This window comes from Bacteroidota bacterium (genome assembly GCA_016213405.1).
Lineage (GTDB): Bacteria > Bacteroidota > Bacteroidia > Palsa-948 > Palsa-948 > Palsa-948.
On sequence record JACRAM010000084.1, the window covers coordinates 1 to 41,301 of the forward strand.

Consider the following 41,301-nt stretch of genomic DNA (forward strand, 5'->3'; position numbering starts at 1 on the left):
TCGTTATCACTTGCTTTTGCCTTCGGCTTCCTCCGCACAATGCCTCGCAACATTGCACTTGCTTTCAGCTAACACTTCGCGTTATCAACGTGTGTTCGGGACTTGCACCCTATAGTAAAAGAACATGGATGGCGCACAAAGGAAACGACATGGCGCTTCAGCAGTCGCTTGTTCGTTCAACGTATCGTTTTCTGCTCAAGCGAAACCGATTATATAAATTTGAAGAATGTATTTTGAATTTCATCCGTAAAAAACTTTCAAAAATTCATTCACAGAAAGAACTTCTTCATTCATTCAGCGAACTGAAAAAGGAAATAACGCAAATCATGAAGGACCCGTTTGAACGGGGAATCATTCAGGATTTTGATTTTGTTTCGTGGCTGGAAAGCAAGATTGAGAATCGTTCCTTCGCAGAAATAGTTCGCGAGAAAGCAAAATGATTGTTCCATCCCACCACTTAGTTCTTACGTTAATTTCTGATACGTCTGCCACCAGCGGTCAGGAACTTCTTCCTTGGTAGCTTCTTCGTAATCTTTGTAGGAACAGGGAACCAAACACTGTCGCTCAAACTTTAATTTTTTCTGTGTGGGATACGGAACTTCCATCCACCAGCGGTCGGAGCGCTTTGATTTGTAAAATATAATTTCATTTTTATTTTCCTTGATGGAAACTCTGTACTTGAGATAATCGGTTTTTTTTCTGAACGGAAAATCCTGATAGCGCTTGTAATATCCCTCAATGAAATACCAAATCATCTGTGCGAGAAGATGCGCAGTCTGCCCTCGTTTATCTTTTGAAGGATTCATTTCAAAAAATCCAATCGCACTGAGTTTATCGCTCAGCCCTGCGTAGCGGGTAATCTGGCATGCTTCTTCACCATAAAACCCGTTCGGTGATGCGTTGCCGTTGCCTGGTGCATCGCTCATTCGTATTGCCGACATATCGAATGAAAGCAAATCTGCGTGGCGAACAATCGGCTCCACCTGCTCCATATCACTGCGGACTTCACCCAAACGGCAAGCATCAAAATAAAGTTTATGAAAAAGGTCAATTTCTTTTTGCGCCACGAAATAAGTCTGGTAGCCGATGTTGCTGTAATTGAAAAGTATGTTCGGCTGGTGAAGAATTATTTTTCCAAGATAGGCGGAAGAATTAAATTCAGAATCAGGACCGCCAATATCAAACTTCGCGTCCACATCCACTAAATTTATTGTCGGTTCAATTTTATCAAACGCTTTATACATAGGGAAAGTCAGATCCTGCCCGCCTCCGATCACGATGGGAATGATCTTATTTTTTATGAGTTCGTGGCAAACTGCTGTGAGCGCAAAGTACGAGTCCTTCACTGCGTGTCCCTGCCTGATATTTCCCAAATCAACAATTCTCGGCTTGTATTTTCCTTTGAACAAATTGCAGAGATACGGGCGCACTGCATTTGCTGACTGCCCGCTTCCCTCATTATTAACTGCTCTGCGCTCTTCCTCCACTCCAACAATGGCGAGATGCATTCCTTTTAATTCAGGAAAAGGTTTTCCATCCACAAATCTTCGGATAGAAGCACCCAGCGTGTTTTCAGGAAATGAATTTGCTGCGTCTATATTAACGGGCGAAAGAAATTGAGAGATGTCTTCCATAGAATCATGCTGAACTTGTTTTCAGCTTCTGAATTATTAGTAAGCAAATTTAAGTAGCCCTTCGTTGCAAACAAAGCGAAGCAATCTCAGTTATCAACAGAGTTTTGAAAAGAAAATAAATGATGAAAGGAACTATCTATGTCTCTTCCCTGCAAACTTCCTCTTCGCTTTCACAATTCTCAGCTTAGGTTTTTTCGGCAAAGTTTTTTTTACAATCAGATGTTTGCTGCTGACTGTCAATTTGCGGCTCGTTGCTTGTGGTTTAACTTTTTCAACTTTAGGCTTTTGACTTGGGACTTTTGACTTGCTTTCTGTCTTTCCTTTCTTCGCTTTCTTAATTCCCGCAATGACCAAACACTCTTCCAATTCAAGTTCAAGAGGTTCTTTTCCCGCAGGTATTTTGAAAAACTTTTTTCCTGACTGAATGCACGGACCCCATCTGCCAATCACCACTTTCACACGCCTGTCTTCCGCCCAACTCTTAATGTGTTTTTCTTTGTCTTTCTGTATTTTGACTTTCAAAATTTCAATTGCTTCTTCCAGCGTGATGAGGAAAGGATCAAAGCGTTTTGGCAGTGATGCGTTGGTGCTTCCATGTTTCAGATAATTTCCAAAAAATCCTTTCGCTGCAATCACAGATTGCCCTTCATATTGCCCGAGTGTTCTTGGCAAACGCGGACCTGTGAGAATTTCGATTACGCGTTCAAGTGAAATCGTGTACGGGTCTTCCGTTTTAGGAAGAGAAATAAATTCGGTCTTATACTTTATATATGGACCAAATCGCCCGATGCTCACCACAATGTCTTCGTTCTCGTGTTTGCCAAGCGTGCGTGGAAGTTTGAAAAGATCCAGCGCACTCTCCAGTGTGATGGTTTCAATGCTCTGCGCTTTGCGGAGCGAAGCGTATTTTGGTTTTTCCTTGTCATCCTGATGTCCTATCTGTGCCATGGGTCCGAATCGTCCAACACGAACGAGCACTTGTCTTCCCGATTTCGGATCTGTTCCAAGAATTTTTTCTCCGCTCTGACGTTCTGAACTTCCTTCAGCTTCTACAACTGTTTTGTGAAAAGGCTCGTAAAATTCTGCAAGCATTTTTTTCCACGAAAGTTTTCCTTCGGCAATTTCATCAAACTCTTCTTCCACATAAGCCGTAAACTTGTAATCCATTATCTGCGGAAAATATCTTTCAAGAAAATCATTCACCACCATGCCGATATCGGTGGGATACAATTTTCCTTTTTCAGCTCCTGTGATTTCCGTTAGCATTTCATGAGAAACTTTGCCACCCTTGAGTAAAAGTTTTTTATAGCTGCGTGTTCTTCCATCGCGGATCTCTTTCGCAACATAATTTCTTTTCACAATAGTAGAAATGGTTGGTGCGTACGTGGAAGGTCTGCCGATGCCGAGTGATTCCAGTTTCTTTACCAGACTTGCTTCGGTGTATCGCGCTGGCGGCTGAGTAAATCTTTCCGTAGCAGAAATTTCTTCTATCCCGATTTCCTGCCCGGCTGTTACGCCAGGAAGAATTCCTTCTTCGTTCTCTTCTTCATCATCGGTTCCTTCCATATACACTTTCAGGAATCCGTCAAATAAAATTATTTCTCCTGTTGCAAAAAATTCATCTTCCGACATATTTTGCCTGAGCGTGATAACTGTTTTCTCCAATTCCGCATCAGCCATCTGCGAAGCAATGGCTCTTTTCCAAATCAAATCATATAATTTTCTTTGCTGGTCGTCATCTACCTCTGCATTTCGGTTGCTGAAAAAAGTCGGACGAATCGCTTCGTGCGCTTCTTGCGCGTTTGCGGATTTGGTATGGTATTCCCGCTTCTTCCAGTAATTATCTCCGTATTGCCTGTTGATCTCATTCTTTGCCGCATTGAGTGCAAAGCCCGAAAGCGTTACTGAATCGGTTCGCATGTATGTTATCTTTCCGGCTTCATACAATCCCTGCGCAAGGCGCATCGTCTGCGAAACTGAGTAGCCGAGTTTTCTGCTGGCTTCCTGCTGAAGAGTGGAAGTAGTGAAAGGCGCGGCAGGAGTTCTTCGTGATGGTTTCTTCTCAATGTTCTTAACGGAAAAATTTGCTCCGTTTATTTTGTCAAGAAGTGCTTTTGCTTCCTGTTCGGATTTCAATTTTGAAGGATGCTCTCCTTTAAATAAAGTAACCTTTCCGTTTTCGTCCTTCACAGAAAAAATACCCAATACCTTATAATAGGATGCAATCTCGAATTCATTTATCTCGCGCTCGCGTTCTACTAATAATTTAACAGAAACTGACTGAACCCTTCCCGCGGAAAGTGATGGCTTAACCTTCTTCCATAATATAGGGGACAATTCATAGCCCACCAATCGGTCGAGAATCCTGCGTGCCTGCTGGGCGTTAACAAGGTTTTCGTCAATCGTTCTCGGATTTGCAAGCGCTTCCTGAATGGCAGTTTTGGTTATCTCATGATAAACAACTCGTTTTGTTTTTTTCACACTGAGTCCGAGCGCACCGCACAAATGCCAGGCAATGGCTTCTCCTTCGCGGTCCTCGTCCGTTGCAAGCCAGATAGTTGTAGCTTTTTTCGCCAACTGCCTGAGTTCTGCAACAACTTGTTTTTTATCGGGAGAAATTTCGTAAACAGGTTCAAAATCTTTTTTTATATCAACGCCCATGTTTTTCTTGGGCAGATCTCGTATGTGCCCCACGCTGGACTTCACAGTGAAGTCATCACCTAAAAATTTTTCTATGGTTCTTGCTTTGGCTGGCGACTCAACGATTACGAGATTCTTTGACATAAATTTTTAAAACGTTTTACAATTTCTGTTCATTCTTTTAAATTGTAAGACGCACGAAATCAAATTTTGGTTGCAAAGGAAAACATTTTTTTCTTTCCAAAAATTATTTACTTTTTTTGAAAACTATTTTCCGCTATGAAAAACGATGTGAAAAATAATTATTTTCTTACAAGCTTTGCCACACTTTCAACATGTGCGGTGTGCGGAAACATATCAACGGGCTGAACTTTTTCTACAGAATATTTTTCAATCAACATCGAAATGTCTCTTGCCTGTGTGGCCGGATTGCAGGAAACATAAATAATCTTTTCGGGAGCAATTTCTAAAATCTTTTTTACCACCTCTTCATGCATTCCCGCTCGTGGCGGGTCAGTGATTATTACATCTGGTTTACCGTGAAAAGAAATAAATTCATTGCTCAGCGTATCTTGTATATCTCCAGCGAAAAACATTGTGTTGGAAATTTTATTTATCTGAGAATTCATTTTCGCGTCTTCAATCGCTTCCGGAATATATTCAATGCCGATAACCTTCTTAGCTTGCCGGGAGACAAAATTTGCAATAGTACCCGTGCCCGTATATAAATCATAAACTATTTCATTGCCTTTGAGTTCAGCAAAATCTCTTGCAACCTTATAAAGTTCGTAGGCTTGTGATGAGTTCGTTTGAAAAAATGATTGGGGGCTGATACGAAATTTTAATCCTTCCATCTCTTCTTCAATGAAATCATTTCCTGAAAATGTTTTTACTTCCAAATCAAAAATTGAATCGTTCTTCTTCGGATTGATGACGTATTGCAGAGAAGTTATCTGAGTAAACTTGCCTGAAATGTGTTTCAATAATTTCTCTCCCGCTAATTTGTCTTCATAAAAAAATACTACTACTACCATCAACTGCCCGATAGAAGTATTCCTTATTATAAGGTTCCGCAAGAAGCCGGTTTGCCTTCTTATGTCAAAAAACTCTAATTTATTTTCAAGTGCATACTTTTTGACTTCCAAACGAACCGCATTCGATGGATCTTCCTGCAAATGGCATTGTTCAATATCGAGAACTTTATCAAATAGTTTTGGAATATGAAAGCCCAATCCGTTTTGCTGCTGGTTCCAGATTTCCGGCTTCAGGTTCATATCCGTCAGCCATTTTTTGTTTGAGAAAGTAAATTCGAGCTTATTGCGATAATGAAAAATATTTTTCGAAGGAATGATTGGAAAAAATTTGCTCGTGTTTTGGGAAAGTCCTCCGATTCTCGTCAGCGCGTCTCCCACATATTTCTGTTTGTAAAATAATTGCGTTTCATAATTTAAATTCTGCCACTTACATCCTCCGCATGTTCCGAAGTGTTTGCAAACAGGTTCGGCTCTTTTCTCAGAATATTTTTGATAGTGCATTACTTTCCCTTCGCGGTAATTGCTTTTCTTTTTCGTGATTTCAATATCCACGACATCGCCCGGCACCGCAAAATCAATGAAGCATACAATATTATTTACACGTCCGATTCCTTTTCCCTCCGTGCTGATATCTGTGATTTCTACATTCTGAAATGTTTGTCTCGTCTTCATCGCGACAAAGTTAGCAGGATAAATTTCGTACATTCGTACTTCAATTTTCACGAATGGAAACAATGGCTGAAAAATCAATTTCGCAAAAAGCAATGGAGTTGGAAAACCATTACGGTGCTCACAATTACCATCCCATTCCGGTTGTTCTTGACAGGGGAGAAGGAGTTTTTGTCTGGGACATGGACGGTAAAAAATATTTTGATTTTCTTTCGGCTTATTCTGCCGTGAACCAGGGACATTGTCATCCGAAGATTGTTAACGCACTTATCGAACAGGCAAAAAAAATTACGCTTACTTCACGCGCTTTCTACAATTCATCTTTGGGCGAATACGAAAAATTTATCACGCAGTATTTTGGTTACGAAAAAGTTCTTCCCGCAAATACTGGAGCTGAAGGTGTGGAAACCGCAATGAAACTCTGCCGCAAATGGGCATACGAGAAAAAGGGAATTGCTGCAAACGAGGCGAAAATAATTGTCTGTGAAGGAAATTTTCACGGAAGAACTATCACTATAGTTTCTGCTTCTTCCGACCCTGACGCGAAAAATAATTTTGGTCCCTTCACCCCGGGAATAGTTGTTATACCTTATAATGACGTGAACGCTCTTGCCAACGCTCTGAAGGATAAAAACGTTGCGGGATTTTTGGTGGAGCCGATTCAAGGTGAACGCGGTGTTGTAATTCCGGATGATGGATACATTGCAAAATGTTTTGAGCTCTGCAAAAAATCAAATGTACTTTTCATTGCCGATGAAATTCAAACCGGACTCGGCAGAACAGGAAAACGTTTGTGTTGTGATCATGAGAATGTTCGTCCGGATATTTTGATTCTCGGGAAAGCGCTTTCTGGTGGAACAATGCCTGTATCTGCTGTTCTCGCTGGTGATGAAATTATGCTCTGTATAAAACCGGGTGAACATGGTTCTACATACGGAGGAAATCCGCTCGCATGCAAAGTGGCGATTGCTTCTGTAAATGTTTTGGAAGATGAGAATATGTATGAGAATTCTTATCGTCTTGGAAAAATTCTTCTGAACGAACTGAAAAAAATACAGGGTGAGAAAAGCGATGTTGTTAAAACCGTTCGGGGAAAAGGATTGTTTTGCGCTATTGTTATCAAAGAAAGAAAAAATAAAACCGCATGGGAACTTTGCCTCGCTTTAAAAGAAAACGGATTGCTTGCCAAACCCACTCACGAAGATATCATCCGTCTTGCTCCTCCTCTTCTCATCACTGAAAAACAACTGATGGAATGTGTTTCTATTCTTAGAAAAACTATTCTTTCTTTTTAGTAAACACTAATTTCACGAATTAGTACGAATTAATATCAATAAGAAAAATTCGTGACAATTAGTGCAATTTGTGGCTAACAAAAACCCAGTTCTCAGTTCGCTGGGCAAAAATCCTGCTCCATTCTGTGTTGCCTATAAAACGATTCATCTGCTTGTAGAGATGCGCACCTTTATCTCTTATTTTTTCGTTGTAGATAACGAGGTTGTAAAATAATATTCCTTTATCGGATAACAGATTGCTTACTGCGGATAAAAATATTTCATCCAGAAATTTTTCCGGAATATCAATATCAACAAAAACATCCATGGCGATTAAATCAAATTTTTCATTACATCGTTGAACAAAATCATACGCGTCTTCACAGTGAAGTGAAAGATGTTTGTACTTCTCAATGAAAAAATATTTTTTTGCCAATTCAATAACGGCTTCGTCCTTCTCCACACCGACCATTTCAAGATTTTTTTTGTATTCCTCCTGCAGAATACTTGCCACGCTTCCGCAGCCAAAACCAAGAATTAACACATTGTTAATCTTTCTTTGTTTGATTCCAAATCGTTTGAATACTATCTGAAAAACTTTGTGAAGTCCGCCAAAAGAATAATTCACATGCTCAGAATCCAAAACATATTTTCCGTTTGAATAAAGCACTTCAATCTTTCCGCTCACATCGCTTTTTCTTGCTTCTACTACATGAGTAAAAAGAAAACTGCTGAAATACTTTAGAAGATTTTCTTTCACTGAAAAAATTATAGAGAAGTTTGCTTGTGCTTCGCCTGTTTAATGCTGGCGTTGAGCTCAAAACCCACGAGTAACACCAGCGCGTTGAAATAAATCCAGAGCAGAATTACAATCAACGTTCCGATAGAGCCGTAAAGTTTGTTGTATTTTCCGAAATGATCAACGTAATACGCAAATCCCGATGACGTAATCACCATCAGTAGTGTTGACATGGTGGAGCCGGCTGAAATAAATTTCCAGCGGACTTTTTGAGAGGGTCCCAGATAATACATAAATGAAATAAGGCAGAAGAAAAGGCAGAAAAGAATTATCCACCTGCCAAAACGAATCAGATGATAGACAAATTCACCGTGTGTAAAAATTTTATGAATGGCTATTTCGCTGAAGATGATAAGCCCAATGGCAATCACGATTAAAACAGTCGAAATGACAACCAACAAAACTGAAACCAGCCGCTGATGAATTGGCTTTCGCGTTTCAATATCGTGATAAGAAGTGTTAAAGGCGGTGATGAGCGCGTTGAATCCGTTGGTGGAAAAATACATCGCTGAAATAAATCCGATGGAAAGCAAACCTCCCCGCTGGTTCGTTACAATATCCATTATCGTATCTTTTGTTGCTTCATACGCATTATGCGGCATCACACTTGCGAACAAGCCAAGGAGTTGTTCCTGAAAATTCGCAATGGGAATGTATGGAATGAGCGTGAAGAGAAATATAATGCTTGGAAATATGGCGAGAAAAAGACTAAATGCCACAGCAGACGCGCGCATCGGAAGAGAACCTTTGGTGATTCCCTTCCAGAAAAAACCGGCTACATCATACAATGGAATTTTTTCAAAACCAGGAATAATTATTCTCTTCGAATTCCTGACAATGAACGTAACCACAGCTGAGCTGAGAAGAAACTGTATGAGCCGTATCCACATGAAAAATTATTTTCGGGCAGTTGCGTCCTCCACCCATTGTTTTCCCCATTCCTTCTTTTCCGTTTCTGACCATAATTCAGGATAGAAAATTCTTCGTTGAAATCTCGGAGGAAGATATTTCTGCCAGTTGGTTCCTCCGGTGGCTGCCACTTGTTTTTCATCCTGCTGAAGATAGCGCGCTGCCGACCTGTAATGCACAAGAGGCCAGTTCACATTTACATTCACATCCAGTTGCCGTAAGGCGTTTATCAAATCAGCATTCTTTTGTTCTTCGGCAGAAAGAGATTTGTACTTCGCCCATATATTTTTGTCTTTATACTCTTTCGCCAGCTGAATAAACTGCCTGGAATATTTTTTTTCAAACTGCTTGAGAGTAAGAGTCTTTTTTCCTGTGGCAAGTTCGGTGGCTCCCTGCTTCCAGTAAATGTGTTCATACATTTCCTCAATGGAGGAATTTTTGCCCCGGAACTTTTCCCTCACATCCTTATCCACCAGCTGAATGAAATCGGTAGAACTTATTTCCACCACCCTGTACTGCGCACTCTGGAATCCGCTTGCGGGCAGAAGCGCCATCCGGAAACTGAGAAACTGCTGCGGCTCCATGCCGGAACCCATGATGTCAAAAGATTTTGTGAGCGCTTCAAAGTAACGGTTGATGCGACCTAAACGTTCTGTAAAAAACTTCACATTCATCCGGTCGTTCCAGCCGAGGTCTTCACCGTTAGGCATTACTTTTTTTCCGTTATGGGCAATCTGTTCAAGTTCATGAAGCGAAAGTTTGAAATACAATTCCGTAATCTGGTGGTACATGATAAAGATCAACTCATCCGGGAAATCCGTTTTTGGATTTTGCAGCGTGAGAAGTTTGTCCACATGCGTGTAATCCCAGTAAGTCAGGTAATTGGATATAAGAAGTCCGTCCAGATAATTCGGCATGCTTTGCCCCATTGCCTGATACTTCTCGTCCAGTTTTTTCAAACGCTCAGTAACTTCGGGAGTTAATTCCATAAAGAAAATTTAATATTGCAATGACGAATGTAGGAATTATTATTTCTTCTCAAGAGCGAGTTCGTTGGCGAGTCCGGTATACTCCATCAAATCCATTTTGACAGAGCCCACGGCAATTTTTGCTTCCGCACGGATGGGAATCCTGTTTTTATCATCTGAAATCCACGCGGTGAGGTCCTCTTCTTTTTTGAAAACCCTTCCCTGCTGAACTACCGGGTGAAATTTTATGCAGCGGATTTTTCCAATGTCTGATTTAATGGTTTCCTTTCCGATGTATTTTATTCTCAACGGCCATACCTGATCATCTACAAAACAAGGAAACTCAAACACATCTCCTTCCTTCGCGCTTGAAAAATCAATAGTACGTGCAAAATAAAAAGATGAAATCATATCTTCAACATTATCCGGAACTTCAAATTTTTTCCCGTCCATATCCATAGTGTTTTTATAATGATTAAAAATCTGATTCTGCTCGAGATGGTATCCTCCCTCCTGCACGCGCCTGATGAAAAGCCAGGGCACCATTGCCTGTTCATCAATGTACGTTTCATATTTATCGCACACCATGAACATCCAGTCAAACGAACTGTAAGTATACCCGAGTCCGATGATGTGCAATGTATTTCTTCCGCCAATCAGTTTGTTCTCATCCAACACTTGCATAAGAACTTCTCCCGCATTGATGAAACCATAATGCATTCTGTATTTTAACTTTTCACCTCGCTTGAATGATTCATTCTTGACGGTGCGAAGTGAATCGGCTGGAATAATTGTTGAATTGCTGAATTGCTGAATTGCTGAGTTATCGATAAAATCATTTTGATATGAATCAATAATAAATCCGAAAGACAGGAAAATCAGAAATGAAAAAAGGAGTATTTTTTTATTGTGAAACATACTTGGACAGGGCAATTAACGTGCCCTTTTCATCAATATAACAATTTAGCAATTTGGCAATTTATAGTACAATATTTACAATCTTTTTAGGTACAACGATGATTTTCTTCGGTTGTTTTCCTTCGAGGTATTTATTTGTTTGTTCGCAAGCCATCACTTCCTTTTCAATTTCTGCAGCAGTTAAACTCAGTGAAAGTTCAAGATTGAAGCGCATTTTTCCGTTGAAGGAAACAGGATAAGCAAAAGAATCATCCACTGTAAATGCATCGTTGTATTTTGGAAACTCAGCAAACGAAATACTTTCTTTATGTCCGAGTTTATTCCAAAGTTCTTCTGCGATGTGCGGGGCAAACGGAGAAAGAAGAATTACCAGCGGCTCCAGAATTTTCTTCTTGTCGCATTTTATTTCCATGAGCTCGTTCGTACAAATCATAAACGCGCTCACAGAAGTATTGAAAGAATAATTTTCTATGTCATCCTGGATTTTTTTAATCGTTTTGTGAAGAATTTTTAATTCTGCATTTGTCGGCTCCTCATCGCTCACTTCCCAGAATTCAGGATTCTGAAGTTTCTCCTCAGGATTTTTAGTTGGGTTCTCTTTATGAAACAATCTCCAGAAACGATTCAGAAAATTAAATACCCCTGAAATTCCGTTGGTGTTCCAGGGCTTGCTCATCTCCAACGGACCGAGGAACATTTCGTATAAACGCAAAGTGTCAGCGCCAAATTTTGTGCAGATGTCATCTGGGGTAACAACATTTAGTTTGGATTTTGACATCTTTTCATTCTCAATAACTCCGCAATAATATTGCCCATCTTCACCTGTAAGAAATATTGCATCAGTATTTTCCTTTCTTGATTTTCTAAATGCGTCTTGATTTAGCACATCGTTTTTAACAATGTTTACATCGATATAAAATTGGCTTGCAGCAATTGAAGTAGTTAGTTTTGATTTAATGTTTTTTTCAAAATACTCAACGCCAAGTTTATCAATGAAATATTTTGTGAAACGATTATTCGTATTTTGAAATCTTTCTGCAACACATGCTCCCCATTCATCCATAAGCGCATTAGATATATATAGGTCAGTATCAAAAAAGCGAAAAATAGTATTGGATCTCCCCTGTATCATCCCCTGATTAATCAGCTTCTTCGCAGGTTCAATTATCGGAATCAAATTCAAGTCAAATAAAAATTTTGTCCAGAAGCGTACGTAAAGCAAATGTCCTGTGGCGTGTTCGCTTCCGCCAATGTATAAATCTACATCGCGCCAATAATTAATTGCATCCTTGCTCGCAAACTCATTTTTATTTTGCGAATCCATGTAGCGCAAATAATACCAACTGCTTCCCGCCCAGCCGGGCATGGTTGTTTTTTCGTATTCGTATTTTCCCTGATACCTCCAGTTTTTTGCACGGGCGAGTGGCGGTTCACCGTCTTCAGTAGGTAAATATTTATCTACTTCAGGAAGAACAACTGGCAATTCTTTTTCCTCCACCGCTTTTGGAATTCCGTTATCATAATAAATCGGAATGGGTTCTCCCCAGTAACGCTGTCTGCCGAAAATTGCATCACGCAGACGGAACTGCGTTTTTCCTTTTCCCAATCCTTTCGCTTCAATTTCTTTTATTGCCCGCTTGATGGAATCTTTCACATCCAGTCCGTTCAGAAAATCCGAGTTAATGCATTTTCCTTCTTTCGCGTCATAAGACGAAGCCCCATCCTGACCTCCCCCATCGGGGGAGGAATTTGCTGGTGGTTGGATGACTTGAACAATCGGCAATCCAAAATGTTTTGCAAACGCATGGTCGCGGGAATCGTGCGCGGGAACACCCATCACGGCACCGGTTCCGTAACCTGCCAGCACGTAATCTCCAATCCAAATCGGAATTTGTTTTCCGGTGAACGGATGAATAGCAAATGAGCCGGTAAATTCTCCCGTAACTTTTTTTACTTCAGATTGCCTTTCTCTTTCACTTCGGTTTTTCGCGTAGTGAACATACTCTTGTACTTTTTGCTTTTGTTCTTGCGCAGTGAGTTGAGCAACTAAATCACTTTCGGGAGCAAGTGTTAAAAACGTAGCTCCGAAAACTGTGTCGGGGCGAGTGGTAAATACTTCTATTTCCAACTTTGAACTTTCAACTTTGAACTTTAAACTACTTCCTTCACTTTTCCCAATCCAGTTACGCTGAGATTCTTTTATGGATTCGCTCCACTCAATTTTTTCCAAATCATTTAATAATCTTTCCGCATACGCTGTGATTCTCAAACTCCACTGAGGCATTAATTTTCTTTCAACAGGATAACCACCGCGTTCGCTTACACCGTCCTTCACTTCTTCATTTGCTAAAACAGTTCCCATTTGCGGACACCAGTTCACCCATGCTTCGCTGAGATACGCAAGGCGATAGTTCATGAGTAAATCAGATTTTTCTTTCTCTGAAAGCGAAGAAAAGTTTTTCAGTTTTGGAATTAATGTATCAAGTGATTCCGCTTTGTCTATTTCAGGATTGTACCATGAATTAAACAGCTTCAGAAAAATCCACTGCGTCCATTTATAATAATTCGGATCGGATGTTTGTACTTCTCTATCCCAATCAAATGAAAAACCAATCTTATCCATTTGCGAACGATAACGCGCAATATTTTCCTTTGTAGTTTTTTCGGGATGTTGTCCTGTTTGAATCGCATATTGTTCAGCGGGCAAACCAAAAGAATCATAACCCATCGGGTGAAGTACGTTGAATCCCTTCAAACGTTTGTAACGTGCAACAATATCAGAAGCTATGTAACCAAGCGGATGTCCAACGTGTAGACCAGCACCCGATGGATAAGGAAACATATCGAGTGCATAGTACTTTGGAGCCCCCTCCTTTCCTCCCCCGTTAGGGGAGGGATTCACCGCACGGAAAGTTTTATGATCTCGCCAGTAATTTTGCCACTTTTTTTCTATCTCATTAAAAGGATAAGCCATACTGTTGCGAAGTTAATAGTTAATGGTTATTCGTTAATCGGAAAATCAGAATTAACAATCGGATATGGATAACCATCAACCATCAACCATCAACCATCAACCATCATTAACTAACTTCGCCCCATGTCTGAAGAAAAACGCAGAAAAAAAATACAGTCTTCCTCCATCACCACCGTAATAAGTGTTTCGCTTGTTTTGTTTTTGCTGGGGCTTCTGGGAATATTTCTTATCAGCGCGAAAAAAATCTCTGACCACCTGAAAGAAAATATCGGCTTTCATGTTTACCTGAAGGATAATGCGAAAGAAGATGAAATAGAACGTCTGCATAATTTTCTGAACGCATGCAACTATGTTAAATCTGCCATGTATCTGAGCAAAGATTCTGCCGCTTCACTTTACAAAAACGATGTGGGAGAAGATTTTGTGCAATTCATCGGATACAATCCACTTCCTTCTTCCATGGAAGTTCAGTTGAAGGCAGATTACGCAAACCCCGACAGCATCGCCTGGATAAAAAATCAAATTATGGATTTCAGCAGCGTAAAAGAATTTGATTATCAGGAATCGCTCGTCAACATGGTTAACAAAAATGTAAACCGTATCGCACTGGTGCTTCTCATTTTCATCGCACTGCTTTTATTTATTTCACTTGCGCTCATCAACAACACGATTCGCCTAGCGATTTATTCAAAACGGTTTCTGATCAAGACGATGCAGTTGGTTGGTGCAACCGGAGGATTCATCCGAAAGCCTTTTCTCATGGATGGAATCAAGCACGGAATCATTGCCGGTTTTATTGCGAGCATCCTGCTGTGGGGAATTATTTTCACTGCCGTTAAAAAAATCCCCGATCTCGAACAGGTAACGGATATGCAAATGATGTTTTATCTCTTCGGAATTATTTTGATTCTGGGTGTCTTTATATCCGGAATCTCCACATTCCTTGCTGTGAGAAAATACTTGCGGCTTAGTTCAGGTGAACTTTATTATTAAAAAGTGTTAAAACTCATCCCAACCTTCTCCTTAAACGGATGGAGAAGCATAGTCATATAATTTTGATTTGTATATTCGCATTCAATTTACAGAGCATGGCTAAAGAAAAACAAAAAACTTCTGCGCAGACAAAAACAGTTGCTCCTCAGCAGGAAAAATCAACTTTTGCTTTCAGCAAAGACAATTATAAATTAATGCTCATGGGTATTGCGGTGGTGGCAATCGGAATGCTGCTCATGGTGGGAGGCGCTTCCGATGATCCGAATAAAATGTCGGAAAAGATTTTTGACTTTCAACGATTAACGCTTGCTCCGATTGTAATCATTGGCGGATATGTGGTTGTACTGCTCGCCATCATCAAGAAGCCGAAGGAATAAGTAATGACTACTTTCCAGGCAATCATTCTCGCAATCATCGAAGGCATTACGGAATTTCTTCCGGTCTCCTCTACCGGGCACATGATTCTTGCTTCAGCAGTGATGAAAGTGCAGGATGCAGAGTTTGCAAAAACTTTTGAAATCGTAATTCAGCTCGGAGCCATCCTGGCAGTGGCGGTGTTATACATAAAAAGATTTTTTGTAAGCATTGATATTTACCTCAAACTAATAGCGGCATTTCTTCCCACAGGAATCATTGGTATTCTCGCTTATAAAACCATCAAGCTATATTTGTTCAATCCATTTGTAGTAAGTATCGCGCTGATTGTCGGAGGAATAATTTTAATTCTACTTGATAAATGGACAGCAAACAAAAAATCTTCTTACGAAAAAATTGAAAATGTTTCCTACTTAGATGCGATGAAGATCGGATTATTCCAGTGTCTTTCTATGATTCCGGGTATTTCGCGCGCGGCAGCAACCATCTTCGGAGGAATTTTTTCCGGCTTCGACAGAAAACTTGCCACAGAATTTTCTTTTCTGCTTGCCATACCCACCATGCTTGCCGCTTCCGGAAAAGATTTATGGGAATCGAAAGACATGATTCATTCTGAAAACATTAAACTTCTTCTCATCGGGGCAGCAGTTGCTTTCGCCTTCGCGATAATTGCGGTGAAAGGATTCATCGCTTTCGTTCAGAAATACGGGTTCAAACATTTTGGTTATTACAGAATTATTCTTGGCGTTTTGTTTATCAGTTTAAGTATATATTTGGGAATTAATTTAACCCCATGAGCAAAATAACGCAGAACGATTTCTACAACGGGCAAACCATTCTCGTCAACAAGCCAAAGTCATGGACTTCGTTTGACGTGGTGAATAAAATGCGCAGCGATGTACGTCATACTTATCAGATTCCTTTTGTAAAGATTGGGCACGCAGGTACTCTAGATCCGCTCGCCAGCGGACTCCTTATTATATGTATAGGAAAGAACACCAAAAAGATTGACCAGTTTCAAGGACTGGAAAAAGAATATACCGGCACGATAATGCTCGGTGCCACCACACCATCTTACGATTTTGAAACGCAGATTGATGAACGTTATCCCATTGCACATATCACTCCGCAGCTTATCAATGAAGCCGCAAAAAAATTTGTCGGTGCTGTGTGGCAGTATCCACCCAACTTCTCCGCGAAAAAAATTCAGGGCGAACGCGCTTACGATATCGCGCGAAGCGGAGGTCAGCCCGATGTGAAACCCGTTCTGGTAAATATTTCCAAGTTTGAAATCGTAAGCGTGCTTCTGCCGATGGTTGAATTCAAAGTAACATGCGGAAAAGGAGTTTATGTCCGTTCGCTTGCACATGATTTAGGAAGGCAATTGGGTTGCGGTGGCGTTCTTGCTTCTCTTTGCAGAACTCGAATCGGAAAATATAAACTCAAGGATGCAAGTGAAATAAAAGACTGGATGGAAGCCGTTGAACCCGTTGCTCCCAAGAAAAGAATTCCGGTACGTACCGCTATGAAAAAAATGAAGGAGCGGGCAAAGGAGAGGAAGAAGATTGCCAAAGCGGAAAGTAAACCCGTTAAGAAATCTTCTCCGAAGAAGAAATCTGCGGCAAAGAAGAAAAAGAAATAATTTTTTAAGACCTCACCCCTGTCCCTCTCCTTAAAAAGGAGAGGGGATTTTTTAACGCAACATTTCCCCCCGACATAAATGTCGGGGCTATTAATATTTCACTCCAACGGAGTGAAGAAAAATAAAAACAGATGTTGTTCTTTCCCCGTAGGGGAAAAATATTAGTAGCCCCCGATGAAATCGGGGGTAAACGAGAACCCCCACCCCATACGGCTGTTTGTTGTTCGCGCGAACGATTGAGCCATTTGTTTGAGCACATCACGCGTCTCGCGTGATTGCGAGTGGCGAAAGCGTGACCCGAGTCTTCAAGGGACGCGCCCAAAATAAATATCTCGAAACCCTTGACAAGCCCTCTGTGGAAGAGTACATTCGCCCCCTTTTTGTAAAAACCTAATAAATTATATGAAATTATCACAATTCAAATTCAATTTGCCGAAAGATCTGCTTGCCGAGTATCCAGCCAAAAACCGCGAAGATGCACGCATGATGGTAGTGCACCGTGCTACTAAAAAAATTGAGCATAAAAAATTTAAAGACATTATAAATTATTTTGAGCCGGGCGATGCCATGGTGGTGAACAACACGCAGGTGTTTCCCGCGCGCATGTATGGCAACAAAGAAAAAACCGGAGCGCGCATTGAAGTTTTTTTGCTGCGCGAACTCAACCGCGAAAGCCGTTTATGGGATGTGCTGGTTGACCCTGCGCGGAAAATCCGTATAGGCAACAAACTTTATTTTGAGAACAATGGAAACTCACTCGTTGCCGAAGTGATTGACAACACCACTTCGCGCGGAAGAACATTGCGTTTTCTTTTTGACGGACATTACGAAGAATTTAAAACGCTGCTAACCAACATGGGGCAGACACCGCTGCCAAAATATATCAAGCGCAAACCTGAACCGAGCGATGCCGAGCGCTATCAAACTGTGTTCGCAAAGATTGAAGGAGCGGTTGCCGCGCCTACTGCCGGTTTGCATTTCAGCAGAGAGCTAGTTCGAAAATTACAAATCCGCGGAATTAATTTTGCAGAACTCACGCTGCACGTTGGCTTAGGAACCTTTCGCCCTATTGAAGTGGAAGATCTCACTAAACATAAAATGGATTCGGAGGAAATGGAAATTCCGCAGGATGCTGTGGATGTGGTCAACACTGCTAAAAACTCCGGAAAAAAAGTCTGTGTGGTGGGAACCACGGGCATGCGCGCTGTAGAAACTTCTGTATCTACCATCAACCGCTTGAAGCCGTTCAAAGGATGGACGAACAAATTTATTTTTCCTCCTTACAATTTCCGCATTGCCGACAGCATGATCACCAACTTTCACACTCCAGAATCTTCTTTGCTCATCATGGTGTGCGCCTTTGGAGGATATGACCTCATGATGAAAGCATACAAAGAAGCCATCAAGGACAAATACAAGTTCTTCACCTACGGTGATGCGATGTTGATTTTGTAATTCGTATTGCGTGAAATATTTTTTCAAACCCGATTTGCTTATAGCAAGTCGGTTTTTTATTTTAATTGCCTCGAAAATATTTTTCGAAGCAACTTCACATCAACAATCTTTGTCAAAAAGTTTTCTGATAAATAATTCGGAAAAGTGTTGTCGGTGAAAAAAATATTCTATTACTTTGCATCAGAAATTATTTTTCATTCAGACGAAACAGAAATATGACAGACATTCTTCTTAAGAAGTACGCCATCATTGTAGCAGGCGGAAACGGCACCCGCGCAAACACTCCCGTTCCAAAACAATTCATGAAACTTGACGGCAAGCCCGTCATCATGCACGCGATTACAAAATTCGCGGAAGCGGGTTTGAATATTGAAATTATTCTCGTGTTGCATAAAGACCAGATTTCTTTCTGGAACGAACTCTGTAAAGAACATAATTTCAACACGGAAGTAAAAATCACCGAAGGTGGTGAAAATCGTTTTGAATCGGTGAAGAACGGGTTAGCGCTTGTGGACGATGAAGGCATTGTGGCCATTCATGATTCTGTTCGTCCGCTTGTGAGCGCAAAAACAATTGTTACCTCGTTCAAAGCGGCTGAGATGTACGGCAATGCCGTGCCTGCTATTCCGCTTACGGATTCCATCCGCCAGATTGATTCATCCAAAAGCATTGCGGTGGATCGCACGCGCTACTGCATTATTCAGACACCGCAGTGTTTTCTCGCAAGCATTCTCAAAAAAGCATATTCAACGGCTGAATATAAAATTCATTTCACCGATGACGCTTCGGTAGTGGAAGCGAGTGGAGAAAAAATTCATCTCGTTGACGGAAATCCTGACAATATCAAAATCACAACACCGCGAGATTTTATTTTAGCAGAAGCGCTGATGAAATATCGCCCGGTAGTTACTTCAGGAAATAAATTAAAACCCGCTGAAGAGTTAAATCTTTTGGGAGGACAATCGCAAGTCGCATAGAAGAATACTTCGATCCGTCAATTGGCGGAATAAATTCCTAAATTAGTTTTTGAACGGAAACTTTTTCGGAGAGTTCAAATTTCTCATTCATTCCTTTCAGCAAATTCAATCCTGGCTTTTTTCCTTTTTCAATCGTTCCGTATTCTTTATCCATTCCTATAAACTCAGCTCCGTTTTTTGTAGCCCAGGTAATTAAAGATTCAAAATGAATTTTTTGGAAATGTTTGGAAATTGTTTTCAATTCATCTAAGACAGAGAGCGAATCGTTGGAAGCCAGACTGTCTGTTCCGATTGTCATTTTCATTCCTTGTTCAAGAAACATCGAAATGTCAGGAAGTTTATTTTCTATATATAAATTTGCTTTCGGACATAAGCAAAGCATTACTTCGCATTCACCTCCCTGAGAATAATGTTTTATGATTTCAATATCTTCTTTTGAAGTATACGTGTTATGTACGAGAAGTATTTTCTTTGTCTCTATCAATGCTCCCAAGACAAAAAGCAAGGAGTTTTTGCTTCTGCGCTTTGAATCTATATCCACCCCTGCTTTCTGCATAAGTTCTGCAAGTGGTCCTGTACCAGACAAAAACAACTCGTTCTCGGAAGCGGCTTCCTGATTGTGTATAGAAAGGAAAGGCTGTTTCAAACTGTCAATGCGTTCTAATAATTTTCCGGAAACACTGTAAGGAGCATGTGGAGTGATGGAAGAGTTTGAGCTTTTAAATTTTAAGAGCAACGATTTAGCTTCTGATATTTTTTCTTCTGCCTTTTCAGGAGCTAGATCGAAAATTTCCAGAAAAGTATGATAGGCGATCTTTCTTTTTTTCTTTTGCTCAAAGGAATGATCAGTATTGGAGATATCTCCCACCGCGACAATTCCATTGCGAATCATTTCATCTTCGGCAGATTCAATCGCAGATTTTATTTGCTCCGGAGAAAATGTACCGCGCTTTGGAACCAGTTCTGAAACAAAACCTGTGAGACCTTTGTGTTGCGCTACTTGTCCTTTGAGATGAGACAGTTCAAGATGGCAATGCGTATTCACAAATCCAGGGGCAATAATTCCAGCATGAACTTCAGTAACTTCCAACTGTTGACTGGTAACATCTAAAATAATTCCTTTATCATCTACGATAACCACTCCATTCTTAATAGGTGGCGAAGAAACAGAGAAAATATAATCGGCAGAAATCTTTCTCATGACAACGCGAATTTACAAAAAGAGAAGAGGTGGATTATTCGTAAATTCGTAGGGAAAATGAGCAAGAAGAACATACGGGCGCTTCCGCTGGATGAAATCAAAATCTTTTTTGAGAAGAAAGGCGATAAATCATTTCGCGCCAAGCAAGTTTATGAATGGCTTTGGAAAAAATCCGCTCGTTCGTTTGAGGAAATGACCAACCTTCCGAAGACAACGAGAGAAATGCTCAATGAAAACTTCGCAATAAATGCCGTGAGTATCGCTTCCTCGCAAATCAGCAAAGACAGGACAATTAAAAATGCTTTTCGCTTGTATGACGGAAATATTGTAGAAGGAGTTTTGATTCCAACGGAAAGCAGAATGACTGCCTGCATTTCCTCGCAAGTCGGTTGCTCGCTCACTTGCTCTTTCTGCGCCACAGGAAGATTAGAACGACTACGTAACCTTGACGCAGGTGAAATGTATGATCAGGTTGCTATAATAAAAAAACAGTCGGAAGAGAAATATGGCATTCCTCTATCAAATATTGTTTACATGGGCATGGGCGAACCTCTTTTGAATTATAAAAATGTTCTGGAGTCGGTTGAGAAAATTACTTCGCCTGAAGGATTGGGAATGTCACCACAGCGAATCACAATTTCCACAGCAGGAATTGCCAAGATGATTAAGAAACTTGGAGACGATAAAGTGAAATTTAATTTTGCGCTTTCATTACATGCCGCGAACGATGAAAAGAGAAATAAAATAATGCCCATCAACGAACAGAACTCTTTGGAATCGCTTGCTGAAGCACTAAAATATTTTCACGAGAAAACAGGAACACGAGTTACCTATGAATATATCGTTTTCAAAGATTTTAATGATGATATCAAAGACGCGATGGAGCTGGAAAGATTTTGCAATGTTATTCCCTGCAAAGTAAATATCATTGAATATAATCCAATAGACAATTCAGAATTTCGCCAGACAAATGACGCGCGCCTGAAAAAATTTGTCGGCTATCTTGAGAATAAGAGGATCATTGTGAATGTGCGCAGAAGCCGCGGAAAGGATATTGACGCTGCCTGCGGGCAGCTGGCTAATAAAAACAAATCAGTTTTATCAGAATAATTACTTTTGGCACTCATGGCAGTATCCGTTGAAGACATAAAAGCTCCCGTCAGAAAAGAGATGGAGGAATTTGAACAGAAGTTTCGCGAAGCCATGCGGAGCCATGTTCCGCTTCTGGATAAAATCATGCATTACATTGTAAAGCGCAAAGGGAAGCAGTTACGTCCGATGTTTGTTTTTCTTTCTGCGAAAACCTGTGGAGAGATGAATGAATCCACTTACCGCGCTGCCTCTCTGATTGAATTGCTGCATACCGCAACCCTTGTTCATGATGATGTGGTGGATGACTCTCACATGCGCAGGGGATTTTTCTCGCTGAACGCACTATGGAAAAATAAAATTGCAGTACTTGTTGGAGATTACCTTCTTTCAAAAGGATTATTACTTTCAGTCGACAATAAAGATTTTCGTTTGCTTGGAATTGTTTCCAACGCGGTGAAAGAAATGAGTGAGGGAGAACTTTTACAGATTGAAAAAGCAAGAAGGTTAGATGTTGACGAACAAGTGTATTTTGAAATCATCCGCCAGAAAACAGCTGTGCTGATTGCTTCTTGTTGTTCTTGCGGTGCTGCATCCGTAGGAAGCGATGAAAAAACCATTGAGCAGATGAGATTGTTTGGCGAGCAGACAGGAATCGCTTTTCAGATTAAAGATGATCTGTTTGATTTCGGAACCGGGAATGGAATCGGAAAACCTACAGGCAATGATATTAAAGAAAAAAAATTCACACTTCCGCTGATTTACGCGCTGAAGAATGCTTCCTTCTTTGACAAACGGAAAATGATAAACATCATTAAGAATAATCACGAAGACGAAGAAAAAATCGCAAAGGTTACAGATTTTGTAACGAACAGCGGAGGAATTGAATACGCTACAAAAAAAATGCATGAGCATAAAGACAAAGCGATTCAACTGCTTTCTGGATTTAACAACAATGAAGCGAAAAAGGCGCTGGAGCAATTGGTTGTTTATACAATAGAACGAAAACATTAAAAGTCCATACCATAAAGGGAGAAATACAAACTTCAATGAAAACTAAAATTACTCTTTACTCTCTGCTTCCTATTCTCTTCTTACTTGCTTCTTGCTCATCAGGCGCAGATGAAAAGAAAAAAGAAGAAACAACAGAAAAAACCATGTCCGCTGATACTTCACTGCATGGGCTTGTAGGAGTAATTGAAAAAAATCCTCCGGTTCAGTATGGAGATTATATTATAAAATACCCTAACGGCATAGTGAAAATGAAAGGGTATTATGTAAACGGAAAGCGCAATGGGCAGTGGACAGGTTTTTTTTCGAACGGAAATGTTCAGAGCGAAGGATTTTTTAAAGATGGTTTGCGCGATGGAAAAGCCACCGTTTATTATGAAAACGGGAAAGTTTATTACGAGGGATATTATAAGGACGGAAGAGAAGTCGGCATATGGATTTTCTTTGACAAGGAGGGAAAGAAAATAAATGAAAAGGATTACAGTAAGCCAAATTCCTGATTTTCTATCCATTTATTGACATCTTGTTCACATTCCATGTGCAAAAATACAAATGAGTTTTTAGAATACGATTTTTTACTTTCGCTCCTCATTTACACATGATATCAAAACCCACCATAGCACGGATCATTGAATCTGCACGCATTGAAGAAGTGGTGGGAGATTTTCTCACTCTGAAAAAACGCGGAGTGAATTACATTGCACGCTGTCCGTTTCACAATGAGAAAACGCCTTCGTTCAACGTGAATCCTGTTCGCAACATTTTCAAATGCTTTGGCTGCGGAAAGGGCGGTGACTCGGTGAGTTTTGTGATGGAACACGAGAAAATGAATTATCCCGAAGCACTCCGTTACTTAGCGAAAAAATATAACATCGAGATTGAAGAAATTTATGACCGCAACATTGAGGAGGAAAAAAAATTAGAGAACGAGCGGGAAAGTTTGTACGTAGTAAATACGTACGCGCAAAAATATTTTACTGAAACACTTTTAAATTCAGATGAGGGAAAATCCATCGGGCTGAGTTATTTCAAAGAGCGCGGACTTGCAGATGACATTATTCAGAAGTTTCAATTAGGTTATGCTCGAGAGGGAAGAACAATTTTCACTGACACAGCGATTAAAGAAGGCTACAACTTAGATTATCTGGTAAAGACAGGATTGACAATTAGAATTGAAAGCGAAGAAACTTCTGAAGAAAAGAAGCAAGACGCAAAAATTTATGACCGCTTCGCAGGGCGCGTGATGTTCCCCATTCACAATATTACCGGAAGAGTGATTGGCTTTGGCGGTCGCGCGCTGAAGAAAGAAGTGAAAGCGAAATACGTGAATTCGCCCGAGAGCGAGATCTATCACAAGAGCAATGTACTCTATGGAATGAATGTGGCGCGCAAAGCAATTTCAAACGAGGACAATTGTTTTTTGGTGGAAGGATACATGGATGTAATTTCCATGCACATTGTTGGAATTGAAAATGTGGTAGCGTCATCGGGAACTTCGCTCACCGTGGAGCAAATTCGCCTCATCAAACGCTACACGAACAACATTACCATCATGTATGATGGAGATCCTGCTGGAATCAAAGCGAGTTTCCGAGGGATAGATATGATCCTAGAAGAAGGTTTGAACGTGCGCGTGGTTTTATTTCCCGAAGGTGATGACCCTGATTCGTATTCGCGAAAACACAGCGAGACCGAAGTAAAAACTTTCATCAACGAAAACAAAACTGATTTCATCCGCTTCAAAACGCAGTTGCTTTATGAAGATGTGAAAAATGATCCGATAAAAAAATCGGAACTCATCAAGCAGATCGTGGAAAGCATTGCGCTGATTCCGAATGCTATCACAAGAATGGTTTTCATTCAGGAGTGCAGTAAGATTATGAAAATGGACGAACAGGCGCTTCTTACCGAACTGAACAAAGCATTGAGAAAACGCTACGCTAAAAGAGTAGATGAACTTCCCATAGAGGAAATAATTGATCTTGACACCGCACCTGTCCCTCAGCCGATCGATACAAATCGCGACACTGCTGAATATCACGAAAAAGAAATCATACGACTGCTTTTGAATTATGGAGATAAACTTCTGCAAATACAGACGGAAGAAAAAGATGAGGAAGGAAATATAAAAACTGAAACTGAAAATATAAGTGTGGCTCGTTTTATCGTAGAACATCTTTTGGTTGACAACATCAGCTTTGAGCACGAACTCTACGGAAAGATATTTGCTGAGTTCGGCAAAGAAGAAATTCCCGCGCTGGAACATTTCATTCACCACGAAGATTCAGAAATTTCCCGCACTGCAATTGACCTCACTACTTTCCCCTATTCTATTTCCGACTGGAAACTAAAACACGGCATTGATGTGCAAAAGGAAGAAGACATTCTGAAAATTGCTGTTGAGCACGCTATCTATTCACTCAAAGTGAAAAAGCTAATGCAAATGATCAACGAAACGCAGAAAGAAATTGAACACGCTGAATCCGAAGAAGACATCCTCACCCTTGTTGCAAAAAAGAAAATGCTCGACCAAGCGAAGAATGCATTCTCAAAAGAACTTGGGTGGGTTGTGCTGAGATAAAAGCCCCTCTCCACCTCTCCCCGAAGGGGAGAGAGCAAAAAATCTTTTCTTTGTATTACATAATTTCTCCTTCCCTTTGGGAAGGGTTAGGGATGGGATCATGAACTACTCCGACACTCTTGCATATTTGTATTCTCGCTTGCCCATGTATCAGCGGATTGGCGCAGCTGCGTATAAAGCAAATTTAGATAACACCCTCGCAATCTGCAAACTTCTCGGCAATCCTGAGAATAAATTCAAGTCGGTACATATTGCCGGCACGAACGGCAAAGGCTCTGTATCACACATGCTGGCTTCTGTTTTGCAATGCGCAGGATATAAAGTCGGACTGTATACTTCTCCTCATCTGAAAGATTTTCGTGAGCGGGTTAAGATTAACGGAAAGATGATTTCGAAAAATTATGTAGAAGATTTTGTAACGAAGTATAAAAGTGAATTCGAGAAAATAAAACCTTCTTTCTTTGAATGGACAGTCGGGTTGGCATTTGAGTATTTCGCGAAGGAGAAAGTTGATATTGCCATAATTGAAACAGGTCTGGGCGGAAGATTAGATTCAACAAATGTGATTACGCCATTGCTCTCCATCATCACCAACATCAGCTACGACCATCAGAATTTACTTGGTGATACGTTGGATAAAATTGCTTTAGAGAAAGCAGGAATCATTAAGAAGAATGGAATCGTTATCATAGGAGAAAAACAAAAAGAAACGAAAAAGATTTTTGAAAATAAATCTAAGGAGATGAATGCCTTGCTTTTGTATGCTGAAGATTTTTCAAACGCCAAAAGAATTGAATGCGGACTCAAAGGAGATTATCAAAAGAAAAATATTCCGACTGTTCTACTTGCTTCGGAAATGCTCCATCCGTTCGGATTTGAAATCAACAGAAAAGCAATCGCGAAGGGATTAAAAGAAGTTTGCAAACTCACAGGACTAAGAGGAAGATGGGATGTCTTTTCCAAAAAACCATTTATCGTTGCCGACATTGCCCACAACGAAGCAGGGATAAAAGAAGTTTTTAAACAAGTAAAACAAATTCCGCATGAAAAATTTCACATCGTTTTCGGAACGGTGAATGAAAAAGACATCCGCAAAATTCTTTCTCTTCTTCCGAAGAAAGCAACTTACTATTTCTGCAAAGCAAACATTCCGAGAGGGCTCGATGAAAAAATACTGGCAGAAGAAGCAAAAAAAATTGGCTTGAAAGGAGAAACTTATTCAAGCGTGAAGCAAGCGCTGAACTCCGCAAAGAAAAACGCTTCCGCAAAAGATTTCATCCTAATAACAGGCAGTGCGTTTGTGGTAGCGGAAGTAATTTGAAGTTGTGGAACTATGGGGAAAAGTGTCGAACCGATTTCCGGAGGATTTGCAGGACACCTATCTTCATATAATCCACAAAAAATAATTTAGGCAAATATAGGGGTTGTATGGCAAATAAGGGCAAACTCCCAAAGGGAAAGGAGATAAGCGAACGTGGCGCAAATAAAAGGGGAACCGTAGCTTAATTTATGCCAATCGCTCCTTTAAATATTTTAGTGATGGAATATCTTGTCGCAAATATTTACTACATTTGCGACAGGAATAATCATCAAAAGTGACAGAAACCATTGAAATACAGGTGCTTAATGCAATCAAGCAAGCCCAAAGGGGGCCTATATTTTTTGTAGAGAGTTTTCTCTTTGCCGGAAATGCCAAAGCAGTTAACAAAGCCCTTGAGCGGCTCGTTGCGAAAGGTGAAATTATAAGATTAGCGCAAGGAATTTATACACGCCCGAAACAAAGCACACTACTCGGAAACGTCACTCCTTCAGTAGAAGAAATAGCAAAGGCAATTGCCAGCAGGGATAAAGCTCGGATTGTACCCACAGGGGTTTTTGCATTGAATGCGTTGGGACTCTCTACACAGGTTCCGCTCAATGTGGTTTACCTGACAGATGGAGCGTCAAGAAGAATTCAAATAGGCAAGAGAAGCATTCTTTTTAAAAGAACCGCACCGAAAAATCTTGCGGCTATAGGAAATATCAGCAAACTGGTTATTCAGGCATTAAAATCCATAGGCAAAGACAAAGTAGACCCCGATGAAGAAAAAAAGATTCTTGCTTTATTAAAAAAAGAAAAAAGAAAAAATCTTGAACAAGATATTGCACTTGCTCCTGAATGGATTAGAAAAATTATGAGAAAAGTTCTTAAAAGAAATTTAAAATGAGTAATGACATAGCAAAAATATGGAAGGGAATCAAAACCTCGGAGAAGCAAGCTATCTTCAAAGAAGTGGGGGATAAATTAGGTTTGCCACCCGCTGCCATTGAAAAAGATTGGTGGGTGGTGCGGACACTTGAAATGGTTTTTGCATCCGAGATTGCTCCGTATACTGTTTTTAAAGGAGGTACATCATTAAGCAAAGCGTGGAGTTTGATTGACCGCTTTTCTGAAGATATTGATTTGGCATTGGACAGAAAATTTCTGGAATTTAAAGAAGAAATGACTCCCTCGCAGGTCAAACGCCTTCGCGAGAAATCTTTCAAGTATATTTCAGAAAAATATTTTCCGCTGTTGCAAAAAACTTTTCATAATGCAGGTTTCACAGAAGTCAGTTTACGGTTAAGGGAGACAACATCAAATGACCAAGACCCGCTAATTATTGAGGTGAATTACCCAGCAGTAACTGACAAATCAAAATATCTGCCACCAAGAGTTTTAATAGAAATTGGGAGCCGCTCACTAATTGAACCTTTTTCTCAAAAAATAATTTGCTCATTTGTGGGTGAGCATTTTAAAGAAAAGCCATTTGCTGATAGCAATATAACCATCCCCGCAGTGAATCCTGAGCGAACTTTTCTTGAAAAAATATTTCTACTACACGAAGAATTTCAAAAACATGTGGAGAAAATAAAAGTTGACCGATTGAGCAGGCATTTATACGACCTTGAAAAAATGATGGATACTGAATTTGCGAAAAAAGCATTGGAAGATAAAATTTTATATCAGCATATCGTAGAACATCGCAGAACCATCACGCCCCTCAGAGGAATTGATTATGCTAACCATGTACCCGGGAAAATAAATTTCATTCCGCCCGATGCAATCATTGGAGCATGGGAAAAAGATTATAAACAAATGCAGGAGAGTATGATTTATACAGAATCGCTTTCCTTTGACAAACTTCTAAAAAGAATAAAGGAATTAAAAAAAAGAATTAATAGTTTAAAGCATTAATAAATTCTCAGCGGTGGATTAGGGAGAACCGCGGGGAGATTACAGGGGGTTTAAACAGTTCCTATTTAATGAAATTCATCGTTATTGCATTGGTTGTTGCATCATAATCAAACTTGCAATCATCATAATCCGGAGCCTTTACTTTAGGTTTAAAGTTGTTTGAAAAGCAATATCCTTCCGTTGGCATGCCAATAAAATTTTTATCAAATTTTCCATTGCTGTTCATGTCCTGATAAATTGCCACAGCAAGCTCTCCATATTTTATATCTGTAATATAGGCGGTTAACGTGTTTCCTGTCGGAACAAACGTGTATTCTTTCAGCCTTCCTTCTTTATACAAAAATTTATATTTCGAATTATATACTCCAACAATTAGCGGAGCGGTGGGCGAAGCGAGGTTCTTTATAATTATGATAAGTGGTGCCGGCTTTGCTCTTATTCCTTCAGTAGTTTTTGTCGACAGTGAAACTGTTTTTGTTGTGACGGTAAGTACATTTTGGTACATTATGGCTCGTAATGGGTGAGGAAATCACACAGGAAATGTTTGTTAAGTATCAGGAGAAGTTCCGGCAGGAGATGGGTGAAATTCACCGTAGGTTGGATAAATTTACCGCACAGGTGTCGAACCTTGATGAATGCGTTGAAACGGTGCTCGACTATGCAGGGAATCTACCTGAACTGTGGGATGAATCCGACTACAAGGAGAAACTTCGTTTGCAAAACATGCTGTTCCCTGAAGGAATCCGTTATGACAAGCGAAACAACGAGTGTCGAACCACTAAAATAAAACCGACTTTCCTTTGGTTGCTTTGTAACTCAAAGAGTTATGGCAATAAAAAAAGTGGTATACCGGAGTTAAACCTGTCGTATACCACTTTGGTGGGAAATACAGGGCTCGAACCTGTGACCCCTACCTTGTCGAGGTAGTGCTCTGAACCAACTGAGCTAATTTCCCAAAAATAATTTACCAAAGATAAAGGTTATTACTCTGCCCTCATCCCCTGCCCTTCTCCCGAGGGAGAAGGGAGTTGTTGTATGTTGGATTCTTTTACCACGACATAAATGTCGGGGCTATTAATATTTCACTCCTACGGAGTGAAGAAGAATTCAGTCGAGTTGTTCTTTCCCCTTAGGGGAAAAATATTAATAGCCTCCGATTTATCGGATGGGAAACGAAATACAACACACGCAGGGCTGTTTGCCCCGTTGGATATTTATCCTACGGGGTTTGCGCGAAGGATTGAGCCAATTGTTTGAGCTCTTTTTTGCGCTTCGCAAAAAAAACGAGTGGCGAAAGCCTGACAGCGCGCCTCGCGGTGGCGCGCCCAAAATAAAAAATCCAGAATAAATCTGGATTTCTGTGGGAGCCGAGGGGCTCGAACCCCCGACCCTCTCGGTGTAAACGAGATGCTCTGAACCAACTGAGCTAGGCTCCCAATATTTTCAAAAAGGATTGCAAATATAGATAGTTTGAAATAACGGGGAAATATTTTTCTCGCCTACTCTTTGAAAATTTTCACTTCGCTTTTTCCGTTTTTGAGCATATAGGCGCGATACATTCCCGGTGTGTTGAAGGGCATGGCAATGTTTCCTTTCTCGTCAATGGCGATGAGCCCGCCTTCACCGTCCTGGTCTTTTAATTTTTTCATCACTACTTCGCTGGTCGCCTGTTCGAGCGTCATGCCTTTGTATTCCATCAGCGCGGAAACATCATACGCCACCACGTTGCGGATAAAATATTCTCCATGACCTGTGCAACTCACCGCGCAGGTTTTGTTGTTGGCGTACGTGCCCGCGCCTATGATAGGAGAATCGCCAACGCGTCCGAATTTTTTATTAGTCATTCCGCCAGTGGAAGTTCCCGCAGCAAGATTTCCGTATTTATCGAGAGCAACGCAACCCACAGTTCCGAATTTTTTATCCGGATTAGTAAACTCAGCGTCTTTCGGATGAACATATCCAGAAGTATCTTTTGAATCATGGTCCAGTTTTATTTCGTCTTGCTTTTTTATCTGCTGAAATTGCTTCCATCTTTTTTCATCGTAGAAATATTTTGAGTCTTCTGTTTTCAAACCTTGTTCTTTCGCGAATTTATCCGCTCCATCTCCAGAAAGAATCACGTGTGGAGATTTTTCCATCACCGCCCTCGCTCCTTCAATCGGATTTCTTACCGTGTGAACTCCAGCCATTGCTCCTGCTTTTCCGGTTTTTCCGTCCATAATGCTTGCGTCCATTGAATTAGTACCGTCATTCGCGAACACAGAACCTTTTCCAGCGTTAAAGAGCGGAGAATCTTCCATCACTTTTATGGAAGCAATCACCGCGTCCATCGAAGTTCCGCCTTTACTAAGAATATCATAGCCAGCTTTGAGTGCCTCATTGAGTTTTGTTTTGTATTGTTGTTCAAGTTCAGAGGTCATGCTGTCTTTGAGGATGGTGCCGGCTCCTCCGTGAATAACGAGTGCGAAGTTTTCCATAGGTTTGGTTTGTGAGAAGAGATTTACTCCTAAGGTTAAAATGATAGCCGAAACGAGAGTAATCTTTTTCATTTGACGAATGTAGAAAATTTCAGCTATGTTTTTATGAATTGCTAAATTCGTCAGGTGAAGCTGATAAGTTTTTTACTGAAATATCTCAAGTATTGGTTTTTCGCCAAAACCGCTCACGGGATTCATTCTCCGTTTGTGTTTGAGTTGTATAATGAAGTGATAAATAAAAAGGGCAATTATTATTCGTTTGATAAGATTGAACTCCTGAGAAGAAAACTTTTGATTTCAAATAAAGAAATTGAGGTTACAGATTTAGGAACGGGAAAATCAGGCAAGAGAACAGTGAGTGAAATCGCAGAGCGTTCAGCCAAAGACAAAAAATACTGCGAGTTGCTTTTTCGGCTTGCGTATCATTTCAAACCCAACACCATTCTTGAACTTGGAACTTCTTTGGGAATCAGCACTGCCTATCTCGCTTCCGCAAATCCAAACTCCAAAGTGATTACGATTGAAGGTTGTCCGAATACCGCAAACGAAGCAAGAAAGAATTTCCAATCATTGAGCTTGGAGAATATTGAAAGTATAACTGGAAACTTTGAGGATGTTCTTTACCAATTGCCGATTGCCAATTGCCAACTTGTCTTCTTCGATGGCAATCATAAGAAAAAGCCAACACTGAAATATTTTTCTCAATGCCTTGAATCTACTCACAACGATTCCATTTTCATTTTTGACGACATCCATTGGTCTGATGAAATGGAAGAAGCATTGGAAGAGATAAAATCTCACCCGAAAGTTACAGTCACTGTTGATTTGTTCTTCCTTGGGTTGGTTTTCTTCCGCAAGGGACAGGTGAAAGAGAATTTTATAATTAGATACTAAAAGCCCATCCCGACCTTCCCCAAGGGAAGGAGAAAATTCTTATCACTAATTCGCATTTCGTTTTACCTTTACTCACTTTAAATTCCCTCTCCTTGGGAGAGGGTTAGGGAGAGGCAACTCAAATGAAAACCATCATCCAACTCAAAGATATCGGCCGTTCTTATAAAGTAGGAACGGAAGTCATTCATGCACTTCGCTCAGTTACGCTGGATATTTATAAGAATGAATATGTGGCGCTGATGGGTCCTTCGGGTTCGGGAAAATCAACACTAATGAATGTGCTGGGATGTCTGGATACTCCCACGAAGGGTGAATATATTCTCAACGGACATTCAGTGGCGCGCATGTCGGACAATCAACTTGCGGAAGTGAGAAATAAAGAAATCGGTTTCGTATTTCAAACATTTAATTTAATGCCCCGTCTTTCTGCTTTGGAAAATGTAACAGTGCCGTTGGTTTATGCCGGAATAAATAAAAAAGACCGCCTTCAACTGGCGATGTCTTCTTTGGAGCATGTTGGTCTTGGAGATAGAGTTAAGCACAAGCCGAATGAATTATCTGGCGGACAGAAACAGCGTGTAGCGGTTGCGCGCGCGCTGGTAAACAAGCCGTCCATCATTCTTGCCGATGAGCCAACGGGAAACCTTGATTCAAAAACTTCGGAAGAAATTATGGGATTGTTCGAAGAAATTCATAAACAGGGAAACACTATCATTTTGGTTACGCACGAAGAAGATATTGCTCAGCACGCTCATAGGATTGTTCGGCTGAAAGACGGACTTGTAGAATCAGACAGGAAAAACGAAAATGTAATTACTGTTTCGAAAACAACAATCGGTGTAATCTGAATTTGAAATCGATGTAATCATTCATGAAAATCTACACTAAGAAAGGCGACAAAGGCGAAACTTCTCTACTTGGAGGAACGAGAGTTAAGAAATCTCATATCCGCATTGAATCGTATGGAACAGTGGATGAACTTAACTCTTGGCTTGGATTAATCCGCGACCAAAACATTTCTACCGATACAAAAAAATTCCTCATTCATGTTCAGGATAAATTATTCACGATTGGTTCTCATCTTGCTTCTGACCCGAATAAGAAAGGAATAAAAATTCCGGAGATTAAAGAAGAAGATGTTATTGCGCTTGAAAAAGAAATGGACAAGATGAATGAAGTTCTTCCCGAGATGAAATCATTCGTTCTTCCAGGCGGGCATACCATAGTTTCGTATTCTCACATAGCACGCTGTGTATGCCGAAGAGCGGAAAGATGTGCTGTGAATCTTGCCAGCGCAGAACAAATGGAAGATATCATCATCAAATATCTCAACCGTCTTTCCGATTATCTTTTTGTTCTCTCCCGCAAACTTTCGCACGACCTGAAGGGAGAAGAAATCCCATGGAATCCTGATTTAAAGGGGTAAAAATATCCCATAAAAAAATTTCACATTTTCTTTGTTCGGTATCATAAATTTTTATCTTCGCGCACGATTTTAAAAATACAGATTCAAACGGATTAAGATGGATTCATACAGATAAATATCCGTTTGCATCTGAAAATAATCCATCTGAATCAAAAAAATAAACAATGTACTGGACACTTGAATTAGCCTCGTACCTCGAAGACGCTCCCTGGCCAGCCACCAAAGATGAGTTGGTTGATTTCGGGCTACGCACAGGAGCGCCCATGGAAGTGATTGAAAACCTTCAGGAGATTGAAGATGACGAAGAAGTTTTTGAAAACATTGATGACATCTGGCCTGATTATCCTACCAAAGAGGATTTCTTTTTTAATGAGGATGAATATTAAAGTCCATCCCTATCCCTTCCCCAAGGGAAGGGAGAATAATTCTTAAAAAGTATTTTTATTTTTCTCTCCCATTGGGGGAGAGTTAGAGTGGGACTTCTTCTTAGTTATCCCTCAAATCCACAACTTCTACTCCTTTATAATCTGCCTTATTAAAAGTGAACATCATATCCGTCATTTCTGAATTGGGAGTAAAGTTTTTTACGGAAATAGTATTGGATGTTCCATTCTTATTCAGAATTTTCACAACTGTGATTTGCTTTTTCACTTTGTCAATTGTGAGGCGAATGGTATGGTAGGATTTTTTATCTGGGTCTAATGGAAACAAACTGATGATGTCCACTTTCGCTCCGTTCACTATATCTTCTTTTTCATATTTATACTTGTAGCCCTTTTCGTAAAGCGTGAAAATATTTACCGGATTAATATTGTCGGTGGCGTTCGGATCGGGGGCGTTGTTGATTTGCACTTCGTTTGATTCCTTTATGTATGTCCACTGGGTTTTACTGTCGCAGAAAATAGTTTGCCCCTTGAAACTCAGTTTATATTTGGCTCCTTTCAATTCCAGAGATCCCGATTGAGTTTCTGTGACGGCAGACTTTACATTGCTTTCCTGCTTTTCCATCACAGAAGTAAATTCCGTTTTAATGGAAGTGTAGGTTTTTGTCTGCTTGGCAACTTCATCAAGGATTGCTTTTGCTTTTGCGTCAACTGCTTCTTTGGGCTGTTGGGCAAAAAGAAAAGTTGTACTGCAAATCAATATTCCTGTTGCAAGAGTTTTAATTGAAATCATAGTCTGAATTTTTTGAGCTTTAAACGATCGGGCTGCCATCACCCATGCCGTCCACGCTTCTATCTGCTTTAGACAATAACTGTTCCAAAGATACAGGATCTTTTATTAGCACTTCCCGGGCTTTGCTTCCCTTGAACGGACCAATAATTCCTGCCGCTTCCAGCTGGTCAACAATTCTTCCAGCGCGGTTGTAGCCAAGTTTTAATTTACGCTGGAGAAGAGAAGCGGATCCTTGCTGATGTGAAACAACAATCCGTGCAGCTTCCGCAAAAAAAACATCGCGCTCAGATGGATCAAGGTCATCAAGTTCTTCTGCTTCTTCATCAATATATTCCGGAAGTTTGAATGCTTCGGGATAACCGCGCTGATTGCCGATAAAATCAGTGACTGCTTCAACATCCGGGGTATCCACAAACGGGCATTGCAAACGAATCAAATCACTTCCCATGGAAAAAAGCATGTCTCCTTTTCCAACTAATTGGTCAGCACCACCTGCATCAAGAATTGTCCGTGAATCGATTTTGGATTGAACACGGAAAGCAATCCGAGCAGGAAAGTTTGCTTTGATTAATCCTGTCACCACATTCACCGATGGGCGCTGCGTTGCAATGATGAGGTGAATACCAGTAGCACGCGCAACTGCTGCGAGACGCGTAAGAGGAGTTTCAATTTCTTTTCCTGCTTGTGCAATCAAATCGCCAAACTCATCTACCACCACTACTATATAAGGAAGATATTTATGTCCTTTCTTCGGACTTAATTTTCTGTCTATGAACTTCGCGTTATACTCTTTAATGTTTCTGACCATTGAGAGGTTGAATAAATTCAAGCGGTCGTCCATTTCCATGCAAAGCGACTTTAGCGTATGAATCACTTTGGTTGTATCCTTAATAATTGCATCTTCAGAGTTGGGAAGTTTGGCAAGGAAATGTCTTTCGATTTTATTGAAGAGCGTCAATTCAACACGCTTCGGATCAATCAAAACAAATTTTACTTGCGCGGGATGTTTTTTATAAAGAAGAGAAGTAAGAATCGCATTCAGTCCGACAGATTTTCCCTGTCCCGTTGTTCCTGCAATCAACAGGTGAGGCATTTTGGTTAAATCCGCTATGAAAGTTTCGTTGGAAATTGTTTTTCCTAAACCAAAAGGCAATTCAAAATTTGTATTCTGAAATCTTTCCGAAGCGATGATAGAACGCATGGAAACCAATTCGGGATTCTGATTCGGAACTTCAATCCCAATCGTTCCTTTTCCGGGCATAGGCGCTATGATTCGAATACCGAGCGCTGCCAGTGAAAGCGCAATATCGTCTTCAAGATTTTTTATTTTAGAAATGCGAACTCCTTCGGCAGGAATAATTTCATACAGTGTAACCGTGGGTCCAATGGTTGCTTTGATTTTCGCAATCTCAATTCCAAAGTTTTTAAGTGTGCTGACAATCCTGTCTTTATTCGCGATGAGCTCTTCCTGATTTACATTTGTTTCGTTGTTGCCGTATTCTTTCAGCAAGTCAATTGAGGGTTTCTGGTAATCTGAAAGTTCAAGCGTGGGGTCAAAATCCCCAAAGGAAGAAAGGTCGTCTTCTGTTTCTTCCACCAACTTTTCTCCTTTGGTCTGCGCAACAGTGAACTGAACATTTTCGTCTTCTTCTTTATCTTCTGTTTCCTCTGTTTCCGGAATCATTTCAAAAGTCACGGGTTTCTCTTCTTCTTTTACTTCTTCCTCATGAATGGATTCTTCAACAGGGAGTTCAACTTGTTTCTCTTCAACAGGCTGAACTGTCATCACTTCCACCGGGATATTTTCAGATGGAAGGGATTCTACTCGCTCCATAGTATCAAGCGATTCCATCTGCCCTTCTGCCTGTTTGCTTCTGAACCAGTCAAACGCATAGTTAAAGGAAATTGCCATGAACCCAAAGAAAGTAAACACCATCAAAAATCCTGTGCCGATGATGCCCAATGTATTGTTCAGCCATAAACTTGTTTGATATCCGAATGTTCCTCCAAGAAAAAAATAATTGTTGTGAAAAATATATCCAAGCCCGACAGAACTCCATATCATAACAAACGCTGAGCGTTTGAAAAATTTTCTGAGTGGGAAAAGAGAAGTTTTAAAAAGGATTCTGAATCCAGCAAGAAAAGAAAATGCTACAAAAAAATAGGAAGCAACTCCGAATCCTTTGTGAATGAAGAGATGAGAAACCACAGCTCCGAGTTTTCCAAGCCAGTTATCAACTTCTGTTTGAACGGCAGGAAGAGCATTCACTTCATCGCCTGAGAAAAATAAATCACGCCACGAACCCATCACTTTGTCCTGGTCAGTTTGCCATGTAAAAAGGAATGATGTGAAAGCAACCAGCAGGTAAATTGAAGAAAGAATCAGCGCAAGACCTAAAACTCTATGCAGACGTTCATCTTTAATAAAATTAATTATCGGCTGGAATGGATTGATTTTTTCTTTCGGAACTCTCTTTTTTCTTTTCGGAGCAACTTCTTCGGTTGTTGCTTCTTCTTGTTCAGCTTTTATTTTTTTCTTCGGCTTGGCTTCTTCCTCTTCGTTCACATCCTCAATCATGTTGTCATCGTTCTCTTCTTCATCTGTTTCTTCCTTTTCCTTACGCGATTTTCGAAATTCGTTGCGCGCTGTTTTATACTTATTCGAGGAAGTTATTTCTATTTCTTCTTCAGCCATTTTGAACGGAGTGAAATCCCGATTTTCATCGGGAATAAATTCATTAATAAATCTATCAAAAATAGGTATGAAGAGTCGTACGAGCTTTCTCATAGGTGATAACTTGTTAACGAGGGTATGTTAAGAAAGAGAAGTAGAGAAGGAAATCAATACACCAAAAACGAGGAAAGAAGGGAAATATTTCAGTTCCCGGCAGGATTTAGTTCTATGAGAATTTTCTCAAGTTCGGGGAAAGGAATTTTTTTGTGGTCCCCTGATATATCAAAGGCGCTGTCATCAATTTTCTGAGCAAGAACCTGCTTTGCTTTCAGGTGCATTGCCAAACCATAGCGCTCCATCTGGAAATCCAAAAGCACTCCGTCAATCTTGCAGTATGGGTTAGACCAGTTAGGATTTGCAATGCCAATATCCTTCGTGTAAAAAGCGTTTATGGTTTCTCCGTTTTTTAATGAAACAATCGCCTCTTTGCATTTAAATCCTGCAATCACCTGAGTGTTTTTTCCATTTTCCACTTTGCTGATATAATCGGAATTCATTTTATTCATTTCTTCTGCAGAAATATCCGAAACATATTTTTTATTAATCAGCGTTAGCGTTTGTGAAACTGATTTGGTGGATTGTTTGGAGATATACGTAATGCTGATAAGCCCCATCATGCCCGACATGTCATTTGACATATCGTTATTCTTGAAACGCAGATACGCTTTATCCGGTAACCCCTGAACCATCATGCTGTTGGGATCCATCTTTGGATAGGTGATATCAAATTCAATCACCCCTTCGGTTACATTCTTGCCGCCAAGTATTTTTTTGAAAAGCTCTCCACCCTTATAAAAATAAAGAAATGCCACTGCGCCAGCCAGCAGAATAAGAACAATCAGTACTAAACGTTTACGCATAAAGAATACCCGCTTGTATTAATGAAGGGACAAATATAAGCGCATAATTTAATTACGACCAAATCTTTTTATAATAATAATCAAAACTGTTTTTGCAAAAGACAGTATTATTTCTATCTTTGAAGTTCTTAAATAAAAAACAACTTAAAATCATATTTCCATGAAAAAACTTTTACTCTCATTAATTATTTCAGGAGCATCTGTTTGCGCTTTTGCTCAACCAACATGGAATCTTGAAACTTGGTCAACAATGAATAATGGAGTTCTTGCTGTGCCTGAAGAACCAACAAGTTGGGTTACAGGAAATCAACTGGATAATGCCTTCACGCCTGGTAACGATACTTCTGTATTTAAAGTAAGTGGTACAGAGGCTCACAGCGGAACGTATGCTATGAAAATTACAACAGTAGATGTTGTTAATATGCCCGCTTCTGCTGTTGGTTTAATACCCGATCCTGTAGGAATCGCTTTTACAGGGAAGGTTCAGGCTACTCCTTCATTTAAAATTTTTAGAGGTTTTGCTTATACAAGCCGACCAGCCACTTGTTCGTTTTGGTATAAATACACTCCACAATTAAATGACAGCGCTTCTTGCTTCGTTACTCTCTCCAAATGGAATGGCGCCAGCCGCGATATAATTTCATCGGGCAAATGGCAGTCAGCCGCACCCCAGGGTTCATATATTCAGCAAACAATTACAATGGATACTAATACCGCTTTCTTAGCTGTTTGGCCTGATACAATGGAAGTTGACTTTTCAGCAACACGAATTATTACTCCCACTATTGGCAGTATTCTTTGGGTGGATGATATAACATTTGCCGGTTCAACCGGCATCAACGAACACGCTTTTTCAAATGAAGTGACTGTTTTCCCTAACCCTGCAACTAATTATGTAAACATTATTGCAGATGTAAATGAAGCATCTTCTGTGATTGCTTATGATGTGACCGGAAAAGTAGTTTCTTCCGCATCGCTCAAACAAACGATGAGCGGAATAAACAGAAAAGAAGGAATGATAAACACTTCCAATCTTTCTGCTGGATTATATTCTTATGCGATTCTTGACGAAAGAGGAAATACACTACGCAACGGAAAGTTCAGCATTATAAAGTAATTTTTTTAATGGATTAATAAACCCCCGGCAATAAATAAGTCGGGGGTTTTTAGTTTATAGACATGAAAAAAAATATTATCACATATATCTTTTTTCTTATCTCAACTACTATTTGTTTTTCTCAAACCTTTAATGGAACCGGTGGACTGATTCCGGATGACGGCACCAGCATTAACTTTACCATAAATGTTTCCGGACTTGCTTCTCCGCTGGATACGATAAACTTTGGATTGGAAGAAGTTTGTATCAATGCAACACACACATGGGATTCTGACCTTGAAATATCACTCATCGCTCCTGACGGAACTGTTTTTATTCTCACATCCGGCAACGGAGGAAGTGATGATGACTATACCAACACATGTTTTCGCAATGATGCTGTCACTCCAATCACGCAGGGAAATGCGCCTTTCACCGGAACATTTCGTCCGCAGGGAGATATGTCTTTCGTGAACAATGGGCAAAACGGGAACGGGCAATGGAAACTTCATATTCTCGATACATATGCTTTTGCCGATCAGGGAAATCTACTTGACTGGAGCATTGCCTTCGGAACCAATCCTGCTTCTCCTCTTTTCAGTTTCACAAGTTCCAATCTTCCGATAGTTGTTATCAATACAAACAATCAGCCTATTCCTGACGAACCCAAACTTACTTGCGACATGGGAATCATTTACAACGGAATCGGTGTCAGGAATTATATGACCGGTCCGTTCAATAATTACAACGGAAAAATTGCCATCGAAGCGCGAGGTTCATCATCACAGATGTTTCCTAAAAAAAGTTTTGGCTTTGAAACAAGATACGCTATCGGAAATAAAAAAGATACTATTCTTCTGGGAATGCCTGCTGAACACGACTGGATTCTCAACGCATCCTATTCCGACAAAACTCATATGCGAAATGTTCTTTCCTATAAACTGTTCCGTGATTTTGGGAGATACGCTCATCGAACTCAATACTGTGAACTCGTTATTAACGGTCAATATCAGGGAGTGTACATTCTGATGGAAAGAATCAAGCGTGATAAAAATCGAGTGAACATTGCAAAACTAAACACATGGGAAAACGCTGGAGATTCTTTGACTGGAGGATACATAATTAAGATTGATAAAACCACCGGCAATGGCGGAGCGGGCTGGACTTCTCCTTTTCCTCCGGTAGTCAGTTCAGGCGGGCAAACAATTTATTTCCAGTATGAATATCCTGATGCTGATTCAATCACTATTCAACAGCAAAATTATATTCAGCAGTATGTTGATAGTTTTGAAACTTCACTTGCCGCACCCAATTTTACAGACACAAGTATTGGTTATGCAAAATACTGCGGAGTAAATACTTTCATTGATTATTTTATTCTGAATGAAGTGAGTAAAAATATTGATGGATACCGATTGAGTACTTATTTATATAAAGACAAATACAGCAAGGGAGGAAAATTAAAAATTGGTCATCCCTGGGATTATGACATTGCCTGGTTGAATGCAGATTATTGTGGCAGCCCCTCTTACACCGATTGGGCGTATGAATTCGGCAATGTTTGCTCAGGTGATTTCTGGCAGGTTCCTTTCTGGTGGAATAGATTCATGCAGGATAGCAACTTCACCGACAATTTAAAATGCCGGTGGATCATGCTTAGAAATTCCGTGCTTGATACCGGTTACCTTTTTTCCTACATAGATTCATCTGCTTCTTACCTTAATGAGGGGATGGGGAGAAACTTTATTACCTGGCCTATTCTGGGAGTTTATGTCTGGCCGAATCCAAGCCCGATTCCAATAACCTATCAGGGTGAAATTAACAGATTAAAACTATGGATTTCTAATCGGCTGACCTGGCTCGATACGAACATGCCCGGAAACTGTCTTACCACATCACTTCCATCCTATCCTTCTGAAAAATATTTTTCTGTTTATCCGAATCCATCAAAAGGAGTATGCCGCCTCTCCCCAACCCTCTCCAAAAAAGAGGGTGTTGTAGAAGTGTATTCAGTATTGGGAGAAAGAGTACTCTCCCTTCCCTTTGGGAAGGGCGGGGATGGGCTTCTTGATTTATCAAACCAGCCAAACGGAATTTACATTTTGAAAATTTTCTCTGGCGAAAAATTAATTCTCTACAAATTAAAGTAGGAAGCGAAGGTACAAAGTAACTTCGCCACCTCTCACACCACTGTACATGCTTAGACGCATACAGCGGTTTCATAAAGTTTTAATCGTTTGTAGTTTGCCGATAAACTGTAGTAACCTTCTTTTGCAAA

General features: G+C 40.3%; 35 protein-coding genes and 2 tRNA genes. 21 read left to right on the plus strand and 16 right to left on the minus strand.

Annotation, left to right across the window (positions count from 1 at the left end):
* Positions 1–128 precede the first annotated feature (128 nt).
* Positions 129–440, plus strand: a complete 312-nt coding sequence (locus HY841_10305) for a hypothetical protein (GenBank protein MBI4931145.1) — start codon at positions 129–131, stop codon at positions 438–440.
* 24 nt (positions 441–464) lie between these two features.
* On the opposite strand, the gene HY841_10310 is transcribed toward HY841_10305, so the two are convergent.
* The 3 genes from HY841_10310 to rlmD all read right to left on the minus strand — a co-directional run bounded on the left by HY841_10310 (position 465) and on the right by rlmD (position 5,980).
* Positions 465–1,634: a formimidoylglutamase gene (locus tag HY841_10310; protein MBI4931146.1), complete on the minus strand. Its 1,170-nt coding sequence runs from the start codon at positions 1,632–1,634 to the stop codon at positions 465–467.
* A 132-nt stretch (positions 1,635–1,766) separates the two neighbouring features.
* A complete protein-coding gene (topA, locus tag HY841_10315; protein ID MBI4931147.1) occupies positions 1,767–4,418 on the minus strand; it encodes a type I DNA topoisomerase in 2,652 nt (883 codons plus the stop codon).
* A gap of 158 nt (positions 4,419–4,576) precedes the next feature.
* Positions 4,577–5,980, minus strand: coding sequence for a 23S rRNA (uracil(1939)-C(5))-methyltransferase RlmD (rlmD, locus tag HY841_10320; protein MBI4931148.1), 1,404 nt, complete (start codon positions 5,978–5,980; stop codon positions 4,577–4,579).
* 62 nt (positions 5,981–6,042) lie between these two features.
* Between rlmD and rocD the strand changes: the two genes are divergently transcribed.
* The gene (rocD, locus tag HY841_10325; protein MBI4931149.1) at positions 6,043–7,272 is read left to right on the plus strand and encodes an ornithine--oxo-acid transaminase; all 1,230 of its coding nucleotides are present in this window, start codon (positions 6,043–6,045) and stop codon (positions 7,270–7,272) included.
* A 58-nt stretch (positions 7,273–7,330) separates the two neighbouring features.
* Here the strand turns inward: rocD and HY841_10330 are convergent, their stop codons facing one another.
* From HY841_10330 to HY841_10350, 5 genes are all read right to left on the minus strand, one after another.
* Positions 7,331–8,011, minus strand: a complete 681-nt coding sequence (locus HY841_10330) for a fused MFS/spermidine synthase (GenBank protein ID MBI4931150.1) — start codon at positions 8,009–8,011, stop codon at positions 7,331–7,333.
* 8 nt (positions 8,012–8,019) lie between these two features.
* Positions 8,020–8,940, minus strand: a complete 921-nt coding sequence (locus tag HY841_10335) for a YihY/virulence factor BrkB family protein (GenBank protein ID MBI4931151.1) — start codon at positions 8,938–8,940, stop codon at positions 8,020–8,022.
* A 6-nt stretch (positions 8,941–8,946) separates the two neighbouring features.
* Positions 8,947–9,948 (minus strand): tryptophan 2,3-dioxygenase, encoded by a 1,002-nt coding sequence (locus HY841_10340; protein ID MBI4931152.1) that lies wholly within the window; start codon positions 9,946–9,948, stop codon positions 8,947–8,949.
* Between the two features lie 39 nt (positions 9,949–9,987).
* Positions 9,988–10,845, minus strand: coding sequence for a DUF3108 domain-containing protein (locus HY841_10345; GenBank protein MBI4931153.1), 858 nt, complete (start codon positions 10,843–10,845; stop codon positions 9,988–9,990).
* Positions 10,846–10,906: 61 nt separating this feature from the next.
* Positions 10,907–13,819, minus strand: a complete 2,913-nt coding sequence (locus tag HY841_10350; protein MBI4931154.1) for a leucine--tRNA ligase — start codon at positions 13,817–13,819, stop codon at positions 10,907–10,909.
* Between the two features lie 123 nt (positions 13,820–13,942).
* On the opposite strand from HY841_10350, the gene HY841_10355 reads away from it, so the two are divergent.
* From HY841_10355 to HY841_10380, 6 genes are all read left to right on the plus strand, one after another.
* Entirely contained in the window at positions 13,943–14,812 is an 870-nt protein-coding gene (locus tag HY841_10355) for a cell division protein FtsX (GenBank protein MBI4931155.1), read from the plus strand.
* A 95-nt stretch (positions 14,813–14,907) separates the two neighbouring features.
* Positions 14,908–15,189, plus strand: coding sequence for a DUF3098 domain-containing protein (locus HY841_10360; GenBank protein ID MBI4931156.1), 282 nt, complete (start codon positions 14,908–14,910; stop codon positions 15,187–15,189).
* 3 nt (positions 15,190–15,192) lie between these two features.
* Positions 15,193–15,984, plus strand: coding sequence for an undecaprenyl-diphosphate phosphatase (locus HY841_10365; protein ID MBI4931157.1), 792 nt, complete (start codon positions 15,193–15,195; stop codon positions 15,982–15,984).
* On the plus strand, positions 15,981–16,829 hold the full coding sequence (truB, locus tag HY841_10370) for a tRNA pseudouridine(55) synthase TruB (protein MBI4931158.1): 849 nt from the start codon (positions 15,981–15,983) through the stop codon (positions 16,827–16,829). Before HY841_10365 ends, truB begins: the two co-directional genes overlap by 4 nt.
* 402 nt (positions 16,830–17,231) lie before the next feature.
* Entirely contained in the window at positions 17,232–18,284 is a 1,053-nt protein-coding gene (queA, locus tag HY841_10375; protein MBI4931159.1) for a tRNA preQ1(34) S-adenosylmethionine ribosyltransferase-isomerase QueA, read from the plus strand.
* Between the two features lie 215 nt (positions 18,285–18,499).
* A complete protein-coding gene (locus HY841_10380) occupies positions 18,500–19,261 on the plus strand; it encodes a 2-C-methyl-D-erythritol 4-phosphate cytidylyltransferase (GenBank protein ID MBI4931160.1) in 762 nt (253 codons plus the stop codon).
* A gap of 37 nt (positions 19,262–19,298) precedes the next feature.
* Here HY841_10380 and HY841_10385 read toward each other — a convergent pair whose 3' ends face one another.
* A complete protein-coding gene (locus tag HY841_10385; protein MBI4931161.1) occupies positions 19,299–20,462 on the minus strand; it encodes an amidohydrolase family protein in 1,164 nt (387 codons plus the stop codon).
* Between the two features lie 57 nt (positions 20,463–20,519).
* Between HY841_10385 and rlmN the strand changes: the two genes are divergently transcribed.
* The 7 genes from rlmN (at position 20,520) to HY841_10420 (ending at position 28,360) form a co-directional block, all read left to right on the plus strand.
* Positions 20,520–21,572, plus strand: a complete 1,053-nt coding sequence (gene rlmN / locus HY841_10390) for a 23S rRNA (adenine(2503)-C(2))-methyltransferase RlmN (GenBank protein MBI4931162.1) — start codon at positions 20,520–20,522, stop codon at positions 21,570–21,572.
* Between the two features lie 15 nt (positions 21,573–21,587).
* On the plus strand, positions 21,588–22,565 hold the full coding sequence (locus tag HY841_10395) for a polyprenyl synthetase family protein (GenBank protein ID MBI4931163.1): 978 nt from the start codon (positions 21,588–21,590) through the stop codon (positions 22,563–22,565).
* 35 nt (positions 22,566–22,600) lie between these two features.
* Positions 22,601–23,062 carry a hypothetical protein gene (locus tag HY841_10400; GenBank protein MBI4931164.1) on the plus strand — a complete coding sequence of 154 codons (462 nt, stop codon included), beginning with the start codon at positions 22,601–22,603 and terminating at the stop codon, positions 23,060–23,062.
* Positions 23,063–23,160: 98 nt separating this feature from the next.
* Positions 23,161–25,143 carry a DNA primase gene (locus HY841_10405; protein ID MBI4931165.1) on the plus strand — a complete coding sequence of 661 codons (1,983 nt, stop codon included), beginning with the start codon at positions 23,161–23,163 and terminating at the stop codon, positions 25,141–25,143.
* 100 nt (positions 25,144–25,243) lie between these two features.
* Entirely contained in the window at positions 25,244–26,464 is a 1,221-nt protein-coding gene (locus tag HY841_10410) for a bifunctional folylpolyglutamate synthase/dihydrofolate synthase (GenBank protein ID MBI4931166.1), read from the plus strand.
* A gap of 274 nt (positions 26,465–26,738) precedes the next feature.
* Positions 26,739–27,350 carry a type IV toxin-antitoxin system AbiEi family antitoxin domain-containing protein gene (locus HY841_10415; protein ID MBI4931167.1) on the plus strand — a complete coding sequence of 204 codons (612 nt, stop codon included), beginning with the start codon at positions 26,739–26,741 and terminating at the stop codon, positions 27,348–27,350.
* A complete protein-coding gene (locus tag HY841_10420) occupies positions 27,347–28,360 on the plus strand; it encodes a nucleotidyl transferase AbiEii/AbiGii toxin family protein (GenBank protein ID MBI4931168.1) in 1,014 nt (337 codons plus the stop codon). The genes HY841_10415 and HY841_10420 overlap by 4 nt, the downstream gene beginning before the upstream one ends.
* 61 nt (positions 28,361–28,421) lie before the next feature.
* Here the strand turns inward: HY841_10420 and HY841_10425 are convergent, their stop codons facing one another.
* From HY841_10425 to HY841_10440, 4 genes are all read right to left on the minus strand, one after another.
* Positions 28,422–28,865 carry a DUF2141 domain-containing protein gene (locus HY841_10425; protein ID MBI4931169.1) on the minus strand — a complete coding sequence of 148 codons (444 nt, stop codon included), beginning with the start codon at positions 28,863–28,865 and terminating at the stop codon, positions 28,422–28,424.
* A 372-nt stretch (positions 28,866–29,237) separates the two neighbouring features.
* A tRNA-Val gene (locus HY841_10430) sits at positions 29,238–29,315 on the minus strand.
* A 406-nt stretch (positions 29,316–29,721) separates the two neighbouring features.
* Positions 29,722–29,796, minus strand: a tRNA-Val gene (locus HY841_10435).
* Positions 29,797–29,859: 63 nt separating this feature from the next.
* On the minus strand, positions 29,860–30,909 hold the full coding sequence (locus HY841_10440; protein MBI4931170.1) for an isoaspartyl peptidase/L-asparaginase: 1,050 nt from the start codon (positions 30,907–30,909) through the stop codon (positions 29,860–29,862).
* Between the two features lie 54 nt (positions 30,910–30,963).
* On the opposite strand from HY841_10440, the gene HY841_10445 reads away from it, so the two are divergent.
* From HY841_10445 to HY841_10460, 4 genes are all read left to right on the plus strand, one after another.
* Entirely contained in the window at positions 30,964–31,731 is a 768-nt protein-coding gene (locus HY841_10445) for a class I SAM-dependent methyltransferase (protein MBI4931171.1), read from the plus strand.
* 131 nt (positions 31,732–31,862) lie between these two features.
* A complete protein-coding gene (locus HY841_10450) occupies positions 31,863–32,579 on the plus strand; it encodes an ABC transporter ATP-binding protein (protein MBI4931172.1) in 717 nt (238 codons plus the stop codon).
* Positions 32,580–32,602: 23 nt separating this feature from the next.
* Complete coding sequence (locus HY841_10455; GenBank protein ID MBI4931173.1) at positions 32,603–33,157, plus strand: cob(I)yrinic acid a,c-diamide adenosyltransferase; 555 nt, start codon at positions 32,603–32,605, stop codon at positions 33,155–33,157.
* A 164-nt stretch (positions 33,158–33,321) separates the two neighbouring features.
* A complete protein-coding gene (locus tag HY841_10460) occupies positions 33,322–33,543 on the plus strand; it encodes a DUF2795 domain-containing protein (protein MBI4931174.1) in 222 nt (73 codons plus the stop codon).
* A gap of 100 nt (positions 33,544–33,643) precedes the next feature.
* Here the strand turns inward: HY841_10460 and HY841_10465 are convergent, their stop codons facing one another.
* The 3 genes from HY841_10465 to HY841_10475 all read right to left on the minus strand — a co-directional run bounded on the left by HY841_10465 (position 33,644) and on the right by HY841_10475 (position 37,927).
* Complete coding sequence (locus tag HY841_10465) at positions 33,644–34,333, minus strand: outer membrane lipoprotein carrier protein LolA (protein MBI4931175.1); 690 nt, start codon at positions 34,331–34,333, stop codon at positions 33,644–33,646.
* A gap of 19 nt (positions 34,334–34,352) precedes the next feature.
* The gene (locus HY841_10470; GenBank protein ID MBI4931176.1) at positions 34,353–36,911 is read right to left on the minus strand and encodes a DNA translocase FtsK 4TM domain-containing protein; all 2,559 of its coding nucleotides are present in this window, start codon (positions 36,909–36,911) and stop codon (positions 34,353–34,355) included.
* Positions 36,912–37,210: 299 nt separating this feature from the next.
* Positions 37,211–37,927, minus strand: a complete 717-nt coding sequence (locus HY841_10475) for a hypothetical protein (GenBank protein MBI4931177.1) — start codon at positions 37,925–37,927, stop codon at positions 37,211–37,213.
* A gap of 160 nt (positions 37,928–38,087) precedes the next feature.
* Here HY841_10475 and HY841_10480 point away from each other — a divergent pair, with 160 nt between their 5' ends.
* The gene (locus HY841_10480; GenBank protein ID MBI4931178.1) at positions 38,088–39,044 is read left to right on the plus strand and encodes a T9SS type A sorting domain-containing protein; all 957 of its coding nucleotides are present in this window, start codon (positions 38,088–38,090) and stop codon (positions 39,042–39,044) included.
* A gap of 62 nt (positions 39,045–39,106) precedes the next feature.
* Positions 39,107–41,173, plus strand: coding sequence for a CotH kinase family protein (locus HY841_10485; protein MBI4931179.1), 2,067 nt, complete (start codon positions 39,107–39,109; stop codon positions 41,171–41,173).
* The last annotated feature ends 128 nt before the right edge of the window (positions 41,174–41,301 follow it).

Excerpts from the sequence above, each read along its gene's own strand:
- HY841_10425 (MBI4931169.1), bottom strand. The coding sequence starts at position 28,865 with ATGTACCAAAATGTACTTACCGTCACAACAAAAACAGTTTCACTGTCG.
- HY841_10470 (MBI4931176.1), bottom strand. The coding sequence starts at position 36,911 with ATGATTGAGGATGTGAACGAAGAGGAAGAAGCCAAGCCGAAGAAAAAA.
- HY841_10340 (MBI4931152.1), bottom strand. The coding sequence starts at position 9,948 with ATGGAATTAACTCCCGAAGTTACTGAGCGTTTGAAAAAACTGGACGAG.
- HY841_10360 (MBI4931156.1), top strand. The coding sequence starts at position 14,908 with ATGGCTAAAGAAAAACAAAAAACTTCTGCGCAGACAAAAACAGTTGCT.
- truB (MBI4931158.1), top strand. The coding sequence starts at position 15,981 with ATGAGCAAAATAACGCAGAACGATTTCTACAACGGGCAAACCATTCTC.
- HY841_10465 (MBI4931175.1), bottom strand. The coding sequence starts at position 34,333 with ATGATTTCAATTAAAACTCTTGCAACAGGAATATTGATTTGCAGTACA.
- topA (MBI4931147.1), bottom strand. The coding sequence starts at position 4,418 with ATGTCAAAGAATCTCGTAATCGTTGAGTCGCCAGCCAAAGCAAGAACC.
- queA (MBI4931159.1), top strand. The coding sequence starts at position 17,232 with ATGAAATTATCACAATTCAAATTCAATTTGCCGAAAGATCTGCTTGCC.
- rlmD (MBI4931148.1), bottom strand. The coding sequence starts at position 5,980 with ATGAAGACGAGACAAACATTTCAGAATGTAGAAATCACAGATATCAGC.
- HY841_10485 (MBI4931179.1), top strand. The coding sequence starts at position 39,107 with ATGAAAAAAAATATTATCACATATATCTTTTTTCTTATCTCAACTACT.
- HY841_10395 (MBI4931163.1), top strand. The coding sequence starts at position 21,588 with ATGGCAGTATCCGTTGAAGACATAAAAGCTCCCGTCAGAAAAGAGATG.
- HY841_10460 (MBI4931174.1), top strand. The coding sequence starts at position 33,322 with ATGTACTGGACACTTGAATTAGCCTCGTACCTCGAAGACGCTCCCTGG.
- HY841_10310 (MBI4931146.1), bottom strand. The coding sequence starts at position 1,634 with ATGGAAGACATCTCTCAATTTCTTTCGCCCGTTAATATAGACGCAGCA.
- HY841_10400 (MBI4931164.1), top strand. The coding sequence starts at position 22,601 with ATGAAAACTAAAATTACTCTTTACTCTCTGCTTCCTATTCTCTTCTTA.
- HY841_10480 (MBI4931178.1), top strand. The coding sequence starts at position 38,088 with ATGAAAAAACTTTTACTCTCATTAATTATTTCAGGAGCATCTGTTTGC.
- HY841_10335 (MBI4931151.1), bottom strand. The coding sequence starts at position 8,940 with ATGTGGATACGGCTCATACAGTTTCTTCTCAGCTCAGCTGTGGTTACG.
- HY841_10350 (MBI4931154.1), bottom strand. The coding sequence starts at position 13,819 with ATGGCTTATCCTTTTAATGAGATAGAAAAAAAGTGGCAAAATTACTGG.
- rocD (MBI4931149.1), top strand. The coding sequence starts at position 6,043 with ATGGCTGAAAAATCAATTTCGCAAAAAGCAATGGAGTTGGAAAACCAT.
- HY841_10475 (MBI4931177.1), bottom strand. The coding sequence starts at position 37,927 with ATGCGTAAACGTTTAGTACTGATTGTTCTTATTCTGCTGGCTGGCGCA.
- HY841_10420 (MBI4931168.1), top strand. The coding sequence starts at position 27,347 with ATGAGTAATGACATAGCAAAAATATGGAAGGGAATCAAAACCTCGGAG.
- HY841_10455 (MBI4931173.1), top strand. The coding sequence starts at position 32,603 with ATGAAAATCTACACTAAGAAAGGCGACAAAGGCGAAACTTCTCTACTT.
- HY841_10365 (MBI4931157.1), top strand. The coding sequence starts at position 15,193 with ATGACTACTTTCCAGGCAATCATTCTCGCAATCATCGAAGGCATTACG.
- HY841_10410 (MBI4931166.1), top strand. The coding sequence starts at position 25,244 with ATGAACTACTCCGACACTCTTGCATATTTGTATTCTCGCTTGCCCATG.
- HY841_10405 (MBI4931165.1), top strand. The coding sequence starts at position 23,161 with ATGATATCAAAACCCACCATAGCACGGATCATTGAATCTGCACGCATT.
- rlmN (MBI4931162.1), top strand. The coding sequence starts at position 20,520 with ATGAGCAAGAAGAACATACGGGCGCTTCCGCTGGATGAAATCAAAATC.
- HY841_10305 (MBI4931145.1), top strand. The coding sequence starts at position 129 with ATGGCGCACAAAGGAAACGACATGGCGCTTCAGCAGTCGCTTGTTCGT.
- HY841_10345 (MBI4931153.1), bottom strand. The coding sequence starts at position 10,845 with ATGTTTCACAATAAAAAAATACTCCTTTTTTCATTTCTGATTTTCCTG.
- HY841_10355 (MBI4931155.1), top strand. The coding sequence starts at position 13,943 with ATGTCTGAAGAAAAACGCAGAAAAAAAATACAGTCTTCCTCCATCACC.
- HY841_10385 (MBI4931161.1), bottom strand. The coding sequence starts at position 20,462 with ATGAGAAAGATTTCTGCCGATTATATTTTCTCTGTTTCTTCGCCACCT.
- HY841_10380 (MBI4931160.1), top strand. The coding sequence starts at position 18,500 with ATGACAGACATTCTTCTTAAGAAGTACGCCATCATTGTAGCAGGCGGA.
- HY841_10440 (MBI4931170.1), bottom strand. The coding sequence starts at position 30,909 with ATGAAAAAGATTACTCTCGTTTCGGCTATCATTTTAACCTTAGGAGTA.